55 protein-coding genes, 4 tRNA genes and 1 other RNA gene (1 of these 60 running past the window's edge) are annotated in these 55,316 nt (G+C 76.4%); 35 read left to right on the top strand and 25 right to left on the bottom strand.

Translation table 11 applies throughout. The annotated features are described in order from the left end of the window. The 6 genes from ACFO3M_RS10175 to ACFO3M_RS10150 form a co-directional block, all read right to left on the bottom strand. Positions 1-619: the 5' portion of a polysaccharide deacetylase family protein gene (locus tag ACFO3M_RS10175; RefSeq protein WP_387988468.1), read on the bottom strand. It extends 206 nt beyond the left edge of the window; only the first 619 of its 825 coding nucleotides appear in the window; the start codon lies at positions 617-619; the stop codon falls past the left edge of the window. Further along, the gene (locus ACFO3M_RS10170) at positions 616-1,638 is read right to left on the bottom strand and encodes a glycosyltransferase family 2 protein (protein WP_387988467.1); all 1,023 of its coding nucleotides are present in this window, start codon (positions 1,636-1,638) and stop codon (positions 616-618) included. Before ACFO3M_RS10170 ends, ACFO3M_RS10175 begins: the two co-directional genes overlap by 4 nt. After that, on the bottom strand, positions 1,635-2,528 hold the full coding sequence (locus ACFO3M_RS10165) for a glycosyltransferase family 2 protein (protein WP_387988466.1): 894 nt from the start codon (positions 2,526-2,528) through the stop codon (positions 1,635-1,637). Before ACFO3M_RS10165 ends, ACFO3M_RS10170 begins: the two co-directional genes overlap by 4 nt. 375 nt (positions 2,529-2,903) lie before the next feature. Continuing rightward, entirely contained in the window at positions 2,904-3,866 is a 963-nt protein-coding gene (locus ACFO3M_RS10160; RefSeq protein ID WP_387988465.1) for an alpha/beta hydrolase family protein, read from the bottom strand. Between the two features lie 105 nt (positions 3,867-3,971). After that, positions 3,972-5,024 (bottom strand): PHP domain-containing protein, encoded by a 1,053-nt coding sequence (locus tag ACFO3M_RS10155; protein ID WP_387988563.1) that lies wholly within the window; start codon positions 5,022-5,024, stop codon positions 3,972-3,974. Beyond that, a complete protein-coding gene (locus ACFO3M_RS10150) occupies positions 5,021-5,566 on the bottom strand; it encodes a DoxX family protein (protein ID WP_387988464.1) in 546 nt (181 codons plus the stop codon). Before ACFO3M_RS10150 ends, ACFO3M_RS10155 begins: the two co-directional genes overlap by 4 nt. Before the next feature lie 142 nt (positions 5,567-5,708). On the opposite strand from ACFO3M_RS10150, the gene ACFO3M_RS10145 reads away from it, so the two are divergent. After that, positions 5,709-6,350, top strand: coding sequence for a hypothetical protein (locus ACFO3M_RS10145; RefSeq protein WP_387988463.1), 642 nt, complete (start codon positions 5,709-5,711; stop codon positions 6,348-6,350). Positions 6,351-6,435: 85 nt separating this feature from the next. Here ACFO3M_RS10145 and ACFO3M_RS10140 read toward each other — a convergent pair whose 3' ends face one another. Then, positions 6,436-7,878: a bifunctional phosphatase PAP2/diacylglycerol kinase family protein gene (locus tag ACFO3M_RS10140; protein ID WP_387988462.1), complete on the bottom strand. Its 1,443-nt coding sequence runs from the start codon at positions 7,876-7,878 to the stop codon at positions 6,436-6,438. 20 nt (positions 7,879-7,898) lie between these two features. Next, positions 7,899-8,432 (bottom strand): CGNR zinc finger domain-containing protein, encoded by a 534-nt coding sequence (locus ACFO3M_RS10135; RefSeq protein ID WP_387988461.1) that lies wholly within the window; start codon positions 8,430-8,432, stop codon positions 7,899-7,901. 136 nt (positions 8,433-8,568) lie between these two features. On the opposite strand from ACFO3M_RS10135, the gene ACFO3M_RS10130 reads away from it, so the two are divergent. The 3 genes from ACFO3M_RS10130 (at position 8,569) to ACFO3M_RS10120 (ending at position 10,006) form a co-directional block, all read left to right on the top strand. Then, a complete protein-coding gene (locus tag ACFO3M_RS10130; RefSeq protein WP_387988460.1) occupies positions 8,569-9,729 on the top strand; it encodes an MFS transporter in 1,161 nt (386 codons plus the stop codon). Between the two features lie 94 nt (positions 9,730-9,823). Continuing rightward, positions 9,824-9,912: transfer RNA gene (locus ACFO3M_RS10125), tRNA-Ser, on the top strand. Between the two features lie 21 nt (positions 9,913-9,933). Beyond that, a tRNA-Arg gene (locus ACFO3M_RS10120) sits at positions 9,934-10,006 on the top strand. Here the strand turns inward: ACFO3M_RS10120 and ACFO3M_RS10115 are convergent. Beyond that, a complete protein-coding gene (locus ACFO3M_RS10115; RefSeq protein ID WP_387988459.1) occupies positions 9,980-10,534 on the bottom strand; it encodes a DUF6194 family protein in 555 nt (184 codons plus the stop codon). The two genes, ACFO3M_RS10120 and ACFO3M_RS10115, sit on opposite strands and share 27 nt — an antisense overlap. Positions 10,535-10,665: 131 nt before the next feature. Here ACFO3M_RS10115 and ACFO3M_RS10110 point away from each other — a divergent pair, with 131 nt between their 5' ends. Next, a complete protein-coding gene (locus tag ACFO3M_RS10110; protein WP_387988458.1) occupies positions 10,666-11,337 on the top strand; it encodes a MerR family transcriptional regulator in 672 nt (223 codons plus the stop codon). Between the two features lie 121 nt (positions 11,338-11,458). Here ACFO3M_RS10110 and ACFO3M_RS10105 read toward each other — a convergent pair whose 3' ends face one another. The 3 genes from ACFO3M_RS10105 to ACFO3M_RS10095 all read right to left on the bottom strand — a co-directional run bounded on the left by ACFO3M_RS10105 (position 11,459) and on the right by ACFO3M_RS10095 (position 15,106). Further along, entirely contained in the window at positions 11,459-12,304 is an 846-nt protein-coding gene (locus ACFO3M_RS10105) for a universal stress protein (RefSeq protein ID WP_387988457.1), read from the bottom strand. Then, positions 12,301-13,725 carry an amino acid permease gene (locus ACFO3M_RS10100; protein ID WP_387988456.1) on the bottom strand — a complete coding sequence of 475 codons (1,425 nt, stop codon included), beginning with the start codon at positions 13,723-13,725 and terminating at the stop codon, positions 12,301-12,303. Before ACFO3M_RS10100 ends, ACFO3M_RS10105 begins: the two co-directional genes overlap by 4 nt. Before the next feature lie 64 nt (positions 13,726-13,789). Continuing rightward, positions 13,790-15,106, bottom strand: coding sequence for an alpha-hydroxy-acid oxidizing protein (locus ACFO3M_RS10095; RefSeq protein WP_387988455.1), 1,317 nt, complete (start codon positions 15,104-15,106; stop codon positions 13,790-13,792). A 264-nt stretch (positions 15,107-15,370) separates the two neighbouring features. Here ACFO3M_RS10095 and ACFO3M_RS10090 point away from each other — a divergent pair, with 264 nt between their 5' ends. The 9 genes from ACFO3M_RS10090 to ACFO3M_RS10050 all read left to right on the top strand — a co-directional run bounded on the left by ACFO3M_RS10090 (position 15,371) and on the right by ACFO3M_RS10050 (position 24,706). Further along, the gene (locus ACFO3M_RS10090) at positions 15,371-16,288 is read left to right on the top strand and encodes a hypothetical protein (RefSeq protein ID WP_387988454.1); all 918 of its coding nucleotides are present in this window, start codon (positions 15,371-15,373) and stop codon (positions 16,286-16,288) included. Positions 16,289-16,313: 25 nt separating this feature from the next. Further along, on the top strand, positions 16,314-16,811 hold the full coding sequence (locus tag ACFO3M_RS10085) for a MarR family winged helix-turn-helix transcriptional regulator (protein ID WP_387988453.1): 498 nt from the start codon (positions 16,314-16,316) through the stop codon (positions 16,809-16,811). Between the two features lie 98 nt (positions 16,812-16,909). After that, complete coding sequence (locus tag ACFO3M_RS10080) at positions 16,910-18,400, top strand: HAD-IIIA family hydrolase (protein ID WP_387988452.1); 1,491 nt, start codon at positions 16,910-16,912, stop codon at positions 18,398-18,400. Beyond that, the gene (locus ACFO3M_RS10075; protein ID WP_387988451.1) at positions 18,397-19,419 is read left to right on the top strand and encodes a glycosyltransferase family 9 protein; all 1,023 of its coding nucleotides are present in this window, start codon (positions 18,397-18,399) and stop codon (positions 19,417-19,419) included. The genes ACFO3M_RS10080 and ACFO3M_RS10075 overlap by 4 nt, the downstream gene beginning before the upstream one ends. Next, the gene (locus ACFO3M_RS10070; protein WP_387988450.1) at positions 19,416-20,396 is read left to right on the top strand and encodes a glycosyltransferase; all 981 of its coding nucleotides are present in this window, start codon (positions 19,416-19,418) and stop codon (positions 20,394-20,396) included. Before ACFO3M_RS10075 ends, ACFO3M_RS10070 begins: the two co-directional genes overlap by 4 nt. Continuing rightward, a complete protein-coding gene (locus ACFO3M_RS10065; RefSeq protein ID WP_387988449.1) occupies positions 20,393-21,637 on the top strand; it encodes a glycosyltransferase in 1,245 nt (414 codons plus the stop codon). Before ACFO3M_RS10070 ends, ACFO3M_RS10065 begins: the two co-directional genes overlap by 4 nt. Before the next feature lie 20 nt (positions 21,638-21,657). Continuing rightward, positions 21,658-22,338: a D-sedoheptulose-7-phosphate isomerase gene (locus ACFO3M_RS10060; protein ID WP_387988448.1), complete on the top strand. Its 681-nt coding sequence runs from the start codon at positions 21,658-21,660 to the stop codon at positions 22,336-22,338. Then, positions 22,335-23,714, top strand: a complete 1,380-nt coding sequence (gene rfaE2 / locus ACFO3M_RS10055; RefSeq protein WP_387988447.1) for a D-glycero-beta-D-manno-heptose 1-phosphate adenylyltransferase — start codon at positions 22,335-22,337, stop codon at positions 23,712-23,714. The genes ACFO3M_RS10060 and rfaE2 overlap by 4 nt, the downstream gene beginning before the upstream one ends. 74 nt (positions 23,715-23,788) lie before the next feature. Further along, positions 23,789-24,706 carry a glycosyltransferase family 9 protein gene (locus ACFO3M_RS10050; RefSeq protein ID WP_387988446.1) on the top strand — a complete coding sequence of 306 codons (918 nt, stop codon included), beginning with the start codon at positions 23,789-23,791 and terminating at the stop codon, positions 24,704-24,706. Here ACFO3M_RS10050 and ACFO3M_RS10045 read toward each other — a convergent pair. From ACFO3M_RS10045 to ACFO3M_RS10015, 7 genes are all read right to left on the bottom strand, one after another. Next, a complete protein-coding gene (locus ACFO3M_RS10045) occupies positions 24,697-26,337 on the bottom strand; it encodes a VWA domain-containing protein (RefSeq protein ID WP_387988445.1) in 1,641 nt (546 codons plus the stop codon). The genes ACFO3M_RS10050 and ACFO3M_RS10045 overlap by 10 nt on opposite strands. Before the next feature lie 123 nt (positions 26,338-26,460). After that, positions 26,461-27,438: a UDP-glucuronic acid decarboxylase family protein gene (locus ACFO3M_RS10040; RefSeq protein WP_387988444.1), complete on the bottom strand. Its 978-nt coding sequence runs from the start codon at positions 27,436-27,438 to the stop codon at positions 26,461-26,463. A 171-nt stretch (positions 27,439-27,609) separates the two neighbouring features. Next, positions 27,610-28,953 carry an ABC transporter substrate-binding protein gene (locus ACFO3M_RS10035; protein WP_387988443.1) on the bottom strand — a complete coding sequence of 448 codons (1,344 nt, stop codon included), beginning with the start codon at positions 28,951-28,953 and terminating at the stop codon, positions 27,610-27,612. A 112-nt stretch (positions 28,954-29,065) separates the two neighbouring features. Further along, positions 29,066-30,229 carry a branched-chain amino acid ABC transporter permease gene (locus ACFO3M_RS10030; RefSeq protein WP_387988442.1) on the bottom strand — a complete coding sequence of 388 codons (1,164 nt, stop codon included), beginning with the start codon at positions 30,227-30,229 and terminating at the stop codon, positions 29,066-29,068. A gap of 5 nt (positions 30,230-30,234) precedes the next feature. Continuing rightward, positions 30,235-31,116 carry a branched-chain amino acid ABC transporter permease gene (locus tag ACFO3M_RS10025; protein ID WP_387988441.1) on the bottom strand — a complete coding sequence of 294 codons (882 nt, stop codon included), beginning with the start codon at positions 31,114-31,116 and terminating at the stop codon, positions 30,235-30,237. A 35-nt stretch (positions 31,117-31,151) separates the two neighbouring features. Next, the gene (locus tag ACFO3M_RS10020; RefSeq protein WP_387988440.1) at positions 31,152-31,964 is read right to left on the bottom strand and encodes an ABC transporter ATP-binding protein; all 813 of its coding nucleotides are present in this window, start codon (positions 31,962-31,964) and stop codon (positions 31,152-31,154) included. After that, positions 31,957-32,757, bottom strand: a complete 801-nt coding sequence (locus tag ACFO3M_RS10015) for an ABC transporter ATP-binding protein (RefSeq protein WP_387988439.1) — start codon at positions 32,755-32,757, stop codon at positions 31,957-31,959. Before ACFO3M_RS10015 ends, ACFO3M_RS10020 begins: the two co-directional genes overlap by 8 nt. Before the next feature lie 258 nt (positions 32,758-33,015). On the opposite strand from ACFO3M_RS10015, the gene ACFO3M_RS10010 reads away from it, so the two are divergent. Continuing rightward, complete coding sequence (locus ACFO3M_RS10010; protein ID WP_387988438.1) at positions 33,016-34,251, top strand: PucR family transcriptional regulator; 1,236 nt, start codon at positions 33,016-33,018, stop codon at positions 34,249-34,251. A gap of 75 nt (positions 34,252-34,326) precedes the next feature. Here ACFO3M_RS10010 and ACFO3M_RS10005 read toward each other — a convergent pair whose 3' ends face one another. Genes ACFO3M_RS10005 through ACFO3M_RS09995 form a run of 3 tightly spaced genes read right to left on the bottom strand, consistent with a single transcriptional unit; the run spans position 34,327 to position 35,948 of the window. Further along, complete coding sequence (locus ACFO3M_RS10005) at positions 34,327-34,560, bottom strand: DUF2630 family protein (RefSeq protein ID WP_387988437.1); 234 nt, start codon at positions 34,558-34,560, stop codon at positions 34,327-34,329. A gap of 36 nt (positions 34,561-34,596) precedes the next feature. After that, on the bottom strand, positions 34,597-35,508 hold the full coding sequence (locus tag ACFO3M_RS10000) for a prephenate dehydrogenase/arogenate dehydrogenase family protein (RefSeq protein ID WP_387988436.1): 912 nt from the start codon (positions 35,506-35,508) through the stop codon (positions 34,597-34,599). After that, positions 35,505-35,948, bottom strand: a complete 444-nt coding sequence (locus ACFO3M_RS09995) for a PaaI family thioesterase (RefSeq protein WP_387988435.1) — start codon at positions 35,946-35,948, stop codon at positions 35,505-35,507. Before ACFO3M_RS09995 ends, ACFO3M_RS10000 begins: the two co-directional genes overlap by 4 nt. On the opposite strand from ACFO3M_RS09995, the gene ACFO3M_RS09990 reads away from it, so the two are divergent. The 5 genes from ACFO3M_RS09990 (at position 35,947) to ACFO3M_RS09970 (ending at position 38,390) form a co-directional block, all read left to right on the top strand. Further along, positions 35,947-36,654 carry an O-methyltransferase gene (locus ACFO3M_RS09990; protein ID WP_387988434.1) on the top strand — a complete coding sequence of 236 codons (708 nt, stop codon included), beginning with the start codon at positions 35,947-35,949 and terminating at the stop codon, positions 36,652-36,654. The two genes, ACFO3M_RS09995 and ACFO3M_RS09990, sit on opposite strands and share 2 nt — an antisense overlap. Further along, positions 36,651-37,154: a tRNA adenosine deaminase-associated protein gene (locus tag ACFO3M_RS09985; protein ID WP_387988433.1), complete on the top strand. Its 504-nt coding sequence runs from the start codon at positions 36,651-36,653 to the stop codon at positions 37,152-37,154. Before ACFO3M_RS09990 ends, ACFO3M_RS09985 begins: the two co-directional genes overlap by 4 nt. Next, positions 37,151-37,807 carry an HAD-IA family hydrolase gene (locus tag ACFO3M_RS09980; RefSeq protein ID WP_387988432.1) on the top strand — a complete coding sequence of 219 codons (657 nt, stop codon included), beginning with the start codon at positions 37,151-37,153 and terminating at the stop codon, positions 37,805-37,807. The genes ACFO3M_RS09985 and ACFO3M_RS09980 overlap by 4 nt, the downstream gene beginning before the upstream one ends. Then, positions 37,804-38,292 carry a tRNA adenosine(34) deaminase TadA gene (gene tadA, locus ACFO3M_RS09975; RefSeq protein ID WP_387988431.1) on the top strand — a complete coding sequence of 163 codons (489 nt, stop codon included), beginning with the start codon at positions 37,804-37,806 and terminating at the stop codon, positions 38,290-38,292. Before ACFO3M_RS09980 ends, tadA begins: the two co-directional genes overlap by 4 nt. A 10-nt stretch (positions 38,293-38,302) precedes the next feature. Then, positions 38,303-38,390, top strand: a tRNA-Ser gene (locus ACFO3M_RS09970). Between the two features lie 100 nt (positions 38,391-38,490). Here the strand turns inward: ACFO3M_RS09970 and ACFO3M_RS09965 are convergent. Next, entirely contained in the window at positions 38,491-40,185 is a 1,695-nt protein-coding gene (locus ACFO3M_RS09965) for a serine/threonine-protein kinase (protein WP_387988430.1), read from the bottom strand. A 43-nt stretch (positions 40,186-40,228) separates the two neighbouring features. After that, positions 40,229-40,576 (bottom strand): hypothetical protein, encoded by a 348-nt coding sequence (locus ACFO3M_RS09960; protein ID WP_387988429.1) that lies wholly within the window; start codon positions 40,574-40,576, stop codon positions 40,229-40,231. A 166-nt stretch (positions 40,577-40,742) separates the two neighbouring features. On the opposite strand from ACFO3M_RS09960, the gene ACFO3M_RS09955 reads away from it, so the two are divergent. Continuing rightward, positions 40,743-40,827: transfer RNA gene (locus tag ACFO3M_RS09955), tRNA-Ser, on the top strand. 60 nt (positions 40,828-40,887) lie between these two features. Here the strand turns inward: ACFO3M_RS09955 and ACFO3M_RS09950 are convergent. Continuing rightward, the gene (locus tag ACFO3M_RS09950; protein WP_387988428.1) at positions 40,888-41,829 is read right to left on the bottom strand and encodes a DMT family transporter; all 942 of its coding nucleotides are present in this window, start codon (positions 41,827-41,829) and stop codon (positions 40,888-40,890) included. Between the two features lie 189 nt (positions 41,830-42,018). On the opposite strand from ACFO3M_RS09950, the gene ffs reads away from it, so the two are divergent. From ffs to ACFO3M_RS09880, 14 genes are all read left to right on the top strand, one after another. Continuing rightward, an RNA gene (ffs, locus tag ACFO3M_RS09945) (signal recognition particle sRNA small type) lies at positions 42,019-42,114 on the top strand. Between the two features lie 93 nt (positions 42,115-42,207). Beyond that, positions 42,208-42,879 (top strand): YceI family protein, encoded by a 672-nt coding sequence (locus ACFO3M_RS09940; protein ID WP_387988427.1) that lies wholly within the window; start codon positions 42,208-42,210, stop codon positions 42,877-42,879. A 123-nt stretch (positions 42,880-43,002) separates the two neighbouring features. Next, complete coding sequence (locus ACFO3M_RS09935; protein WP_387988426.1) at positions 43,003-43,863, top strand: IclR family transcriptional regulator; 861 nt, start codon at positions 43,003-43,005, stop codon at positions 43,861-43,863. Beyond that, positions 43,860-44,330 (top strand): pyridoxamine 5'-phosphate oxidase family protein, encoded by a 471-nt coding sequence (locus tag ACFO3M_RS09930; RefSeq protein WP_387988425.1) that lies wholly within the window; start codon positions 43,860-43,862, stop codon positions 44,328-44,330. The genes ACFO3M_RS09935 and ACFO3M_RS09930 overlap by 4 nt, the downstream gene beginning before the upstream one ends. Then, a complete protein-coding gene (locus ACFO3M_RS09925) occupies positions 44,294-45,568 on the top strand; it encodes a M20 family metallopeptidase (RefSeq protein ID WP_387988424.1) in 1,275 nt (424 codons plus the stop codon). The genes ACFO3M_RS09930 and ACFO3M_RS09925 overlap by 37 nt, the downstream gene beginning before the upstream one ends. Then, a complete protein-coding gene (locus ACFO3M_RS09920) occupies positions 45,565-46,605 on the top strand; it encodes an ABC transporter permease (RefSeq protein ID WP_387988423.1) in 1,041 nt (346 codons plus the stop codon). The genes ACFO3M_RS09925 and ACFO3M_RS09920 overlap by 4 nt, the downstream gene beginning before the upstream one ends. Next, the gene (locus tag ACFO3M_RS09915; RefSeq protein WP_387988422.1) at positions 46,602-47,804 is read left to right on the top strand and encodes an ABC transporter substrate-binding protein; all 1,203 of its coding nucleotides are present in this window, start codon (positions 46,602-46,604) and stop codon (positions 47,802-47,804) included. The genes ACFO3M_RS09920 and ACFO3M_RS09915 overlap by 4 nt, the downstream gene beginning before the upstream one ends. A 4-nt stretch (positions 47,805-47,808) precedes the next feature. Beyond that, entirely contained in the window at positions 47,809-49,326 is a 1,518-nt protein-coding gene (locus ACFO3M_RS09910; RefSeq protein WP_387988421.1) for a sugar ABC transporter ATP-binding protein, read from the top strand. Continuing rightward, positions 49,323-50,300, top strand: coding sequence for an ABC transporter permease (locus ACFO3M_RS09905; RefSeq protein ID WP_387988420.1), 978 nt, complete (start codon positions 49,323-49,325; stop codon positions 50,298-50,300). The genes ACFO3M_RS09910 and ACFO3M_RS09905 overlap by 4 nt, the downstream gene beginning before the upstream one ends. Next, on the top strand, positions 50,297-51,181 hold the full coding sequence (locus ACFO3M_RS09900) for an amidohydrolase family protein (protein ID WP_387988419.1): 885 nt from the start codon (positions 50,297-50,299) through the stop codon (positions 51,179-51,181). Before ACFO3M_RS09905 ends, ACFO3M_RS09900 begins: the two co-directional genes overlap by 4 nt. A gap of 29 nt (positions 51,182-51,210) precedes the next feature. Next, positions 51,211-52,359: a pyridoxal phosphate-dependent aminotransferase gene (locus tag ACFO3M_RS09895; protein WP_387988418.1), complete on the top strand. Its 1,149-nt coding sequence runs from the start codon at positions 51,211-51,213 to the stop codon at positions 52,357-52,359. Further along, the gene (locus tag ACFO3M_RS09890) at positions 52,356-53,015 is read left to right on the top strand and encodes a bifunctional 4-hydroxy-2-oxoglutarate aldolase/2-dehydro-3-deoxy-phosphogluconate aldolase (RefSeq protein WP_387988417.1); all 660 of its coding nucleotides are present in this window, start codon (positions 52,356-52,358) and stop codon (positions 53,013-53,015) included. Before ACFO3M_RS09895 ends, ACFO3M_RS09890 begins: the two co-directional genes overlap by 4 nt. Then, complete coding sequence (locus ACFO3M_RS09885) at positions 53,012-53,983, top strand: sugar kinase (RefSeq protein WP_387988416.1); 972 nt, start codon at positions 53,012-53,014, stop codon at positions 53,981-53,983. The genes ACFO3M_RS09890 and ACFO3M_RS09885 overlap by 4 nt, the downstream gene beginning before the upstream one ends. A 69-nt stretch (positions 53,984-54,052) precedes the next feature. Beyond that, on the top strand, positions 54,053-55,316 hold a 1,264-nt coding region (locus tag ACFO3M_RS09880; protein WP_387988415.1), incomplete at its 3' end, for a DNA polymerase III subunit gamma and tau.

Below are 55,316 nucleotides of genomic sequence, written 5' to 3'. Positions count from 1 at the left end.
CGATGCATCCGTTCGAGTAACCCGCCTCGGCGACCGCGCGCGCGACCCGGCGGCTCGAGTAGCCGTGGGGGTAGCAGAAGGAGACCACCGGCCGGCCGAGGGCGTCCTCGAGGGCCCGCCGGCTGTCGACCACCTCGGTGCGCAGGTCGCGGGAGGAGAGCGTGTCGAGCGTCCGGTGGTTGACCGAGTGGCTGCCGATCTCGACGCCGGCGTCCGCGGCGTCGGCCAGCTCCGACCAGCTCAGCCGTGACCCGTGCGGGTCGCCGGGCGGCAACCGGAGTCCGACGTCGCCGGTGGGGACGTACATGGTGGCGCGGGCGCCCAGCGAGACCAGCACCTCGACCGCGTTCGTGAAGTCGAGCAGGCCGTCGTCGAAGGTCACGCCCACGACCCGGGCGTCGGGGTCGGCGGCGCGGGCCGCGAGCGCCTCGGTGAGGCCGAGGAGGCGCCATCCCTCCGCGGCGAGTGCGCCGAGCTGCTCGGCGAGCTCACCGACGGGGACGGCGTGCTCGTTCGGTGTGGCCGGCGGTGTCGCCGGGGTCGAGTGGTACATCAGCACGGGCATCCGCCACCGCACCGACGGGCGCAGGAGGTCCCCGGCCACGGCGAGGGCGCTCACCGTGCGCCTCCGGCCCGGGGACGGCGCGCCGGCGTGGCCCTGCCCTCGTCCGGGGTCCCGCGGCCCAGGTCGTCGACGACGGCCACGGGGGCGGCCGGCCGGGAGGAGCCCGGCCGTGCGGTGAGGTACCCGAGCCCTGCCGCCGCGACCCCGGCCACGATGGCGGCAGCCCGGCCGAGTCCGCCGACGACGTCCCCCCGGAGCGCCGCGGCGAGGTTGCGGCCCACACCGGCCAGCAGCACCGAGCGCACGTAGGCGGCCTCCTCGGCCAGGACGTGCTCGCCGGCGGTCGGGAGCGCCGCCATGTGCCGCTTGCCGGCGCCCTCCAGGTGGCTGCGCCGGAGGAAGAAGCGGAACGTCCGGCGCTCCGGCGGCACCTCGTGCCACACGACCGCGGAGGGGGTGAACCGCCAGCGGGAGCCCGGGCCGTTGTGCGCGTTGAGGCGGAGGCACAGCTCGGTGTCCTCGGGCTGGGAGGCGTCACCGACCTTGCCGAAGTCGTTGCTGAAGCCCCCGACCGCCAGGAGCGCGGTCCGGCGGACCAGCAGGTTGGCGCCCCAGACGTTGCGGACGTCGGTGCCCCCGCGCCGGGGGATCGAGCCGCCGACGACCCAGGAGAACTCCTCGGGGAACCACCGCGGCGCACCGCCCGGCCAGCGGGCCTCGATCGCCCCGCCGACCCCGGTGGCGAAGGGGGCCGCCCGGTGGGCCCGCAGCAGCTCCTCGATCCAGGTCGGCTCGGCCACCTCGTCGTCGTCGAGGAAGGCGATGAGCTCGGCCGTGCTGACCATCGCCCCGGTGTTCCGCCCGCCGGACGCACCCCGGGAGTACTGGTTGGCCACGACCCGCGCCCGGTCACCGATCTCGCGGCGCAGCCGGTGCAGGAGGGTGTCGTTGTGGTCGACGACCACGATCAGCTCGACCGGGACGGTCTGCGCTGCCGCGGAGTCCACCGCGCGCAGGATGTCGGTCCAGCGGGCCTCGCTGAAGCAGGGCACGACCACGGCGACGGTGGTCATGCCACCTCCTCGACGCCGACCACGCCGGCGCGCGGCCGCAGCGCCGCCCAGTCCCCGGCCGACGGCTGGTGCCCGGTGCCGAGCGGGGACGGAGCCGTCGTCGCGGACGTGACCGACGCCGGCCGGGTGACCGGTCCCCGCGTGCCGTTGACCCGCTCGACGAGCAGGGCGCGCAGGACCCGCAGGCCGTCCCGCCAGGTGTTGAGGTTGCTCTGCCCGTGCAGGCGGGGGAACTCGAAGCTGGGGACCTCGGCGATGGTCAGCCGGGCCTTCGCCACGCGCGTGTTGATGATCGTCTCGATCTCGAACCCGTCACCCCAGGCCTTGTGGTCGCGCTCGCCGTCGGAGGCGTCGAGGGCGAGCACCGGCAGGCAGTGCGTCCAGAAGGCGTTGTACCCGTAGCAGAGGTCGCTGTAGGAGGTGCCGTAGAGCACGTTGACGATCCGGTTGAGCCAGCGGTTGCCCCAGGCCCGCAGCTTGGTGATGTCGGCACTGCCGCCGCCCGGGGCGAAGCGCGTGCCCTTGGCGAAGTCGGCACCGGACGTGAGCGCCGCGACGTAGGCCGGGATCTCCCGCGGGTCGGCCGAGCCGTCGGCGTCCAGCATGACCACGATGTCGCCGGTCACCGCCCGGAAGCCGCACGCCAGGGCGTTGCCCTTCCCCCGCCGGTTCTGGCGGACCACCACGACGTCGGGACGGAGCCTGCGGGCCACCTCGACGGTGTCGTCGACGCTGCGCCCGTCCACCACGATGACCTCGTGCAGGTCCTCCGGGAGCAGGGCGAAGACGTGCGGGAGGTTCTTGGCCTCGTTGTACGTCGGGATGACCACGCTGATCCGGGGCGCGGTGCCGGGGTGGTGGTGCAGTGCGGTGCCCTCGTGTGGGCGCATGCCGGTCCTCTCGTTGCGGAGTCGGGTCCGGTTTCGCCTCTGCTCGCCGTCGGGTGGATGGCGACCAAGTCGCCCGACGGGTCATCGCTACCCGTGGTGCTGCTGCTGAGTGGTGTCCTCGCTGGCCGGTCAGTCGGCGCAGGGGAACCCGGGACGCGTGACGGCACATCGGTGTGCTGGTCCCCCGTGCCACCTGGCCGGCGTCGCACTCCCATGCTGACGGAGAGTCGTCGCCGTGTCCACAGAGTGATGGGTGCGTCACGTCATCGGGTGAACACCGCTGACGGTCGAGGACCCACGGTAGCCGATCGCCGGAGCCGTCCACCCACCCGGGTGGACGACCCCACCCGGGCGGGTGTCCCGGCCCCGGCGGGATCAGCCGAGTCGGTCGTCGACGATCTCGGCGGTCCCGGACTCCTCGACGGCCGACCGCATCTGCGTCAGCGCCTCCGGGTCGGCGTCGAGCGCCCACTCGAGGTAGTCGGTCGTGGCCTCGGCGATCACCGGCCAGGTCGGGGAGCTGTCGTCGTCGTAGGCACGGCTGTGGTCGGCGTCGGGGACCTCGATGAAGGCCTTCGGCTCCGGGGCCCGGCCGTAGAGCTCCGCGCCCTGCTCCAGCGGGATCGCGTCGTCGTTGCCGCCGTGGACGAACAGGACGGGGGTGCCGGCCTCGGCGAACGGCCGGGTCAGCTGCTGCCCGAGCTCCGGGACGAGGTAGGTCAGCTCGCCGCCGGCGAGGACGAGCGCGGCGTCGAAGCGGTCGTCGAGGTCCCCCTCGCTGCGCAGCAGGGCCGTCGTCAGGGCGCCGAGGGAGTGCCCGGCCGCGGCGAGCCGCTCCTCGTCGATGACGCCCTCCACGTCGCTGCCCTGCGTCCGGCCGAGCTCGAGGACCCGGTCGAGGACGAAGGACACGTCCGCGGGCTGCTGCAGCACGTCGGCGCGGATCTCCTCGGTCCCCTCCGCGCTCAGCGGGAACCGCGGCGCCGCGACGACCATGCCGGCCGAGGCCCAGCGGCTCAGCAGCTCCTCGTAGGCCTCGGGCGAGGCCAGGTAGCCGTGGCTGAACACGACCAGCGGGTAGGGGCCGTCACCGCCGTCGGGGTACCAGATCGTGGTCTCCAGCGTCCGGCTCGCCGCCAGCTGGTTGCCCTGGTCGTCCACGGTCGGCCTCGACGGGTCCTCGAAGGTGACCGTGGTGCTCGTCACCTGCAGCGCGGTGGGCTCGGCCGGCGTCGCGTCCTCGGGCGTCGCGTCGTCGGGCGTGGCGGAGGAGCAGCCGGTGACGAGCAGGGGAGCCACGAGTGCGAGGAGGACGCGGTCGCGCCAGCGGTTCGCCATGACCCCAGTCTCCGGCATCGGGCTGGAGCACCCCGGGACCAGGGCGCCCGGTGGGAGGTCTCACACGCCGCCGCCCGACCGGCCACCGGGGTCCGTGGTCCGCGCTCAGCCGGCGGTCCACTCCAGCAGCTCGTCGGCGGTCCAGGTGTTGACCACCCGGTCCGGGTCGACGCCGGTCTCGACGGCGCGCTCGCAGCCGTTGCCCTGCCAGTCGAGCTGGCCGGGGGCGTGCGCGTCGGTGTCGACGGCGAACCGGCAGCCCAGCTCGACGGCGAGGGACAGCAGCCGCAGCGGCGGGTCCAGCCGCTCGGGCCGGGAGTTGATCTCGACGGCGGTGTCGTGCTGCGCGCAGGCGGTGAACACGGCCTCGGCGTCGAAGGCGCTCTCCGGCCGCGGCCGCTGCCGCCGTCCCTCCCGCTGCTCGCGGGGGATCAGCAGCCGCCCGGTGCAGTGCCCGAGGACGTCGGTGTGCGGGTTGGCGACCGCGGCGAGCATCCGCTCGGTCATGGCCGCGGACTCGGCGCGCAGGTCCGAGTGGACGCTGGCCACCACGACGTCGAGGCGGCCGAGCAGCTCGTCGGTCTGGTCGAGGCTGCCGTCGACGTTGATGTCGCACTCGATGCCGGTGAGGATCCGGAACGGCGCGAGCTCCGCGTTGAGCTCGGCGACGACGTCGAGCTGGCGCTCCAGCCGCTCCGCCGTCAGCCCGTTGGCGACGGTCAGCCGCGGGGAGTGGTCGGTCAGCGCCATGTACTCGTGGCCCAGCCCGATCGCCGCCTCGGCCATCTCGCGGATCGGGCTGCCGCCGTCGGACCAGTCCGAGTGCGTGTGCAGGTCGCCGCGGAGGGTGGCGCGGAACTCGGCGACGTCGTCGGCCAGCGGCACGAGCTCGGAGTGGGCCTCCTCGAGCCGGGCCAGGTACTCCGGCACCTCGCCGGCGTGCGCCTGCACGATCGCGGCGCCGGTCTTGGGGCCGATGCCGCGCAGGTCGGTGAGCGTGCGCGTGCGGATCCGCCGGTCGAGCTCCTCGGGCCCGATCGTGTCGACGACGGCCGCCGCGGTGCGGAACGCGGCGACCCGGTGCGTGGGCTCGCGGGCGCGCTCCAGGAGGAAGGCGATCCTCCGGAGCGCGGCCGCGGGTCCGAGAGGTGTGCTCAGCTGGCCTTCCTCGCCTTCCTGGCGGCCTTCTTCTGGGCCTTGGCCGCGCGCCGGGTCGCCTTCTCGTAGTTCTTCTCCGTCGACTCGGCGGCGCGCCTGGCCGCGCGGCGGGCCCGGTAGCCGACCGACGGGCGGCCCTCGGTGTCGACGGCGGCGATCAGCAGGCCGCCGAGCAGGCCGGCGTTCTTGAGGAAGTTCGACAGCTGGCCGAAGCGCTCCTCCGGGTCCTCGTGCTCCCAGAAGCGGTGGCCGGCGAAGGTGGTCGGGACGATGCTCCCGGCCAGCGCGAGCGCGCTCAGGCGGGGCAGCTTGCCGAGCGCGAACAGCGCGCCCGCGCCGACCTTGATGCCGGCGTCGATCTTCACCCACTGCTCGGTGTCGCGCGGCACCTGGACCGGCAGCTGCTGGTCCGCCGTCCTGGTGATCGTGTCGACCACCGGCTGGGCCCCCGGCACCCGGGTCTGCGGTTTGCGCAGGGTGTCGACGCCGCCGTAGAGGAACGACGCTGCGAGCAGGGGCCGGGCGATCCGGCGGACCAACATGGATGACCTCTTCCGTCGATGGGACCTCAGGCGTGTCCCTTGCCCAGGCAGCGGTTCGGGACACCTGATCGGAACCTAGTGATCAGCACCTCTCCGCGCTCGGTCAGTGCAGGGGCCGCCCGCAGCGCGGGATGATCGGCCGGTGCACCCGTCGGCCCGTCCGCAGTGGCGGCCCGCGTGGTGGGTGCTCCTGCTCGGGCTGGCCGCGATCGTCCTCTTCGGGACCGCCTTCGCGGTGCGGCTGAGCTGCGTTCTCGGGCACTGTGCGGTCCCGTCGGTGCGGTACCTGCTCGACCTCGACGCGGTCGGCGGGCTCCCGCGCCTGTTCACCACCGGCGTCTTCGTCGCCGTGGCGGCACTCGCGGGCCGCGCGTGCCGCTCGGCCACCGGCCGGGCCCGGCCGTGGTGGGCGGCGGTCGCGGCCGCGGGGCTGGCGCTCGCGGTCGTGAAGCTGGCGAGCGCGCACTCGCTCGCGGAGGCCGGGACGTCCCCGCTGACGACGCTGCTCCTCGGGCTCGCCGTCGCCGTGCCGTCGCTGTGGCTGCTCGCGGTGGCGGGCCGGGCGTGGGACGTCCCCGCGACGGTGCCGGTGGTGGCCGCGCTCGCGGGCTACGCCCTCGCCGCCCTGGGCCTCGACGTGCTCACCCACCTGGCCGGGCTGCTCGCCGGTGGTGCCGGGGCGGCGTCGGCGACGTTCGTCGAGGAGCTCGGCGAGGCGCTCGCCGCGGTGGCGGTCCTGGCGGTGGTCCGGTCCGGGACGTCGGCCGCTCGCCCCGGCCGGTGAGCGGACCGCGTGGGGGTGTTCCCCGTGCGTCGCGGGTGCCGCCGGGCCGGCAGGGCGCGAGGAACGCCCGCGACGGGGCGCGGGGTCAGGCCGTGCGGCTGCAGTACACCGTCAGCGGCGCGCGCTTGCCGAACACGAACGACGACGCCGCCTCGCCCGTCTCGCCGTCGTAGGCGACGCGTTGCGGGCCCGACCACAGGTGCACGTGCAGCTCCGGCGTCGCGGAGGTGGCGTAGCCGGAGCTGCGGTCGCTGATCCCGAGCAGGGCGCCGAGCACCGCGCGGGTGCGGCTGAACGGGACGTCGGCGCGCAGGTACTGCACGTCGAGCAGTCCGTCCTCCAGCCGCGGCCGCCACGCCGGCGCCAGGCCGCGCGGGGTGTAGCGGCAGTTGCCGACGAACAGGATCCAGACCTCGACCGGCCGCCCGTCGAGCACCATCGACACCGGCGTCCCGGCGCGCAGCACCTGCGCCGCCGCCACCGCCGTCGCGGTCCACCGGCCGAGCCGCCGCTCGAGCGCGTCGCGGCGCCGCACGAGCTCCGGGTAGACGCCGATGCTCGCGGTGTTGAGGAACGGCACCCCGTTGACGTCGGCGACGTCCACGCGCACCGCCTGCCCGGCCGTCACCGCGTCGGCGGCGTGCTCGAGCGTCTCGACCCCGAGGTCGCGGGCGAAGTGGTTGAGCGTCCCCGCCGGGAGGACGGCCAGCGGCAGCGCGGCCTCCAGCGCCACCGCTGCGGCGGCCGCCACGCTGCCGTCCCCGCCGGCCACGCCGAGCGCCGTGGCCCGCCCCGACCGAGCGGCCTCCTCGAGCAGGTCGCCCACGCCGCACCCATCGGACGCCGCCAGCACCTCGGCGCGGGGCAGCAGGCGCCGGATCTCCTCGGCGGGGTCGTAGCCCTCCGGCCCCGACCGCGGGTTGACGGCGACGACGAGGCCCTCGCCGTCGGGCAGCGCGGGGGCGCTGCTCCCGGGCCGCACGCGCGCCGGCTCGGTCGGGCGCACGGGCCACCACCGCCGGCCGGCCAGCGCCACGCCGGCCCCGATGGCCAGCCCCGAGACGACGTCACCCGGGTAGTGCACGCCCACGTGCACCCGCGAGTACCCGACCGCCACCGCGAGCGGGGCCAGCGCGGCGCCGGCCAGCGGGTCCTCCATCGCCACGCCGGTGGCGAAGGCGGCCGCCGACGACGAGTGGCCGCTGGGGAAGGAGAGGGTGTGCGGCGCCCGGCGCAGCCGACGGTCGGCCGCCAGGTTCGCCAGGTCCGGCCGCACCCGGCCGAACAGCCGCTTGAGGACGGCGTTGACCACGCCGCTGGCCACCGCCAGCGAGCCCAGGCCCCGCACCGCGCCCCGCCGCGGCGCCCCGCGGCGCAGCCCGAGCACCAGGGCGATCGTGAACCAGAGCTTGCCGTGGTCGGCCGCCCGCGACAGCCGCCGCAGCCAGCGGTCGGCCGGGCTCGCGGGCAGCGCGCCGACGGCGGCGTGCAGCCGGGCGTCCCAGTGGCGCAGCCGCAGCGGGGTCACCCGCGGGACGCTAGCCCTCCTCAGGCCTTGCGGCGGGCCCGGTAGGCGGCGACGGTCGAGCGGCTGGCGCAGGTGTTCGAGCAGTACCGGCGGCTGGCGTTGCGCGAGGTGTCCACGTAGACGTCGTCGCAGCCCTCGGCCGAGCAGACGCCGAGCCGCTGCCACCCGTGCTGGGCCACCACCTGGGACAGCCCCATCGCCACCGTCGTCGTCAGCTGCTCGAGGGCGGAGGCGTCGGGGCGCGCGTAGTGCAGGTGCAGCTCGCCGTCGTGGTCGGTGGCGTAGGGGTGCGGCCGGGCCAGGGCGAGCAGCTCGTTGAGCCGGGCGATGACGTCGTCCTGCGTCCCCGCGACGGCGACCGCGCGGACCAGGTCGGAGGTTGCGGCGGCGCGGCGGGTCTCGGCGGGGGAGAGCTCCAGCGCCGTCTCGGGGGTGAACCACTCGTCGTGGGCGCGCAGGAACGCCACCGCCCAGTCCGGATCCGCCGCGCGGTCGGCGTTGGCCAGGTCGATGGCCAGCTCCACGGCGTTCGACCCGTAGGTGTCGTAGTCCATGTGACTCCCTACCGCCCTGCTATCGTCGTAGGGGGTCAACGACTCTTGACCCCCTACTGTTCCTCTTCCTCGATCTTCTGAAGTGAGTTCCGTCGTGCGTGCGTACCTGTCCGTCTGGCGCCTGCCGTCCGCCCCCGTGCTGCTGCTCGCCGGCTTCGCCGGCCGGCTGCCCTCGGCGATGGTCCCGCTGGCGCTGCTGCTCATGGTGCAGCAGCAGACCGGTTCCTACGCCGCCGCCGGCCTCGCGTCGGCGACCTACGGCCTCGCGATGGCCGCCATGGCGCCGGTGCTCGGCCGGCTCGCCGACCGGCGCACCCCGCGCCCGGTCCTGCTCGGCCAGGCCGGCGCCTACCCCCTCCTGCTCGCCGTGCTGGTGGCCGTCGTCCTCGGCGGCGCGCCGATCGCGGTCGTCGTCGCTGCGTCGGCGGCGGCCGGTGCGGCGACGCCGCTGGTGTCGGGCACCGTGCGGGCGCTGTGGTCGCGGGTCGACCCGCGGGTGCGCGGCACCGCCTTCGCCCTCGACGCCACCGCCACCGAGCTGGTCTTCGTCGCGGGCCCCACGCTGGTCGCGACGCTCGCCGTCCTCACCGGCCCGGCCTGGGCGCTCGGCGTCGCCGGCCTGCTCGCGGTGGCCGGCGCGCTGGGCATCGCGACGTCGAGGGCGCTGCGCGGCTGGACGCCCGTGCCGGCCACCCAGCGCACCAGCCCCTTCGCCACCGTGCTCGCCCCCGGCATGCCGCGGGTGCTGGTCAGCGGATCGGCGCTGATGCTCGGCTTCGGCGCGCTGGAGGTGGCCATTCCGGCGTTCGCCGACGCCGCCGGCTCGCCCGGCATGTCGGGCCTGCTGCTGGCGCTGTGGTCGCTGGGCTCGGTGGCCGGCGGCCTGTGGTTCGGTGCCCGCGTGGTGAGCGCCTCGCTGCCGCGCCAGTACCGGTGGCTGCTGCTCGGCGTCACGATCGGCCTGGCGCCGCTGGCCGCGGCGTCGAGCCCGTGGGTGCTCGGCGCGCTGCTGTTCCTCGGCGGGACGGCGATCGCGCCGACGCTCACCGTGCAGAACTCGCTGGTCGGCGCCCTCGCCCCGGCACACGCCACCACGGAGGCCTTCACCTGGCTCTCCACGATGGCCACCGGCGCCTCGGCGGTCGGCGCGGCGCTCGGCGGGGCGCTGATCGACGGCCCGCACGGGGTGACCGGCAGCCTGGTGCTGGCGGTGGCCGGCGCCGCCGTCGCGGTGCTGGTGACCCTGCTGCCGGGCCGCCGCGCGGTGTCGTCCCCGCGGGAGCGGGTGGCCGTCTGAGCCCGCCCTCCCGGCCCGGACCCCCCGGGCTGGGAGGGCCGCGGAGGCCGCTGGTAGTCTCTTCTCCGGTGGTTCCGGGGGGACTCGGACCCCGGGAGGCTTCGCCTAGTCCGGTCTATGGCGCCGCACTGCTAATGCGGTTTGGGTTAATCCCCATCCCGGGTTCAAATCCCGGAGCCTCCGCGCACGACAACTGCACAGCACGCACCCGTAGCTCAACGGATAGAGCATCTGACTACGGATCAGAAGGTTAGGGGTTCGAATCCCTTCGGGTGCACGTCTTGGTTGAGACACCGCCACGGCCCCGCTCCTCGCGCAGGAGCGGGGCTGTGGTGTTCCTCACGCCCGCGCCCGCCGCTCCGTCCGCGCCCGGGCCCGCGCGCGCCCGGGTCAGCAGGTCGCGCACCGTCGCCTCCGTCCGCGGCCCTGGGTCGACCACGTAGACCCAGCCCAGCTCGCCGTGGACCGGGTGCGCCGGCACGGTGTCGGTCGCGTCCGGGGCGGGCTCGTCGTCGCCGGCCGGCTCCCGCGGCGCCCGGCCGACCAGCGCGGTGAACTCCTCCCGCCCGACGCCGACGTCCACCCGGAACGTCCCGGGCCGGTCCAGCCGCGACGACCGGTCGCCGGGTACGTCCTTGGTCGCGACCGTCGCGAACGGCTGGGTCCGCGGCACGACGCCGTCGGGCGCCCAGTAGAGGAAGACGTCGCCCCAGGCCGCCTCCGGCGAGCCGTCGCCCGGGCCCGGCCGCAGGACCAGGACGCCGCCCGGCGAGGTGGCGTGACCGATGATCTCGTCGATGTCCACGCCTTCGAGCGTGGCATCCAGGTCCCTGTGGAGGGTCGGGCCCGAGGAGACGGGGAGGAACCGGTGCGGAGTCTCCAGTCGGGCCTGCGGACGGTCGACGTCGCCCGGCGGGCCGGTGCTCGGTGCAGCACGTGCGCGACCTCGAGGCCGCGGGCGTGCTGCCTCCGGCCGGGCGCACCGCGTCGGGGTACCGCACCTTCGCCGAGGAGCACGTCCGCGCGGCGCAGGCCCACCGCGCTCTCGCGGCCGCCGTCGGGCCGGTGCACGCCACGGAGCTCCTCCGCACCGCCCACCGGGACCCGCCGGGGCTGCTCCGCCTCCTCGACGCGGCCCACGCCCGGCTCGACGCCGAGCGGCGCGACCTGGCCCTCGCCCGCGAGGCCGCGGAGCTGATCGCCGGTGAGCCGATCCGGGACGTGCGGCCCTCGGACGCGATGGGCGTCGCCGAGCTCGCCGCGGCCCTCGGCGTGCGCCCGTCGACCCTGCGGCACTGGGACGCCGAGGGGCTGGTCAGCCCGAGACGGGGAGCCGGCGAGGCGCGCCGCTACTCGCCGGCCGACGTCCGGGACGCCCGGATCGTCCACCAGCTCCGCCGGGCGGGGTACCGCATCGGCCCGCTCCGGGAGCTCGTGCCGCGGTTCCGCGAGGCGGGGCGGCACGACGACGTCCGCGCCGCGCTGGCCGCCCGGGACGCCGACGTCGACGCCCGGTCCCGGGCGCTGTTCGAGGGGACCGCCGCGCTCGCCGCGCTGCTCGGCGCGGGCGTCGGGGGAGGGGATCGAGGGGCGGGGGGCCGGTCCTGACGGTCTGGCCGCGTTGGTCGGTCCACCGAGCTGTCGGTGGCCACTCGATTGCCGGCTGCCCCCGCCCACGTCCACTGTGAGCCGCATCACAGGAGGCGTCAACCCCGCCCGGGCGTGTCCCTCAACCCTCCGTGCCGCGCGGGACCACGACCACCGGGACCGGCGCCGCGCGCACGATGCGGGTCGCCGTCGAGCCGAGGAACACCCGGGCCAGCGGACCCAGCCGGGACGAGCCCACGACCAGCAGGTCGCCGTCGGACCACCCCGCGGCGGACACCGCACCGGGCCACCCCGGGCCCCGCGCCACCGCGGTCCCCGGCGGGCCGGGCAGGCCGGCGGCCACCCGGTCCAGCTCCTCCCGCGCCTGCCGGGCCCACGCGGAGGCCACCTCGCGCTCGACGTGCAGGCCGGTCTCCGAGGGCAGCAGCGGGTCGCGCTCGGGCGCGAAGGTGACCAGGCGCAGCGGCACCTCCCACGCGGCCGCGGTGCGCTGCGCCCAGGCCAGCGCGGCGCGGGAGCGGTCGGTGCCGGCCCACGCGCAGGTCAGCCGCGTCACGCGCGGCCCCGGCGCGCCCGCCCGCGCGGCCAGTGCCAGCGGCACGGGGGAGGAGCGCAGCAGGTGCTCGGGCACCGCGCCCTCCCGGCCGAGGACCAGCAGCGTCCCGCCGACCTGCCCGACCACGGTGACCAGCCCGGCCGGCACCGACGGCGCCTCGAGGGCGACGGTGCGCACCTCGGCCACCCCGGCCTCCCGCAGGTCGTGCGCCGCCCGGCCCTGGCGGGAGCGGACGACGTCGGCGACCCACGTCCGGTACTCGTGGTCCACCCGCGGGTCGGGGAAGCCGCGCGGGACCACCGTGGCCACCACGACGTCGTCCCCGCCCGTGCGGGCGAGCGTCGCGGCCAGCCGGAGGTGGGCCGCGCCGCCGTCCTCGAGGTCGGCGGGGTGGCCGACGACGAGGGTCACCGGGGCGTCCGCAGCGCCGAGTGGGTGCGGGCGTAGGTGACGTAGACGACCGCGGCGATCGCCAGCCAGCCGGCGAACAGCGCCCACGTGACGCCGGGCAGCCCCCAGATCAGGTAGAGGCAGAAGAGCACCGACAGCAGCGGCACCACCGGGAAGCCGGGCACGCGGAAGCCGCGCGGCAGGTCCGGCTGCGTGCGGCGCAGCACGACCACCCCGATCGACACCACGGTGAAGGCGACCAGCGTGCCCATGCTGGTGAGGTCGACGAGGAAGTCCAGCGGGACGAACCCGGCCAGCAGGCCGACGAACAGCGCGACGGCGACCGTGCCGCGCACCGGGGTCAGCGTGCGGCGGTCGACCCGGCTGAACAGCGACGGGATCATGCCGTCCCGGCTCATCGCGAACAGGATCCGCGTCTGGCCGTACATGGTCACCAGCGTCACCGAGAAGATCGAGACGACCGCCCCGGCGGCCAGGACGACCGCGGGCCAGCGCGACCCGGTGACGTCCTCGAGGATCACCGCGAGCCCGGCCTCCTGCCCCTCGAAGGCGCCGGCGGCCTGGGCGCCGACCGCGGCGACGGCGACCAGCAGGTACACCGCCGTCACCACGACGAGGGCGCCGACGATCGCCCGCGGCAGCGTCCGGCGCGGGTCGCGCACCTCCTCGCCGGCGGTGGAGACGGCGTCCAGGCCGATGAAGCTGAAGAAGATCGACGACGCCGCGGCGCTGATCCCGGCCACGCCGAGCGGGGCGAAGGGCGCGAGGTTGCCGGCGTCGAAGGCGGTGAACGCGACGGCGGCGAAGAACAGCAGGACGCAGACCTTGAGCACGACCATGACGGCGTTGGCCCGCGCGGACTCGCTGGCCCCGCGGACCAGCAGCAGCGCGCACAGGGTCACCAGCACGATGGCCGGGAGGTTGACCGCGCCACCCGCGCCGGGGGCGAAGGCCAGCGCGTCGGGGATGCGCACGCCCAGCAGGTCGTCGAGCAGCTCGTTGAGGTACTCGCTCCAGCCCACCGACACCGCCGCCGAGCTGACCGCGTACTCCAGCACCAGGCACCAGCCGACGACGTAAGCGACGACCTCGCCGAGCGTCGCGTACGCGTAGGAGTACGACGAGCCCGCGACCGGGATGGTGGAGGCCAGCTCCGCGTAGCAGAGCGCGGTGAACCCGGCGGTGATCGCCGCCAGGACGAACGACACGACGACGGCGGGGCCGGCCTCGGGCACGGCCGTGCTCATCACGAAGAAGATCCCGGTGCCGATCGTGGCGCCGATGCCCAGCCCCATGAGCTGGCCGACGCCGATGCGGCGGGCCAGCGCCCCGCCCTCGGGGTCGCCGGCGCCGGTCTCCTCGACCATGAGCGCGACCGGCTTGCGGCGGAACAGCTGGGAGCGCACGGAGGGAGCACTCACGCGGACCTCCTCGACGGCGGGTCGACCGCGCCCACCCTCCCGCCTCGGCACGGGGGCGGCGAGTTCAGCCCACCCGGCGGAGCACCTCCGGGCCCAGCTCGGCGACCGAGGTGTGACCGGTGAGGCCGAGCGTCAGGTCGAACTCGCCGAGGACGTCGGAGACGACCTGCCGCACGCCGGCCTCCCCGGCCAGCCCCAGGCCCCAGGCGTAGGGCCGGCCGAGCAGCACCGCCCGCGCGCCGAGGGCGACGGCGACCAGCACGTCGGCGCCGCTGCGGACGCCGCTGTCGAGCAGCACCGGCGCGCGGTCGCCGACCGCCGCGACGACGTCGGGCAGCGCGTCCAGCGCGGAGATCGAGCGGTCCACCTGCCGGCCGCCGTGGGTGCTCACCACCACGCCGTCGACGCCCTCGTCCAGCGCCCGCCGGGCGTCGTCGGGGTGCAGGACCCCCTTGAGCAGGATCGGCAGCCGGGTGCGGGCCCGCAGCCAGGCGAGGTCGGCCCAGGTGATCGAGGGCCGGGAGTAGGTGGCCAGGAACGTCTCGACGGCGGCCCGCGGCAGCGGCGAGCGGAGGTTCTCCCGGAGCGGGCCGGGCCAGGCGCGGGCCATCCCGACCATCGCCAGCACCGCGGCGAGCGTGGGCCGGGGCTGGCGGTCGCGTCCGGCGGCCTCGCCCGCCTGCGCGGGGGCGGCGTCGCCGGCCGCGGCGACGCGGGCCTCGACCAGCCGCCGGAACGCCGGGTCGGAGGTGTACTGGGCGATCCCCTTGCCGAGCGCGAACGGCAGGTGCCCGAGGTCGAGGTCGCGCGGGCGCCAGCCGAGCATCGTGGTGTCGAGGGTGACCACCAGCGCCTCGCAGCCCGCGGCCTCGGCCCGGCCGACCAGGCTCTCGACCAGCTCGTCGGAGGTCGACCAGTACAGCTGGAACCAGCGGGGCGCGTCGCCCATGGCCTGCGCGCACGTCTCCATGGGCACCGACGCCTGGTTGGAGAAGACGAACGGCACCCCGAGGGACGCCGCGGCGCGGGCCACCGCGAGGTCGGCCTCCCGGTGCACCAGCTCCAGCGCCCCGACCGGGCCGAGCAGCACCGGCGCGGGGATCCGCCGCCCGAGCAGCTCCACGGAGGTGTCGCGGTCGCTCACGTCGCGCAGCACCCGGGGGACGACGGCCCACCGGTCGAAGGCGGCGCGGTTGGCCCGCTGCGTGTGCTCCTCCCCGGCGCCGCCGGCCACGTAGGCGTAGGCCCGGGCGGTCAGCCGCGCCCGCGCCCGGCGCTGCAGGGGTTCCGCGGTGGTGGGGACGAGCGGCGAGCGCCCGTACACCCCGGCGCGGTAGACCTCGTTCTGGCGGCGGCGACCGGTCCCGGCTGCTGAGTCCACGAGGCCACCGTAGTGATCCGGCTCACCGGCCCCGCCCGGCCCTCGCGGCCCCCGCGGTCCCGACACGCCGGGCCGTTCGCCGCGACGCGCCGTCGGCCCGTCGTCAACGGGCGTCCACGGACCGCATGATGGGGGAGCGCCGCCACCGGAACCACCGGTGCCGCGGCGTGCACGACCGCTCGAGGGGGAAACGTGCCGGTCGGGTCCGTGCCGAGGCACACGCCCCGCCCCGTCGTGCCGACGGGGCCCGCTCTCCTGTCCGCCGTGTCCGGCCTCCTGGCCGGCTGGGTGGCGCTGGCCGGCCCCGCGCTGGCCGCCGACGACCCGGCCCGGCCCGACGCGCGCGTCACCCACGGGCCGAGCTGCCGCCCCGGCGGGGTCGCGGTCGAGGTGACGGCGGGGACCGTGGCCTACGCGGTCACGCTGGCCACCACGCGCAGCCCGGACGGCGAGGACTCCGCCGAGCTCGCCCCCGGCGAGACGGTGGTGCTGCGGACCGGTGACGTCGACTGGGGCGAGACGATCGACAGCCGGCTGGAGTACGCCGCGCTCGACGGCTCGGGGACGGCGTACACCGACGAGCTCGACGGCTTCTCCTTCACCCGCCCGGCCGAGGAGGACTGCGCCGCGATCACCGCGCCGCCGCCCGCGGAGGTCCCGCCGGCCCCGATGCCGACCCCCGTCCCGGAGCCCGGTGCCCCGGCGGGCGAGGCCGTGCCGATGCCGGTGCCCGGCCTGCCCGCCCCGGAGACCGCCCCGGGAGCTCCCGCCGACGGCCCGGACGCCGGCGCCTCGGTGTCCGCCTCGGCCGAGCAGGTGGCCGCCGGCGGCGAGGTCGTGCTGAGCGCGGCGGGCTTCGGCGCGGGGGAGCAGGTCACGGTCAGCGGCCCCGACGGCACGGTGCTCGGGACCGCGGTGGCCGCGCCGGACGGCACGGTCGAGGTGGCCGTCCGCATCCCCGACGGCGGGGTCCCCGGGCCGACGACGCTCGAGGTGGTCGGCGCCGACAGCGCGCGCACCGCCGCGGTGAACCTGCGCGTCGCCGCGGCGCAGGGGCCGGTCGACCCCGACCCGCTGCCGCTGCCGCTGGTGGCGGCCGGCCTGGCGCTGGTCACCACAGCCGCGGGGCTGGTGCTGGCCGCCGGCCGGCGGCACCCCGCGGACCCGACCGGGAGCGCCTGACGCGGACCTGGGCGACGATGGTGCGGTGACCCCCGACGACGTGCTGACGACCGGGATCCCGGCCGACCCCGCGGCACTCGCCGGAGCCGCGCCGGGCGCCGCGGAGACCTGGCTGCGGATCGTGCAGGTGCACGACCGGATCACCCACCGGGTCGACTCCGCGCTCCACCGCGAGCACGACCTGTCCCTCACCGGCTTCGAGGCGCTGCGGCGGATCGCCGAGGCGCCGGGCGAGCGCGCCACGATGGGCGAGGTCGCCGAGGCCCTCGGGCTGTCCCGCGCCGGGGTCACGAGCACCGTCGGCCGGCTGGTCGACCAGGGGCTGGTCGTGCGCGAGCGGCGGCCGGGGGACCGGCGGCTGCTGCACGCGCGGCTCACCGAGGCGGGCCGCGAGCGCGTCCGCGCCGCCGCGGTCACCCACGACGAGCTCGTCGCGCACCTGCTCACCCTCCTGGGTGACGACGCCGCGGTCGTCACCGACGCGCTGGCCCGGGTCTCCGCCGCCACCCGCATCCGCCGATGAGCTGAGGACCCGCCCGTCCCCTGGCCGGAACGACGTCGTCCGGGGGAACTTCAAGCCCGTAGTGTTTGCGGGCGGTCGCGCCCGGGCAGGGCGCGATCATGTCCGTGAGCTGCACCGTCGTCGTGCCGACCATCGGCCGGCCCTCGCTCGACGTGCTGCTCGACGCGCTGGCCGCCATGCCCGGCCCCCGCCCGGCCGAGCTGGTCGTCGTCGACGACCGCCCCGCCGGGTCCCCGCTGGCCGTCGACCGGCCCGGCCTCCCGCCGGTCCGCGTCGTCCGCACCGGCGGCGGCGGGCCGGCCCGCGCGCGCAACCTCGGCTGGCGCACCGCCCGCACGGAGTGGATCGCCTTCCTCGACGACGACGTCGTCCCGGACCCCGACTGGTACCAGCGGCTGGCCCGGGACCTCGCCGACCTGCCCGCCGACGTCGCCGGCAGCCAGGGCCGGGTGCGGGTGCCGCTGCCGGAGGACCGCCGGCCCACCGACTGGGAGCGCGGCACCGCCGGCCTGGCCACCAGCTCCTGGATCACCGCCGACCTCGCCTACCGCCGCGCCGCGCTGGCCGCCGTCGGCGGGTTCGACGAGCGCTTCCCCCGCGCCTTCCGCGAGGACTCCGACCTGGCGCTGCGCGTCATGGACACCGGCAGCCGGCTGGTGCGCGGGCAGCGCCGGATCACCCACCCGGTCCGGCCCACCGACCGGTGGGTGAGCGTGCGCGTGCAGGCCGGCAACGCCGACGACGTCCTCATGCGCCGGCTGCACGGCCCGGCCTGGCGCGGGCGCGCCGACGCCGCCGTCGGCCGCCGTCCGCGGCACCTCGCCGTCACCGCCGCGGGGCTCGCCGCGCTCGGCCTCGCCGCCGCACGCCGTCCCCGCGCCGCCCCGGCCGCGGCGCTGGCCTGGGCCGCCGGCACCGCCGAGTTCGCCTGGGCCCGCATCGCGCCGGGCCCGCGGGACCGGGCCGAGGTGACCACCATGGCGCTCACCAGCGCGGCCATCCCGCCGCTGGCCACCTGGCACTTCCTGCGCGGTGCGGTGCGGCACCGCCGCGTGGCGCCGTGGCGCGGGCTGCCCGACCTGGTCCTCTTCGACCGCGACGGCACGCTGGTGCACGACTTCCCCTACAACGGCGACCCCGACTGGGTCCGCCCGGTCGACGGCGCCCGCGAGGCCCTCAAGGCCCTGCGCTCCCGCGGCGTCCGGGTGGGGGTCGTCAGCAACCAGTCCGGCGTCGCCCGCGGGATCATCACCCGCGACCAGGTGGACGCCTGCATGGCGCGGCTGGCCGAGCTGCTGGGCCCCTTCGACACGCTGCAGGTCTGCCCGCACGGCCCCGAGGACGGCTGCGACTGCCGCAAGCCGGCACCGGGGATGGTCAAGGCCGCCTGCGCCGAGCTCGACGTCGACCCGGCGCGGACCGTCGTGATCGGGGACATCGGCGCCGACGTCGAGGCCGCCGCGGCCGCCGGCGCCGGCGGCATCCTGGTGCCCACACCGGTGACCCGGCGGCAGGAGGTCGACGCCGCGCCGCGCGTGGCCGCCTCGCTGACCGCCGCGGTCGACGACGTCCTGGCCGGCCGGTGGTGAGGCCCCGCCGGGGCACCGTCCTCGTCGCCCGGCTCGACAACGCCGGCGACGTCCTCCTGCAGGGGCCGCTGGTCCGCGCCGTGGCCGCGTCCGCCGAGCGCGTCGTGTTCCTCGCCGGCCCGGCCGGCGCCGAGGCCGCCGCGCTGCTGCCCGGTGTCGACGAGGTCTGGACCTGGGCCTGCCCGTGGATCCTCGGCGACCCGCCGCCGGTCGACGCCGCCGACCTGGCCGCGCTGACCGACCGGGTGCGCGCGCTCGCCCCCGACGAGGCGGTCGTCAGCACCTCGTTCCACCAGTCCCCGCTGCCGCTGGCGCTGCTGCTGCGCGCCGCCGGCGTCCCGCGGATCTCGGCCACCAGCGTCGACTACCCCGGGTCGCTGCTCGACGTCCGGCACCGGGTCGGCCAGGACGACGAGGTGGACCTGCCGGAGCCCGAGCGCGCGCTCTCGCTCGCCCGGGCGGCCGGCTTCGACCTCCCCGACGGCGACGACGGCCGGCTCGCCGTCCGCCGCCCGCTCCCGGCCGTCGGTCACGAGCCGGGCTACGTGGTCCTGCACCCCGGCGCCTCGGTGCCCGCCCGCGCCTGGCCCGCCGAGCGCTGCGCCGAGGCGGTCGAGGCGCTCGCCGACGCGGGCCACCGCGTGCTGGTCACCGGCGGGCCGGGGGAGCGGGCGCTCACCGCCTCGGTCGCCGGCACCCGCGGCACCGACCTCGGCGGGGCCACGAGCCTGGCGGAGATGGCCGCGTTGCTCGACGGCGCCGCGGCCGTCGTCGTCGGCAACACCGGCCCCGCGCACCTGGCCGCCGCCGTCGGCACCCCGGTCGTCTCGCTGTTCAGCCCGGTCGTGCCGGCCGTCCGGTGGGCACCCTACGGCGTCCCGACCGTGCTGCTCGGCGACCAGGACGCGCCCTGCCGGGACACCCGGGCCCGCGTGTGCCCGGTGCCCGGCCACCCCTGCCTCTCGTCGGTGAGCGCCGCCGACGTCGTCGCCGCCGTCGAGAAGGTGATCGCCGCATGAGGGTCCTGGTCTGGCACGTGCACGGCTCCTGGACGACGGCGTTCGTCCAGGGCCCGCACGAGTACCTGCTCCCGGTGACCCCCGACCGGGGTCCCGACGGGCTCGGCCGCGCGCGCACCTGGGACTGGCCGGCGTCGGCCCGCGAGGTGACGCCGGAGCAGCTGCGCGACGAGCACGTCGACGTCGTCGTGCTGCAGCGGGTGCGGGACCTGGAGCTGGTCCGCGAGTGGCTGGGCCGCGAGCCCGGCCGGGACCTGCCGGCGGTGTTCCTCGAGCACAACGCCCCCGGGCTGGAGGAGGGCGCCGCGCCGGTGCCGTACACCCGGCACCCGCTGGCCGACCGCGACGACGTCCCGATCGCGCACGTCACCCACTTCAACCGGCTCTTCTACGACAACGGCCGCGCCCCGACGACGGTCGTCGAGCACGGCATCGTCGACCCCGGCGAGCGCTGGACCGGCGAGCTGGCCCGCGCCGCCGTCGTCACCAACGAGCCGGTGCGCCGCGGCCGCACGGTGGGCGCCGACCTGCTGCCCGGGCTGGCCGCCGCCGCGCCGGTCGACGTGTTCGGGATGGGCCTGTCCGGCCTGCACGAGCGGTACGGCCTGGACCCCGGCCGGGTGGCGCTGCACGACGACCCGCCGCAGGCCGCCATGCACGCCGAGCTGGCCCGCCGCCGGGTCTACGTGCACCCCGTCCGCTGGACCTCCCTCGGGCTCTCCCTGCTCGAGGCGATGCACCTGGGCATGCCGGTGGTCGCGCTGGCGGCCACCGAGGTGGTGGAGGCGGTGCCCCAGGGCGCCGGCGTGCTGTCCACCCGGCCCGAGGTGCTGTGGGACGCGGTCCGCACCTACCTGCACGACGAGGACGCCGCCCGGCTGGCCGGCAAGGCGGCGCGCGCCGCCGCGCTGGAGCGGTACGGGCTTCCCCGGTTCCTCTCCGACTGGGACACCCTGCTGGAGGAGGTCACCCGATGAGGACGCACCGGGGCACCGGCGCACCGCTGCGCATCGACCTGGTCAGCGAGCACGCCTCGCCGCTGGCGGCCATCGGCGGCGTGGACGCCGGCGGCCAGAACGTGCACGTCGCCGCCCTGGCCGCGGGCCTGGCCGCGCGCGGCCACGAGGTCACCGTGCACACCCGCCGCGACGACCCGGACCTGCCCGACGAGGTGCCCACCGCCGACGGCTACGCGGTCAGCCATCTCACCGCGGGGCCGGCGCGGGCGCTGCCGAAGGACGATCTGCTCGGCCACGTGCCGGAGCTGGCCGCCGCGCTGCGCGCCCGCTGGGGCGTGCGGCCGCCCGACGTCGTCCACGCCCACTTCTGGATGAGCGGGCTGGCCGCCGTCGAGGCCGCCGGGAGCCTGCTCACGCCGGTGCCGGTGCTGCAGACCTTCCACGCCCTCGGCTCGGTTAAGCGCCGCCACCAGGGCGACGCCGACACCTCCCCGGCCGGGCGGATCGAGCTCGAGCGGGACCTGTGCGCGGCGGTCGACCACGTGGTGGCCACCTGCAGCGACGAGGTGTTCGAGCTGCGCCGGCTGGGCCTGTCGCGCGACCGCGTGTCGATCGTCCCGTGCGGCGTCGACACCGCCGTGTTCACCCCGCGCGGCCCGGTGGCGCCGCGCTCGGGCCGGCCGCGGCTGCTCGTGCTCGGCCGGCTGGTGGAGCGCAAGGGCCAGGAGGACGCCGTCCGCGCGCTGGCCGCCGTCCCGGACGCCGAGCTGGTCGTCGTCGGCGGCCCGCCGGCCGACGCGGTGGACGCCGACCCCGAGGTGCGCCGGCTGCGCGCCGTCGCCGCGGAGGTCGGCGTGGCCGACCGGGTGTGCTTCGCCGGGTCGGTCGCCCGCGCCGACGTGCCCGCCTGGGTGCGCTCGGCCGACGTCGTCCTGGCCGTGCCCTGGTACGAGCCGTTCGGCATCACCCCGCTGGAGGCGATGGCCTGCGGCCGCCCGGTGGTCGCCACCGCCGTCGGCGGGCTGCAGGACTCCGTCGCCGACGGCGTCACCGGCGACCTCGTGCCGCCCCGCGACCCGGCCCGGCTCGGCGAGGTGCTCGCCGCGCTCCTGGCCGACGACGCCCGCCGCGCCGCCTACGGCGCGGCCGGGGTCCGGCGCGCCCGCGCCCGCTACCGGTGGGCCCGCGTGGCCGCCGACACCGAGGCCGTCTACCGGCAGGTCCTGTCCACCCGGCGTCCCGTCGAGGCCGTCCGATGAGCGCCCCTGGAGGTCGCCGCGTGAGTGTCGCTCCCCACCATGCCCACGAGAGCACTGCCGGCGAGGTCGTCTCGCCCGACTCCTGTACGCACCTCACCGGCCGCGACCACGTCGCGTCGCTGCAGGCGGCCGTGCGCAGCCTCGACGCCTCGGTCGACACCCTCGACCGCTGGGGCCGGCTGCTGGCCGACGTGCTGTGCGGGGAGTCCCGCGGGCGGCTGCTGGCGGCCGGCAACGGGGGCAGCGCCGCGCAGGCGCAGCACCTCACCGCCGAGCTGGTGGGCCGCTACCGCGCCGACCGGCCGCCGTTCTCGGCGATCTGCCTGACCGCGGAGACCTCCTCGCTCACCGCGATCGCCAACGACTACCCGGCCGACGAGCTGTTCGCCCGCCAGGTCGAGGCGCACGGGCGGGCGGGCGACGTCCTGGTGCTGCTGTCCACCTCCGGGCGCAGCCCCAACGCCGTCGCCGCCGCCCGCCGGGCCCGCGAGTGCGGCATCACCGTCCTGTCGATCACCGGTCCCGCGCCGAACCCGCTGGCCGCGGCGTCGGACGAGGCGGTCTGCATCGACTCCCCGTGGACGGCGACCGTGCAGGAGTGCCACCTGGTCGCGCTGCACCTGCTGTGCGCCGCCTTCGACGCCGCGGTGCTGGCCGAGCCCGCCCGCGTGCCGCAGACCCGCCTCGGGATCGCCAGGTGAAACCGCTGGTGGTCGTCGGCGACGCGCTGCTCGACGTCGACCTGGTCGGCACCGCGTCCCGGCTCACCCCCGACGCGCCGGTGCCGGTGGTCGAGGACCTGGAGACCCGCGAGCGCCCCGGCGGCGCCGCGCTGGCCGCGGTGATCGCCGCCCAGGCGACGAACCGCGAGGTCGTGCTGGTCGCCCCCCTCGCCGACGACGACGGCGCGGCCCGGCTGCGCGCGCTGCTGGCCGGGCGGGTGCGGCTGGTCGCCGTCCCGGCCACCGGCGGCACCGCGGTCAAGCGGCGGGTGCGCGTGGGCGACCACTCCGTCGTGCGGCTGGACAGCGGCGCGCCCACCGTCACCCTCGGCGAGCTGCCCGAGGAGGCGCGCGCGGCCGTCCGCGACGCCGCCGCGGTGCTGGTGGCCGACTACGGGCGGGGCACCACCGCCGACCCCGCCGTCCGGGCGCTGCTGGCCGAGGCCGGCGGGCCGGTCGTGTGGGACCCGCACCCGCGGGGTGCCGACCCGGTGCCGTCGGTCCGGCTGGTCACGCCCAACGGCTCCGAGGCCGCCCGCGTGGCCGTGGACGTGCCCGCCGACGGCGACGGCCTGGCCGCCGTCGGGGCGCGGGCCGAGGCGCTGATCCGGCACTGGGGCGTGGGCGCGGTCGCGGTGACCCTCGGCGCGCGCGGCGCGCTGCTGTCCTACGGCGAGGGCGCGCCGATGGTCGTGCCCGCCGTGCCGGTGACCGGCGGCGACCCCTGCGGCGCCGGCGACTCCTTCGCCGCCGCCGCGGCGCTGGCCCTCGCCGACGGCGCGGTGACCGGCGAGGCGGTGGCCGCGGCGGTCGCCTTCGCCGGCCGGTTCGTCGCCGCGGGCGGGGCCGGCAACTGGAGCGGGGCGTGGGACGCCGCCGCGGTGCCCGAGCCGGACGTGGCCGCCGAGGACGACGTGTCCGCCCTGCTCGCCCGCGTGCGCGCCGCCGGCGGCACCGTGGTGGCCACCGGCGGCTGCTTCGACCTGCTGCACGCCGGGCACGTGGCCACGCTGCGCGCCGCCCGCGGGCTCGGTGACTGCCTGGTCGTGTGCATCAACTCCGACGACTCGGTGCGCCGGCTCAAGGGCCCCTCGCGGCCGCTGGTGACCGCCGCCGACCGCGCGCGGGTGCTCGAGGCGCTGGAGTTCGTCGACGCCGTCGTGGTGTTCGACGAGGACACCCCGGCGGAGGTGCTCGACCGGCTGCGGCCCGACGTCTGGGCCAAGGGCGGCGACTACGCCGGTGCCGACCTGCCCGAGGCCGCGGTGCTGCGGCAGTGGGGCGGCCAGGCCGTCGTCCTGCCCTACCTGGACGGCCACTCGACCACCGCCCTGGTCGAGCGCTCCCGCGTGTGATGGAGGACCCCCTCGCCCCCCACCGCTCGCGAGCGCGCGGCGGGCCCCTGCGAGGGAGCCGTTCCAGCAGTCCTGTGGCCGTCGTCCTGCGGCCGCTGGGGCTCGGTGACCTGCTCACCGGGGTCCCGGCGATCCGGGCCGTGCGGGCGGCCGTGCCCGGTCACCGGCTGGTCCTGGCGACGACGACCGCGCTCGCGCCGCTGGCCGGGCTGGTCGACGCCGTCGACGAGGTGCTGCCCGCCCGCGAGCTCGAGCCGCTGGACTGGCCGGGGCCGCCGCCGGAGCTCGCCGTCGACCTGCACGGGAAGGGACCGGCCTCGCACGTCGTCGTCGCCGACCTGCACCCGCGGCGGCTGCTGACCTTCGCCAGTCCCGGCTACCCGGGCCCGGCCTGGTACCCCGACGAGCACGAGGTCCGGCGCTGGTGCCGGCTGGTGTCCGAGGGCCTGGGCGTGGCCGCGGACCCCGACGCGCTCGACCTCGCCGTCCCGGACGTGCCCCCCGCGGTGCCGGGCGCGGCGCTCGTCCACCCCGGCGCGGCGTTCCCCGGTCGGCGCTGGCCGCCGGAGCGCTTCGCCGCCGTCGCGCGGTGGCTGGCCGACGCCGGGCACGACGTCCGCGTCACCGGCGGCCCGGCCGAGCGTGAGCTGGCCTGCGCCGTGGCGCACGGGGCGGGGCTCTCCGACGACGCGGTGCTCGCCGGGCGCACCTCCACCCTGGAGCTGGCCGCCACGGTCGCCGCGGCGCGGGTGGTGGTCAGCGGCGACACCGGCGTCGCGCACCTGGCCACCGCCTACCGCCGGCCGTCGGTGGTGCTGTTCGGCCCGGTGTCACCGGCGCTGTGGGGCCCGCCCCCGCGCGAGCAGCACGTCGTCCTCTGGCACGGCGACGGCACCGGCGACCCGTGGGCCACCGAGCTGGACCCGGCACTCGCGCGGATCAGCGTCCCGGAGGTCACCGCCGCGCTGGAGCGGCTGGGCCCCTACCTCTGACGCAGCGCGTCGAAGAGCACGCCCTGCAGGTCGTTGGGGTCGACGGCGGAGTAGGCGGCGCCGCCGGTGGCCTGCGCGATCTGCTCGAGGGCCGCGACGTCGGCGTCCGGGCCGAGCGCGACGCCGATGACCTTCACCGGCCGCTGCGGGTCGGCCTCGTCCTGCAGCGTCTGCACCAGCTCGTCCAGCGCGATGCCCGACGAGTCCTCGTTGGTGCCGTCGGTGACGAGGACGACGCTGCTCACCGCGTTGGGGTCGTACTGCTCCCGCGCGGCGCGGACGGCGGCCAGCGCGGTGTCGAACAGGCCGGTGCCGCCGGGGGACAGCCGCCCGGGGAGGGTGTCGAGCTGCTCGTCGAGCGCGTCGCGCTGCGTGCCGCCGTCGACCTCCTCGTCGAGGGTGCGGATGGGCGCGAGCTCCACCCAGTCCTGCTCGCCCTGCAGCTGGTAGGCGAACACCCACAGCCCGATCGACGAGGTGCCGGGGATGAGGGTCAGCGCGCTCTTGGCGGCGTCCCGGGCGAGCGTGGCGCGGGTGCCGTTCCCGGCGGGGGCCTCCATCGACTGGGACACGTCGATGACGGTGAGCAGCCGCGACGGCGCGGCGAGCCGGGCGAGCTCGGCCAGCAGGCCCTGCACCTGCTCGGCGTCGACCGGCAGCACCTCGGGCGCCTGCTCGCGCACGCCGGGTCCGGGGTCGGTCGGTGCGGTCCCGTCCGCGTCGCGGAAGCCGGCGGCGAGGACGGCGGTGCGCGCGGCCTCCGACGTCAGCGCCCGGACGACGGCGTCCACGGCGGCCCGGTCGTCGTCACCGGGGGAGCCGACCCGCAGCACCGGGTAGTCCAGCTCGGGCGAGCCCTCGGCCGGGTACACGGCGACCAGCTGGGGGTCCTCGGCGCCGCGGTTGACGCTGATGACCTCCTGCTCGCTCACCGGCACCAGCGGGGACCCGGGGTCGCCGGACTGCGCCGTGGCCAGCGCCTCGGCGGGGCTGACGGCCGGCCCGCGGCGGGCGGCCAGCACTGCCTGGACGACGGCGTTGTCCGCCGCGTCGCCGCCCCCCAGCGACGTGCGGACGGCGGCCAGCGCGGCGACGCCCTCGGCGCTGGCGGCGAGGTCCGGGACGGCGACCGGGCGGGCGCCGGACAGGGCCTCGCTCCACTGCGGCGCCTGCTCGCTCCAGCCGAGCGCGTCGGCGGCGGCCCGGCTGGTGCCCAGCACGACCGGCGAGGTGGCCATGGAGCCCGACGGGTCGAGCGGCGCGTCACCGGCGCGCACGGTCCACAGCGAGCTGTCGGGCACCCAGACCTGGGGCAGCGCGGAGCCCTCGAGGGCGGAGAGGTCGCCGACGGTCTGCAGCGGCTCCTGGGCGGCGACCTCGGCCGCCGCGCAGGCGCCGCCGCCGAGGTCCTGCGGCTCGGCGAGGAGGTCCTGGGCGACGTCGCCCAGCTCCGGGGCGACGGTCACCCGGACGGTGCGGGTGGTCCCGCACCCGTCGCTGCTGCCCGAGCCGGCCAGCCACCACACCACGCCGCCGGCCACGAGGGCCACCACGAGGAGGGCCACGACCAGGGCGATCGGGGCCGGGCGCTGCACGCGGCGCGCAGAGGTGGTGTCGGCGTGGCGGCCCATGGGTTGCTCTCCGTCAGTGTCCGGTTCCTCGGCGTGCCCCTAGCCGCCGGTCCCAATGTAAACGTGAACCAGGACACCGAGGAGAGGTGCCGCCGGAGAAGTGGCCCAGGACACCCGCCGGGCTCAGCCGGCGCGCAGCGCGGCGGCCTCCCGCTGCTCGGCGAACCAGGCCACCGTGCGGCGCAGACCCTCCTCGGAGGGGACCGTGGGCCGCCAGCCGAGCAGCTCCTCGGCGCGGCGGGTGTCGGGCCGGCGGACCTTCGGGTCGTCGACGGGCAGGTCGACGTACTCGATCCCCGACGACGACCCGGTGAGCTCGATGATCCACTGGGCCAGCCGCAGCATCGACAGCTCGTCGGGGTTGCCGACGTTCACCGGGCCGGGCTGGTCGGAGCAGGCGAGGGCGAGGATGCCGCGGACGGTGTCGTCGACGTAGCAGATCGAGCGGGTCTGCGAGCCGTCGCCGGCCACGGTCAGCGGCCGCCCGGCCAGCGCCTGGCCGACGAAGGCGGGGATGGCCCGGCCGTCGTCGGGGCGCATGCGGGGGCCGTAGGTGTTGAAGATCCGCACGATGGCGGTGTCGGTGCCCTTGGACGTGCGGTAGGCGGTGGTCATCGCCTCGCTGAAGCGCTTGGCCTCGTCGTAGACGCCGCGCGGGCCCACCGGGTTGACGTTGCCCCAGTACTCCTCGGGCTGGGGGTGCACCAGCGGGTCGCCGTAGACCTCCGAGGTGGAGGCCAGCACGTAGCGGGCGCCCTTCTCGTGGGCCAGGCCCAGGGTGTGCAGGGTGCCCAGGCTGCCGACCTTGAGCGTCTCGATCGGCATCCGCAGGTAGTCCAGGGGGCTGGCCGGCGAGGCGAAGTGCAGCACGAGGTCGACGGGGCCGGGGACGTGCACGAAGTCGGTGACGTCGCAGCGGACCAGGCGGAAGCCGGGGTGCTCCATCAGGTGGACGACGTTCTCGGGCGAGCCGGTGAGGAAGTTGTCGAGGCACACCACCTCGACGTCGCGGTCGAGCAGGTGCTCGCACAGGTGGGAGCCGAGGAACCCGGCCCCGCCGGTCACCACCGCCCGCCGGATCGTCCGCGCCGCGTGCACCATGCCGTGCTCCTCGTCTCGCCGTCGTGCCCCGGACGGGGGCCTGCGCAGGCCCTACCCGGAGATCAACTGCCGACACTTCGGGAGCTGAGTGTTCTCGCGGAGGTCACCCGGGACGGCGAACGGGCCGCCGACCCCGGTGGGGGTCGACGGCCCGTCGCCGTGCGGGGAGTCCTAGTTGACGGGCTCCTCGTCCGGGATGCCGTTCTCCGGCGGAGTGGCGGCCTGGCCGTCGTACTCCTCGATCTCGGCGTCGCCGTTGTCGGTGACGAGCACGGGGGTCAGGTCCTCCGAGCCCTCGCCGACGATCCGGCTGACCGACATGCCGCTGTAGCCGGCGTGGCGGTCCTCCGAGTAGCGGAAGGGCGCGAAGCCCGGGCCCTCCCACTCGGAGCCGGCCTGCTCGACGGCGGCGACGAGGTCGTCACGCGTCGGGTTCTGGCCGGCGGACTGCAGGGCCTGCACCATCGTGTAGGCCTGCGACATGCCGTAGACCCGGTAGTTGGTGAGCTCGCCCTCCTGGCCGGACTCGTCCCAGACCCGCTGGAACAGCTGGATCCAGGGGTTGTCCGGCTGGTCGACCGTCGGGATGTACTCGGTGGTCAGGACGCCGTCGAGCAGGCTGGCGTCGCTGACCTGGCCCTCGGAGAAGCGGGCCAGCAGCGAGCCGACCAGCTGCGGGTCCGAGCCGATGTTCGAGTAGAACCACTGCGGCCGGTAGCCCAGCTGCAGCGCGGTCAGCTGCGAGAGCGCGGTGTAGCTGGGCACGTTGAAGCCCAGGACGAGGTCCGCGCCGGCGGCCTGGAGGGCCGAGATCTGCGGACGGACGTCGGTGTTGCCGGGGACGTAGGTCTCCTCGGCGACGATCTGGTCCTCGAGGTACCGGCGGGCACCGGCGGCGCCGTCCTCGCCGAGGTCGTCGGCCTGCAGGAACAGGCCCACCTTGGCGTCGGGGAAGTTCTCGGCCACGTACTGGCCGATGATCTTGGCCTCGATCTCGTAGTCGGGCTGCCAGCCGAAGGTGTACGGCTTCTCCTCGACGTCGTCCCACAGCCGCGAGCCCGACGACACGAACAGGTCGGGCACGCCCTCGCTGTTGAGGAAGTCGGTGACCGCGTTGTGGGTCGGCGTGCCCAGACCCGACATGAGCGCGAACACCTCGTCCTCGAGGACGAGCTGGTTCACGACCTGGCTGGTGTTGGTCGGGTTGTACGCGTCGTCCCGGTAGACGAACTCGATCTGCCGGCCGTTGACCCCGCCGTTGGCGTTGACGTAGTCGAAGTACGCCTGGACGCCGGTCGGGATCTCGCTGTAGCCGGGCGCCGCGACACCGGTGAGCGGGTAGTGCGCACCCAGCTTGATCGAGTCCTCGGTGATGCCGACGTCCGAGGCCTCGTTCTCCTCGCTGCCGCCACCGCCGCCGCCACCACCGGAGTCCCCGCCGCCACAGGCGGCCAGGGTGGTGGCGACGGTCGCCGCGGCCACGAAGCTGACGAGGCGTCGTGAGGATCGTGTCAAGGGTTCTCCTCTGGAGGGACCCGGGCGCCTTCGCCCGGGGGTCTGGTGGGGGTGGGGAAGCTGAGATGCGGCCGCTGGCCGGGGTGGGGGACAGCCGTCGGGTCCCGGCTCCTCACCCCCTGGCGCGGGCGGCGGTGCGCCGCGCGCGCTGCTTCATCCAGGCCAGCCGGACGGACCCGACCAGCCCCGCGGGGGCGAAGAGCATGACCAGCACGAGGATCACGCCGTAGACGACGTAGGAGATCTCGGCGGCCTGGGCGGCGTCCATGTCGAAGGACTCCCCGAGGTCCCGCAGGTACCGCGGCAGGAAGACCAGCAGCGCCGAGCCGATCAGCGCGCCGAAGAGGCTGCCCAGACCGCCGATGACGATCGCGGTCAGCAGGGACAGCGACAGGACGATCGTGAACGCCGTCGGCGCGGTGAGCCGGACGACGAGGGCGAGCACCGCGCCGGCCAGGCCCGCGGCCGCGGCGCTGACGACGAACGCCGTCACCCGCCAGGCGCCCAGGTTGATGCCGGCCAGCTCGGCGGCGACCTCCTGGTCGCGGACCGCGCGCCAGGTGCGCCCGACCCGGCTGCGCATGAGGTTCGCCAGCAGGAAGTAGGTGAGCAGCAGGCAGGCGACCGCGATGTAGGCGATCCACTTCACGCCCGAGGCCGAGTTGCCCGACAGGGTGCGGATCGTCTCGACGAACCAGTCCGGCCGGTCCGGGGTGGAGACCGTCAGGCCCTGCTCGCCACCGAGGGTGTCGGAGAAGTACAGCGCCAGGCCGGGCAGGCCGACGGCGAGCGCGAGCGTCGCGCCGGCCAGGTAGGGGCCGTGCAGGCGGGCCGCGGCCACGCCGACGATCGCGCCGACGACCGAGGTGAGCGCCACCGCGATCAGGAAGACCACGGCCAGCGGCAGCGGCTCCTCGGCGTCGAGCAGCAGGGCGGTGGTGTAGCCGCCGACGGCCATGAGCGCGCCGTGGCCGAGCGAGATCTGCCCGTTGAGGCCGGTCAGCACCGTCAACCCGCCGGCGGCGATGGCGTAGAAGGCCACGTAGCCGATCTGGGCGTTGAAGCCGAGGTCGGTGGACTCGAGCAGCAGCACCGCGAGGACGGCGCCGATGACGAGCACGACCAGGTGCCGCAGCAGCGTGTTCCGCGGCAGGAACGTGCGGCCACCGGTGGCCTGGGCCGAGCTCGCGTCGGCCGCGGCCGTGGCCAGCGACGGCGCGTCGGAGGACGCGGCGCCGGCCTGCGGCGGGGATGCGGGGGTCTGCAGGTCGCTCATGCCGCTCACGCCCTCCGGGTCTGGGTGGTCGAGAAGAGGCCGCCGGGCCGGACGAGCAGGACGATCACGAGGACCACCAGGGCGGCCAGGCCGACCAGCTCGTCGGCGACGTAGCCGCGGACGTAGCTCAGCAGGAGGCCGAGCAGCAGCCCGCCGACGACGGCGCCGACCGGCGAGTCCAGCCCGCCGAGCACCGCGGCGACGAAGCCGAACACGATCAGCGAGTCCATGAACGTCGGGGTGACGAAGGCGGTCTCGGCGGCGATGAGCATCCCGGCCAGCGAGCCGACGACGGCGGCCAGCGCCCAGCCGAGGGTGAGCATCCGGCCGACCCGCACGCCGAGCAGCCGGGCGACCTCCTGGCCGAACGCCGAGGCGCGCATGGCCAGGCCGACGCGGGTGAACCGGAACAGGGCGGTCAGGCCGGCCATGACCACCAGCACCGCGAGGAGGGTGAACACGGTGTTGGGGCTCAGCGCCAGGTTCGAGTCCCCGACGGTGAAGCCGATGTTCGAGAACGGCGGGACGAAGGCCCGCTGGTTGACGCCGAACAGGACCGAGATCAGCGCCTGGATCGCGATGAACAGACCGAGGGTGACGATGACCGCGTTGAGCTCCGGCCCGCCCTCGACCGGGCGGATGACGACCCGCTCGACGACCGCGCCGATGAGCAGGCCGGCCAGCAGGGCGACCACGAGACCGACCCAGTAGGACTGGCCGTTCTCGATGAGGGCGAGGGCGATGAAGGTGGTGAGCGCGGCCATCGCGCCCTGCGCGAAGTTGACGATCCGGGTGGACCGCCAGATGAGCACGAGGGCCAGGGCGAACGCCGCGTAGACCGCTCCGTTGATCACCCCGCCGAGGGTGAGGTTGACGAACTCTCGCACGTGGCTGCCTTCCTGGTGCTGCGGGGGAGCGGGGTCTAGAAGCCGAGGTAGGCGTGCCGGAGGTCCTCGTCGCCGGCGAGCCGGGCGGCGTCGTCGGTGACCACGACCCGGCCCAGGTTCAGCACGACGCCGGTGTCGGCCACCGACAGCGCGCTGCGCGCGTTCTGCTCGACCAGCAGCACCGAGAGGCCCTCGGTGTCGACCAGGTGGCGGACCAGGCCGAAGATCTGCGCCACGATCCGCGGGGCCAGGCCCAGGGACGGCTCGTCGAGCAGCAGGACCTTCGGCCGGGCCAGCAGCGCGCGGCCGATGACGAGCATCTGCCGCTCGCCGCCGGACAGCGTGTGCGCCGTCTGGTTGCGCCGCTCCCGGATCCGCGGGAAGAGGTCGTAGACGCGGTCGAACTCGTCCTGCGCGACCTTGCCGCGGAACAGCGAGCCGACCCGCAGGTTCTCGTCGACGGTGAGCTCGGCGATGACGCCGCGGCCCTCGGGCACGTGCGCCATGCCCTTGGTGACCATCGCCTCGACCGGGGCGCGGGTGACGTCCTCGCCGTTGAGGGCCACCCGGCCGGCGGTGGGCCGGACCAGGCCGCTGATGGTGCGCAGCAGCGTCGTCTTGCCCGCGCCGTTGGCCCCGAGCACCGCGGTGATCCGGCCCTGCTCGGCGCGCAGGGTCACGCCGTCGAGCGCCTTGACCGGGCCGTAGGAGGCCGACAGGCCCTCGACGTCGAGGACGGCGGTGGCGGTCGCCGTGCCGCCGGCGGGGGCCGTCGCGCCCTTGGTCAGGCCGGTCCCGGCGGTGCTCCCGGCGGTGCCCGCCGCCGTGCTGCCGTGCGCCTCAGCCACGGGTCGTCCCCCCGTCGGTCGCGGCCAGCTCGCTGGCGTCGATCGTGTCGTCGACGGCGTCGCCGAGGTAGGCCTCGGTGACCGCCGGGTCGTTCTGCACCTGCTCCGGGGTGCCGGCGGCGATCAGCTGGCCGGAGTCCAGGACGGTGATCTGGTCGCACACCCGCATGACCAGGTCCATGTGGTGCTCGACCAGCAGGACGCTCATCCGGCCGCTCAGGTGCTGGATGAGCTCGCCCAGCTCGTGCATCTCGTCCTCGCTGAGGCCGGAGGCCGGCTCGTCGAGCAGCAGCAGCTCGGGCTCGGAGACCAGCGCGCGGGCCAGCGCGACCCGCTTCTGCACCGGGTACGGGAGGCTGCCGGGGTAGCGGCCGGCGTAGTCCGCGGCGTCCAGCTCGCCGAGCGCGGCCGTGGCCCGCTCGCGCAGCCGGGCGTCGTCCTTGTCGGCGGTCGGGATCGCGAACAGCGCGGAGAAGAAGCCGGCGCGGGCGTGCTTGTGCGCGCCGACCATCACGTTCTCGAGCACCGTCAGGCCGGGGAACAGGCCCACGCCCTGCAGGGTGCGCGCGATGCCGAGCTTCGCGAGCTGGTTCGGCCGCAGCCGCCGCAGCTCCTGGCCGCGCCAGACGATCCGGCCCTCGGTGGGGCGGACCAGCCCGCAGGCCACGTTGAACATCGTCGTCTTGCCGGCGCCGTTGGGGCCGATGAGCCCGTGCACCTGACCCGGCTCGACGGTCAGCGACACGTCGGTGAGGGCCTTCACGCCGCCGAAGGCGACGCTGATCCCGGTCATCTCGAGCCGGGCGGTGGGCGATCGGTCCTGGTGCCGGGTGCTGCTGCCTGCGGTTTCCGGCGGCTGCGCCAAGGTGCCCACGTCTCCTCTGCGTCGGGGAGGTCGCCGCGCTGCCGACCGCCGCCCGGAGGGCGACGATTGGGTCACGGCTACGTCCGTATGACTCTGCGGGCCGGTGAAGACCGTCACAATGGGCGCACCGCACAGTGATCGGTGCCACGTGTTGTGCTCTGTGCGATGAACACAGGAGGTGAGCGCGTGCGGACGGCCCCCTGGGGTGTGGAGGAGCGCCTCGCCGAACTGGTCCCGGCCCTGCTGGACCGGCTCGACGAAATGACCGACCGGATGGTGGAGGTGCTGGTCGAGACCGAGCCCGCCTACCGCGAGGCCCTGCTCGGGGGCGACCAGCAGATGCGCGCGACGCTGCGGCGCAACCTCGAGGTCGGCGTCCGCGGCCTGCGGCCCGACGTCCCCGCGGCCTACCACCAGAGCCACGCGGAGGGCGCCCGCGCCGTCGGCCGGCTGCGGGCCGCGCAGGGCATCCCGCTGGAGGCCGTGCTCCGCGCCTACCGGCTCGGTGGTCAGATCACCTGGGAGGCGCTGGTCGCGCTGTCCCGCCAGGGCGACCGGCACGACGACGGGCTGCTGCTCGAGGTAGCGGGCTCGCTGTGGCGCACCAACGACCGCGGCTGCAGCGCCGCCGCGGAGGGCTACCGGGACGAGGAGCGGCGCCGCTCGGGGCTCGACGCCGCCGAGCGCCAGCGGCTGCTCGACGGGCTGCTCGACGGCCGCGGCGGGGACCCGGCCTACGCCCGCACCGCCGCCGACCTGCTGTCGGTGCCGCTGGCCGGCCGGCTGGCGGTCGTCGTCGCGCCGGCCGGCGAGGAGGGGGACGCGCTCCCCGAGCCGACGTCCGCGCTGCTCAAGCGCGGCATCCGCTCGGCGTGGGGCGCCCGGTCGCAGGCCGCCGTCGGCCTGGTGGCGCTGGGGACCCGCCGGTTGCCGGAGCTCCTGACCTGGCTCGGCGCCGTGGCCACCGGCCCGGTCGGGGTGTCCTCCGTCGTCGAGGGCGCGGCGGCCGTGGCCGGCGCCTACCGGCTGGCCGAGACCGCCGCGCGCACCCTGCCCGAGGGCGTCGCCCGGGTCGTCACCATCGACGACCGGCTGCCCGAGGCGCTGCTGAGCAACTCCCCGGAGATCGCCGCGCGGCTGGTCGGCCAGACCCTCGGCCGGCTGCTCGAGCTGCCCGGGGACGAGCGCGAGGTGCTGCTGGAGACGCTGTCGGCCTTCCTCGACGCCGACGGCTCGCCGACGCGCGCGGCCGACCTCCTGTACTGCCACCGCAACACGGTCATGCACCGGCTGCGGCGGATCGAGTCGGTGACCGGCCGCAAGCTCACCGACCCGCGGGCCCGGCTGCTGTGGCAGCTGGCCCTGCTGGGCACCGGCCACCACGACGCCGGGCACCGCCGGCCGGTCCGCGACTCCGCCTAGCGACCTGCTGGAACGGCCCCCTCGCAGGGGCCCGCCGCGAGCTCGCGAGCGGTGGGCGGCGAGGGGGCCCTCCGACTACTGCAGGTAGCCCTCGACCTCGGACCTCGGGCGCACCTCGGCGGTGTCGGGGTCCTCGTCGTACTGCCGCTTGGCGTCCCGCTGGCGGACCAGGTCCCAGAGCTGGTCCCGCTCCTCCTCGATCTGACGGAGCCGGGTGCGCTGGTCGGCGGTGTGCTCCCCGCCGTCGCGGAGCCGGTGCTCCTCCTCGACCAGTGCGTCGATGCGGCTGCGGATCTCGCTGTCGTCCATGGGCGCTCCCTGCCCGCCGCGACGGAGGCGAAACGGTCAGGCCTCGGGGACCCAGCCCTCGACGAACGCGGCCAGCCGCCGGGTCACCGCGCCGCCGGCCCGGCCCAGCGCCAGCAGCGCCGGCCGGTCCAGCGGGACCCGCACCGGCCGGCGCCCGGGGACCGCGCTGCGCACCGCGTGCCCGGCGGCGACCAGTTCCGGCCACGGGCGGTCCAGCTGCGCGCGCACCCGCGCCAGCGCGGCCGCCGTCGGCCCGGCGTTGCCCTCCACCATCGCGGTGACGAGCGCCGGGTCGCTGCCGGCCACCCGGGTGCCGTCGCGGAAGCTGCCGGCCGCCAGCGCGAGCGCCAGCGGGCCGGCCTCACCGGCGGCGGCGGCGAGCGCGGCGGCGAGCAGGTGCGGCACGTGGCTGACCGCGGCGACGGCGTCGTCGTGCTCGGCGGCGGTCACCGGCACCACCTCGGCGCCGGCGTCGAGCGCGACCTCGGCGGCGCGCAGCCAGCGCCGCAGGTCGGTCCCCGGCTCCAGGCACAGCGCCCAGCGCGCGCCGCGGAACAGCCCGGGGTCGGTGGCCCCGTGCCCGGACCGCTCGGTCCCGGCCATCGGGTGCCCGCCGACGAACCGGCCGCCGAGCGCCGCGCCCACCGAGGCGAGCACCGGGACCTTCACCGAGCCGAGGTCGGTGACGGTGGCGTCCGGGTCGACGTCGAGGCCGTCGAGGGCCGTGGCCGTCGCCGGCAGGGGGACGGCGAGGACGACGACGCCGCCGAGCTCGCGGCCGACCCGCACGCCGCGGGCCGCGGCCGCCTCGCGCGCGGCCGGGTCGACGTCCCACCCGGACACCTCGCGGCCGGCGGCGACCAGCGCGGCCGCCAGGGACCCGCCCAGCTGGCCCAGGCCGACCACCCCGACCGGCGGCGCCGGCATCGTCGGGACGGGGAGGCTCATGCCGGCGACCCCCAGGGCCGGTCGGTGCGGAAGACGCGGGCCAGCGCGGTGGCCACCAGCCGGCCGTCCTCGCCGCGGGCGTCGATGCGGTAGACGGCGGTGCGGCGGCTCCGGTGCAGCTCGCTGCCCTCGGCCACCAGCCGCTCCCCGGGCCGGCCCGCGACCAGGAACTCGGTGTGCACGTCCTGCGCGACGGCCACCGTGCCGTGGCTGTTGCCCACCGCCGCGTGGACGACGTCGAGCAGCGCCATCGTCGCGCCGCCGTGCGCGGTGCCGACGGCGTTGAGCAGCCGCGGGCCGACGGTCATCGCCGCCCGCGCGTACCCCGGCCGCACCTCCTCGAGCTCGATGCCGAGCAGCTCCGCGAGCGGGTCGGCGGCCAGCCGGGCGAACAGCGCGGCGTCGACCTCGGCTCCGTCGGAGGGTGCGGGATCGGCCATGATCAGAGGCTATGCCGCACTCCCCGCGCTCCTGGCCTCCGGCATGACCCCCCGGTCGTTCCTCCTCACGCAGGAGGTCTCCGACTACGTCCGCGCCAGCTCCGAGCCGCTGGACGAGGTGGCCGCCGCGCTGGTCGCCGAGACCGCGGCGCTGGCCGACCGGGGCGAGGTCCCGGCCACCTTCCAGATCGCCGTCGAGCAGGGCGTGCTCATGCAGCTGCTCACCGCCGCGCTCGGGGTCCGCCGGGCGGTCGAGATCGGCACCTTCACCGGGTTCTCCGCCCTGTGCATCGCCCGTGGCCTGGCCGAGGGCGGCTCGCTGCTGTGCCTGGACCGCAGCGCGGAGTGGACGGCGATCGCCCGCCGGTACTGGGAGCGGGCCGGCGTCGCCGACCGGGTGGAGCTGCGGCTGGGGGAGGCGCTGGACCTGCTGCGCGCGGTGCCCGCCGAGCCCGCGTTCGACCTGGCCTTCGTCGACGCCGACAAGGGCGGCTACCCCGCCTACGTCGAGGAGCTGCACCCGCGGATGCGGCCCGGCGGCCTCGTGCTGCTGGACAACACCCTGCGCAGCGGCCGCGTGCTGGCGCCCGAGAGCGACGAGGACCGCGTGATCGCCGGCCTCAACGCCTCGCTCGCCACCGACCCCCGCTTCGAGACCGTGCTGCTGCCGCTGGCCGACGGCCTGACCGTGCTGCGGGTCCGGTGAGCGCCCCGGGGACGGCCGCCCCGCCGAGCTGGGCGGTGCGGGTCGCCCGCCGCGGCGGCCGCTGGCGGGTGGAGCTGCTGGCCGCCGACGCCTCCGACGAGCTGCCGGTGCTCGAGCGGGCGCTGGGCGACCCCGGCACGGAGGAGTGGCCGGGGCCGTTCGTGGTCGTCGTCGACTCGCGGCTGTACTTCGTCGTGCTGCGGCACGGCCCCGGGGGCATGGTCCGCGCGCTGATCTCGGACGCGACCATGCAGGAGTGGGTGCTCGGCGCCGAGGTGGTCGAGCGCTACGGCATCGCCGTCGACGAGGACGGCGCCTTCGACGACGACGAGACCGGATGGCCGGGAGGGGACCTGGACGTGTTCGCCGACGACGGACTGCCCGCCGACGAGCTGCGGCCGATCGTGACCGCCGACGACCTGTGGGCCGACGAGATGGTCGCGCGGATCGCCACCCGGCTGGGCTTCGCCGACGAGCTGGCCGCGGCGGTGCGGGCGTGAGCGCGACCGCGACCGCCGTGGTGTTCGACCTCGGCGGGGTCATCACCGAGAGCCCGATGCTGGCCTTCGCCGCCTACGAGGCCGAGGCCGGCCTGCCCGAGGGGCTGATCCGGCGGCTCAACAGCACCGACCCCGACACCAACGCCTGGGCGCGGTACGAGCGCAACGAGCTCGACGTCGAGGGGTTCGTCGACACGTTCGAGGCCGAGGCGCTGGCCGCCGGCCACCGGGTGGACGCCCGCCGGGTGCTGGCCGCGCTGTCCGGGGAGATCCGCCCGCAGATGGTGGAGGCGGTGCGGACGCTGAGGGCCGCGGGCCTGCCGCTGGGGATGTTGTCGAACAACGTCGCGCCGATGGAGCGCACCGGGCGGCTGGCCGAGCTGCTCGACCTCTTCGACGCCGTCGTCGAGTCCTCGGTCGAGGGCGTGCGCAAGCCCGAGCCGGAGATCTACCGGCGGGCGCTGGCCCGGCTGAACGAGGCCACCGGCCGCGACCTCGCGTTCTCCGACTGCGCCTACCTCGACGACCTGGGCATCAACCTCAAGCCGGCCCGGGCGCTGGGCATGCACACGATCAAGGTCGCCGACCCCGCGACCGCGCTCGCCGAGCTGTCCGCGCTGGTCGGCCTCCCGCTGGCCGGCGCCCGGCCGTGACGGCTCCCGGCGGCGTCCTGCCCGACGACGTCGTCGACGCGGCGATGGTCCGCGCGCTGCGGCTCGCCGTCACCGCGCAGGAGTGGGGCGACACGCCGATCGGCGCCGTCGTCCTGGGGCCGGACGGCGCGGTGCTCGCCGAGGCGGCCAACGAGCGCGAGAAGCGCGGCGACCCGACGGCGCACGCCGAGGTCCTCGCCCTGCGCGCCGCGGCCGCGGTCCACGGCGACGGCTGGCGGCTGACCGGCGCGACGCTCGTCGTCACGCTGGAGCCCTGCACGATGTGCGCCGGCGCCAGCGTGCTGGCGCGGGTGGCGCGCGTCGTCTACGGCGCCGACGACCCCAAGGCCGGCGCCGCCGGGTCGCTGTGGGACGTGGTCCGGGACCGCCGGCTCAACCACCGGCCGCAGGTCACCGGCGGGGTCCGGGCCGAGGAGAGCGCGACACTCCTACGCGCGTTCTTCCGCCGGAGACGGGCCCTGTAGTCTCTTCGGCGGTGGCGTGTCCGAGCGGCCGAAGGAGCACGCCTCGAAAGCGTGTGAGGTGCAAGCCTCCGTGGGTTCAAATCCCACCGCCACCGCCAGCAGGACCGGACGGCGGCGCCCCGCGACGGGGCGCCGCCGTCGTCGTCTCCCGGGTCAGGGTCTCCCGGGTCAGGGTCTCCCGGGTCAGGGTCTCCCGGGTCAGGCCACGACGTCGAGGTCGACCAGCAGCTCCCCGTCGTCGCCGCGGACGAACGTCACCGCGTGCGTCTCCACCACCCGCTCGCCGCCCCGCCGGAACTCCACCCGGCTGGTCGCGGTGAGGCCGTCGTCCTGCTCGTCGACGTCCCGGACGTCGACGAGCGACACCTCGTCCCAGCGGCCGAAGAAGTCCCGGTAGTAGTCGTAGCTCGCCCGCGACCGCAGGCTCGGCCCGGTCATCGCGTACGCGCTCTCGGGGTCGCCGGGCAGGTACTCGTAGTACTGCTCGAGGGTCTGCCGCACCTCGGCCTCCGCGTCCGACGCGGGCCCGGCCTCGTCGTCCGGCGTCGTCTCGTCCGCCGGCGTCGCCTCCTCCGTCGGCTCCGGGGTGGACTCCTCCGTCGGCTGCCCGGCGGACCCGGTCTCCGGCGCGGGAGCCGGCTCCGTGCCCGGCGACGTCGGGTCCGCCGAGCTCTGCGGTGCGGGGTCGGCCGACGGGCTCCCGCCGTCGCCGCGCACGGCCAGCCAGGTGCCCAGCGACGCGGCGAGCACGACGAGCAGGACCAGCGCGGCCACCAGCAGCGGACGGCGGCGCCGGCGCCGGGCGCCGACGGACGGTCCGGTCCGGGGCGGTCCGGGCCGGGCGGCGGGCTCCGGCCCCGGGCGGGCGGCCGTCCCGGGCCCGGGGGTCGGCGGGCCGGCGGGGACGGCCGCGGGCTGGACGGCGGTCGGCGGGTCCGCGCGGGCCGCCGGATCGGTCGGGGGCACCGGCGCCGGCACCGCGGCGGTCCGGTCCCGGTCGCGGGAGGACCGCAGGTCGGTGCGGGCCAGGAGCACCGTCGTCGTGTCGCCGTCGCGGCCGGCGGCCAGCTTGGCGAGCACGTCGCGGACCTCGGTCATCTCCGGCCGGTCGGCGGGGTCGCGGGCGAGCATCCGCAGCACCGGCCGCTCCAGCGACCCGGCGCGGGCGGGCGGGCGGATCTCCCCGCCGGCGACCCGGTGCAGCAGGCGCAGCGCGTTGTCGTCCATGCCGAACGGCGGCTGCCCCTCGACGCAGGTGTAGAGGGTGGCGCCCAGGGAGAAGACGTCGCTGGCCGGCGTCATCCCGGCGCCCTGGGCGACCTCCGGGGCGAGGAAGGCCGGCGTCCCGGTGATCTGGCCGGTCTGGGTGAGGGTGACGTCGCCGCTGGCGTGCGAGATGCCGAAGTCGGTGATCTTGACCAGGCCCTCGACCCGGTCGCCGCGCCCGATGAGCACGTTGGCCGGCTTGACGTCGCGGTGGACGATCCCGGCCGCGTGGACGGCGGCCAGCGCGTCGGCCAGCTGGGCGCCGACCTGCGCCACCTGGTCGGTGCGCAGCGGCCCGTCCTCGGCCAGCACCACGGCCAGGCTGCGGGAGGGCAGGTACTCCATGACCAGCCACGGGATGCCCTGCTCCAGCGCCACGTCGTAGACCGAGATGGCGTGCGGGTGGGTGAGCCGCGCGGCGATCCGGCCCTCGCGCAGCGCCCGCTGGCGGTGGTGGTCGGTCGTCTCCGGGTCGGCACCGGCCGGCAGCAGCACCTGCTTGATCGCCACCCGCCGGTCGAGGAGCTCGTCGCGCCCCAGCCACACCGCACCCATGCCGCCGCCGCCGATCCGCTCCAGGAGGCGGTAGCGGCCGGCCACCAGGCGGCCGGGGACGGTCGAGGTCACGGGCGGCTCCTACCCCGCGGGCGGGCGCCCGGCACGGGCCGGGTCAGACCGTGCTGGGGACGCCGTAGCGGCGCGCGTACTCCTCCTGCGCCCCCTCGGGCAGGACGTCGTAGAGCTCGCCCAGCTGCTCAACCGCGTCGGGCGCCAGGTCGTCGAACAGCCGCGCCCACGTCGGCGGCTCGTCGTAGCCGCGGGTCAGCAGCAGCTCCCACGCCTGGGCCTGGCGGTCGCGCTTGCTGCGCTCGGCGGCGAACTCCGACAGGTAGCGGTCCTTGGCGGCCGCCTTCTCCTCCGCGGTCGCCGACGGCGGCAGTCCTGACGGGTCGGCCCCGTGCAGGACGGCGACGATGGCCTCCACGACCTCCGGTCGGACCTGATCCGGCTCGCTCATCCGTCCTGCCTCCTCGGTTCCCCCGTGCGGCCCCGTGCGGTGCCCGTGCGGTGTGCGACCGGTCCAGCCTGCCCCGTGCCGCCCGCGCGGACCACCCGGGGCGGCACGCCCGTGCCGGGGCGGCGGCTGACCCGCGGCCCGGCGCCCGGTACCATCGGCGTGCACTGGAGGATTCGCCTAGTGGCCTATGGCGCTCGCTTGGAAAGCGGGTTGGGGGCAACCCCTCGGGAGTTCGAATCTCCCATCCTCCGCAGGCACGCGACGGGCTCCCGGCCAGCCGGCCGGGAGCCCGTCGCCGTCCATGCCCGGGCCTACGCCCCGGCCACCGGCTCCGGGCTCCGCCGCAGCTGGCGGACGTAGAGCCCGGCCACGGCGGCGAGCAGCAGCAGGCCACCCGCGACGGCGGCCGGCGCCAGCCGCTCCCCGAGGAACGCGGTGGCCAGGACGGTCGCGGTGAGCGGCTCGAGCAGCGTGACGATCGAGGCCACCGCGCCGGGCACCGTCCGCACGCCGGTGAAGAACAGGCCGTAGGCCAGCGCGCTCGGCACCAGGCCCAGGTAGAGCAGCACGGCCAGCGCCGCGCCGTCGGAGGGCACCGACAGTCCCTCGGCCAGGACCACCGGGGTCAGCAGCAGCGCGCCCCCGGCGAAGCCGGCGAGGGTGACCGGGACGCCGGCCGGCACGCCGCTCCCGGCCAGCGTGACGACGGCGTAGCCGAGCGCCGAGCCGCTGGCCATCAGGGCGCCGAGCAGCACCGTCGTCCCGGTGTCGGCGCCGGCGGAGACGCCGACCAGCAGGGTGAGCCCGGCCAGGGCCACCGTCAGCGCGACGAGCGTCGCCCGGTTCGGCCGGCCGTGGCCGAGCAGCGTGCCGCCGACGGTGATCAGCAGCGGCGCGAGGCCGAGGGCGACGAGCGTGGCGATGCTCACACCGGCGCGCTCGACGGCGCTGAAGAAGGCGAGCTGGTAGGCGCCCAGCCCGGCGCCGACGAGGGCGAGCCGGACGGCGACCGGCCGGGTCAGGGGGACGGCGGCGGTGCGGCGGCGGGCGGTGGCGAGCCAGGCGACCGCGAGGGCGGCGGCGCCGATCGCGAGGCGGTACCAGGCGATGTCGAGGGCGGACAGGTCGCTGCGGTCGGCGATCAGCCGGCCGGACAGGCCGGCGGTGCCCCAGCACAGCGCGGCGAGGACGACGAGGAGGAACCCGCGGCTCGACGCGGGGGAGGAGAGGGCGGGGGAGGACAGGGTGGACACGACGCTCCTGGGCGCTGGTTCCGGACGGGGGACCGGGTCCGGAGCACGGCGCAGCGGCGGACGGCGGGTGCGCCGGCCGCGCGGGTCAGCCCGCGGTGCTCCGGGTCAGGAGCGGGGCGGGGGCAGGACGAGGGCGCGCCGGGGGGCCATGGACCGTGAGGCTAGCGGGCGGCGTCCTCTACAGTGGGTGCAGACCCCTCGTGTGGCGTCACCCCGTGAACCTCCCCAGGGCCGGAAGGCAGCAAGGATAAGCGGGCTCTGGCGGGTGCGCGGGGGGTCCCTTCTTTCCCCGACACGTCGGGCTCCGTGGCGCGGCTCACAGCCGGCTCCCAGGTCGGTGCGCCAACATCCTTGAACCGTCAAGGAGAGGAGCTCGTCATGGCCCGTCGCCGTCGCGCGTGGTGGATCGTCGGGGGACCGGTCGCGGTCCTCGCCCTCGGCCTGGGCGTCGGTCCCCTGGTCTACGCCGCGCTCGAGGAGGACGCCGCCGCGGCCCCGACCGTGCAGGCCCAGCCCTCCGACGTCGAGCTGGCCGCCGACACCGACGGGACGTGGACGGTGGCCCCGGGCTCCTCGGCGGGCTACCGCGTCGACGAGGTGCTCAACGGGGCCGACGTGACCGTCGCCGGCACCACCGACCGGGTCACGGGCTCCGTGGTGGTGCAGGGCGGGGACATCGCCTCGGCCGAGGTCACCGTCGACGTCGCGAGCATCAGCACCGACTCGGGCCGGCGCGACGACTACTTCCGCGGCAACGTCATGGACGTCGGCACCCACCCGACGGCGACCTTCGCCGTCCGTGGGCCCGTCGACCTGCCCGAGCTCGGCGGCACCCCGGTGACCGTGCCGGTGACCGGCGACCTCACGCTGCGCGGCACGACGCGCCAGGTGCAGACCGACCTCGCCGTCGTCCGCACCGCCGGCGGGGTCGAGGCCTCCGGCGCGGTCCCGGTCGTGTTCGCCGACTTCGGCATCTCGGCGCCGGACCTGGGCTTCGTCCGCGTCGAGGACCGCGGCCAGGTCGAGTTCCTGCTCAAGCTCACCCTGTGAGCCGCGCCGGGCGCGGGCCGAGCCGGTCCCGCGCCCGGTGCCGGAGGCGCCGAGGCGCCGGGAAACGAGATCGTCACGCGCTCGGGTCTTGTGCGGGAACCTGATCCCTACAGAATGGACCCCGTGCCCAAAGCCGAACTGGACACTGCGTCCACTTCTGCGGCCGGATCGGCCAAGGCCCTGGTGAAGGGCCTGTGGCTGGTCGAGCACGTCGCCGACAGCGACCGCCCGCTGCGGCTGGTCGACCTGGTCGAGGCCAGCGGCCTGCCGCGCCCCACGGCGCTGCGGCTGCTCGACGTCCTCTGCCGGGCGGAGGTGCTCCGCGTGGACGGCCAGGGCGCGTACACGCTCGGCCCGCGCGTCGCCGCCTGGGGCCAGTCCTTCCTCGACCGGCTGGACCTGCGCTCGCAGGCCGCCGAGCTCATGGAGGAACTGGTCGAGATCAGCGGCGAGACCTGCTTCCTCGGGGTCCTGGACGGCCGGCAGGTGCTCTACGTCGCCGCGGTGAACAGCCCCAAGCCGGTCCGCCCGGCCGCCCGGCCCGGCTCCCGCAACCCCCTGCACTGCACCGGCATCGGCAAGGTGCTGCTGGCCGGGCGGGACGACGACCAGGTGCTCGCGCTGCTGACGGACCCGCTGGAGCGGCGCACCGAGAACACCCTCACGGAGGTGGCGGCGGTGCTCGCGCACGTGCGCGGCATCCGGGAGCGCGGCTACGCCACCGACGAGATCGAGAACGAGGAGGGCGTGCGCTGCGTCGCCGCCCCGGTCCGCGACCACACCGGCGCCGTCGTGGCGGGCCTGTCGGTGTCCGCGCCCGCCTACCGCTTCACCAGCGACGACGTGCAGCGCCTGGCGCCCGACGTGCTCCGGGTGACCACGGAGCTGTCCCGGCGGCTGGGTGCCCCGCTGCCCGGGGACGGCCCGGCCGGCGCCCTGACCAGCGGCCCGGAGACCCCGGGCGCCGAGAGGAGGACCCCGTGAGCGAGGACGAGAGCTGGCGCGGCAAGGTCGGCAAGCTCGACGAGGACGCGGTCGCCGCGTTCCTGGCCGAGCCGCGGATCGCCCGCCTGGCCTGCCTGGACGACCAGGGCTGGCCCTACGTGGTGCCGTGCTGGCAGGAGTGGGACGGCGAGGCGTTCTGGGTGGTGCCCCGCGAGAAGGCGGCGTGGGGCCGCTACCTCGAGGCCGAGCCGCGCTGCGCGATCACCGTCGACGAGGAGGGCGCCCAGCGGAAGGTCGTGGCCCAGTGCCGCGCCGAGCTGGTCGAGCGCCCCAACGTGGGCGGGCAGTGGGTGCCCGTCGCCGAGCGCATGTCCACCCGCTACCTGGGCGAGAACGGCCCGAAGTACCTCGAGCCGACGCTCGACAAGCCGCGCTGGCTCTACCGACTCGTCCCGGTCACGTTCCAGACGTGGCAGGGGCAGGACTGGGCGCGGCGGTACAAGTGACCGGGGCGGCGGACGGACCGGCCGGCGACGTTCTCGACGTCGTCGAGCTCGCGCGGACGCTGGTGCGGACGTCGAGCCCGAACCCCCCGGGGGACGAGCGCGCCGTCGCCGGCGTCGTCCGGGACGCGCTGCCGGCCCTCGGCCTCCCGGCCGCCGAGGTGCTGGCGCTGGACCCGGCACGTCCCAACCTGCTGGTGACGCTGGACCTCGGGCCCGGCGGCAGCCACCTCGTGCTGTCCGGCCACCTGGACACCAAGCCGGTCGGGGACGCCACCTGGACCGTCGACCCGCTCGGCGCCGACCTCGACGGCGACCGGCTGTACGGGCTGGGCTCGGCCGACATGAAGGGCGCGATCGCCGCCATGCTGGTGGCCGCGTCCCGGCTGGCGCGCGCCCCCGGCGGACGAGGGCGGCTGAGCCTGCTCCTCACCGCCGACGAGGAGGACGGCGCCACCTACGGCGCCCACCACGTCGCCTCCACCCGGCCGCTGAGCGCCGACGCCGTCGTGATCGGCGAGCCCGGGGGGATCGAGGAGGACTTCGACCGGGTGCACCTGGTCAGCCGCGGGATCGCCCGGCTGCGGCTGGTCGCCCGCGGCCGGCAGGGTCACTCGAGCCTGTCCGGCGTCCCGGGCACGCGCAACGCCGGGGTCGACGCCGCCCGCCTGGTCACCGCCGTCGCCGACGACCTCGAGCTCGCCGTGCCGGCCAACGACGACGCGCTCGAGGGCTGGGCGGCCACCGTCAACACCGGCATGACCTTCCGCGGCGGCGTCGGCTACGGCGTGCTGCCCGGCCGGGTCGCCGTCGACACCGAGGTCCGGCTCCTGCCGGGGATGGACCGCGGCGGGGTGACCGAGGCGTTCACCGGGCTGGTCACCCGGGTGGCCGGCGACACCGGGGCCGACCTCGCGGTGGAGTACGACGCCGCCCCCAACGACTGGCTGCCGCCGGCGGCCGTGCCCGCGGGGCACGCCGTCGCCCGCGCCGCGCAGGAGGCGTGCGAGGCGGTGCTGGGCGCCGCGCCGCCGCTGTCGGTCTTCCCCGGCACCACCGACGCGACCTGGTTCGCCGCCGCCCAGGGGATCGCCACCCTGCCGGCGCTCGGGCCGGGGCTGCTGCGCCGCGCGCACGGGGCCGACGAGTGGGTCTCGGTCGCCGCCGTCCGGCGGGCCGTCGACCTGTACGAGCACCTGGCCCGGGCCTTCACGGCGCGGGACGGGGAGGGGACGTCGTGACCGCCGGCGCGCCGACGCAGGGCACCACGGCGGGGACACCGGCGGCCGGCCCCGGTGCCGGCCGGGACCTGCTGCGCCGGGCCCTGTCCCTGGTGGCCCCGCTGGCCGGGCTCGCGGTCGTCCTGGTGCTGGCGGCGATCACGACGCCGGGCTTCTACAGCGGCGGGGTGCTGCGGCTGGTGCTGTTCCAGGTCGGCCTGATCGGCGTGACGGCGATCGGCCAGACCCTGGTGCTGCTGGTCGGGGGCATCGACCTGTCGATCGGCGCCGTCGTCGGGCTGACCACGGTGATCCTCGCCGAGTACACGCAGGGCGACGACGACCGGCTGCTCGGCGCCGTCCTGCTCGCCCTCGGCGCCGGCGCGGTCGTCGGGCTGGTCAACGGGCTGCTCGTCGTGCGGCGGCAGGTGCCGGCGTTCGTCGCCACCTTCGCCACCTTCGTGCTGGTCCAGGGCGTCATCACCGCGTGGACCCGGGGCGCCCCCTCCGGCGACATCCCCGGCGGGCTCGGCGGGCTGGGGACCGGCCGGTGGCTCGGGGTCCCCGTCCCCACCTGGGTGTTCCTCGCCGTCGCGGTGGTGACGGGCGTCGTGCTGTCCCGCACCGGCCTGGGGCGGCGGCTCTACGCCACCGGGGCGAACGCCCGGGCGACGGCGCTGTCCGGGGTGCGCACCGGGTGGATCGTCGTGGGCTGCTTCGTCGCCGCGGCGCTGCTCGCGGTCCTCGCCGGGCTGATCAACGCCGGCTACATCGGCTACGTCGACGCGCGCCTGTCCCGCAGCCTCGACCTGAACTCCGTCGCCGCCGCGGTGATCGGTGGCATCGCCCTCACCGGGGGACGCGGCCGGATCGGCCAGACGGTCGCCGGTGTCGTCCTCCTGGCCGTGCTGCTCGCCTGGCTGCGGCAGCTCGGCGCCGGGGCTGGGGCGCAGCTGGTGGTGAGCGGCGCGGTGATCCTGCTCGCCGTCTGGCTCCAGAGCAGCGGGTGGACCGTCCGGTCCCCTCGTCGGAACAAGCAGAGGGATGGAGTGCGATGAGGACACACGTCAGCACCTCGCGCCGCGGGGGCCGGCTGCGCCTGCCCCTGGCTCTCGGCATGGCGGCCGCGCTCGTGGCGGCCTGCGGCACGGAGCAGGAGGGCACGTCCGCGGGCGGGGGCGGGGGCGGAGGGGAGGAGTGCGCCAACTCGGAGGAGGCGCAGGCGACCTACCGGGAGGCCTGGACCACGGCGGCCGAGCAGCTCGGCCTCGAGGAGCTCGAGCCCGTCGAGGAGGAGATCTGCGAGGTCGACACCTCCGAGTGGGCCGCCGAGCCCAAGAACGGCGACACCTACCGGATCGCCTTCGCCGCGCAGGGCCCGACCAACTCCTGGGGCCTGACCAACGAGGAGGCCTTCCGCGCCCACGCCGAGGAGCTCGGCGTCGAGGTCCTCTACGCCTCGGCCAACGGCGACGCCACCGCCCAGGTCGACAACATCCAGCAGCTGGCCTCGCAGGACCCCGACGCGATGGTGGTCGTCCCCATGGGCGACGGCATCACCGGCCAGGTCCAGGCGGCCGCCTCCCAGGGCATCCCGGTGGTCCTCTGCGCCGGCCGGCTCGGCGCGGACAGCGGCGCGGTGTCCACCGTGACCCGCCAGTACGAGCTGCTCGGCACCATGTACGCCGAGTGGCTGGTGCAGCAGCTGGGCGGCGAGGGCCAGGTGGCCGTCCTCAGCGGGCTGGCCGGCGTCCCGACCGCCGAGTTCCAGAAGGCCGCGGCGCTCGAGGTGTTCTCGCGGTACCCGGGCATCGAGGTCGTCACCGAGCAGTACACCGAGTGGTCGCCGACGGTGGCCAAGACGGTGGCCGCCAACCTCGTGACCCAGTACCCCGAGCTGGACGGCATCTGGTCGGACTCCGGCTACGGCGACCTGGGCGTCGTCCAGGCCTACCAGGAGGCGGGGCGCCCCGTGCCGCCGATGACCGGTGACGCGATCAACGCGTTCCTCAAGGCGGTCCAGGGCACCGACGTCAAGTTCGCGCTGTCGTCCTTCCCGCCCGAGCAGAGCACCCAGTGCCTGGACACGGCGATGTCGGTGCTCGAGGGCGAGCCGGTCCTCGACAAGGTCTACATCGAGAGCCCGAGCTTCACGCACGAGCAGCTCGACCAGTACGTGCGGCCCGAGTGCAGCGACAACCTGTTCGTCCCCTCCGGCCTGCCGGACGAGCAGCTGCGCGAACTGGGGCTGTGCTGAGCCGATGGCGTCCTCCACGACGGCCGTCCTGCAGGCCCGGGGGCTGACCAAGTCCTTCCCCGGGGTGCGGGCGCTCGACCGGGCCGACCTCTCGTGTCGGCCCGGTCGGGTCCACGCCCTCGTCGGTGAGAACGGGGCCGGCAAGTCCACGCTCGTCCGGATCCTCACCGGCAACCAGGTCCCCGACGAGGGGGAGCTGCTGCTCGACGGCGAGCCGGTCCGGTTCACCGACCCCCGGCAGGCCATGGCGGCCGGGATCAGCGCCGTCTACCAGGAGCTGACCGTGCTCCCGGCCATGAGCGTCGCCGACAACGTGATGCTCGGCCAGGAGCGGACCGCGCGGGGCCTGCTCGACCGCCCGGCCCAGGACCGCGAGGTCCGGGCCGCGCTGGCCCGCGTCGGGCTCGGCGACCTCGACCCCCGCACCCGGGCCGAGGACCTGTCGCTGGCCAACCAGCAGATGGTCGAGATCGCCCGCGCGCTGGTGCGGAAGAGCCGGGTGATCGTGCTGGACGAGCCGTCCGCGGTGCTCTCCGGCGACAAGCTGGAGGCGCTGTTCGGCGTCGTCCGCGGGCTGGCCGCCGACGGCGTGGCGGTGGTCTACATCAGCCACCTGCTGGAGGAGGTCACCGACCTCGCCGACGACGTGACCGTGCTGCGCGACGGGCGGGTCGTCTCCACCGGGCCGGCGTCGGACTACGACGTGCCGCGGATCATCCGCGAGATGGTCGGCCGCGACGTCGACGCCGTCTTCCCGCCGCTGCCCGAGCCGGGCGCGGAGACGGTGCTCCGGGTGCGCGGCCTGGTCCCCGTCAGCAGCTCCCGGACGCCCGCGCCGCTGGACCTCGACGTGCGGGCCGGCGAGGTCGTCGGCGTGGCCGGCATGGTCGGCTCCGGGCGCAGCCGGCTCCTGCGGACCATCGCGGGCGAGCACCGCCGGGCCGCGGGCACGGTCGAGGTGGCCGGGCGCCCGGTGCCCACCGGCACCCGCCGCGCCATCGCCGCCGGCGTCGCCCTGGTGCCGGAGGAGCGCAAGACCGACGGGCTGGTCCTGCCGCTGCCGGTGCGCGCCAACACCACGCTGGCCGCGCTGGGACAGGTCCTGCGCGGCGGCTTCCTCTCCGCCCGCCGCGAGCGGGCGGTGTTCGAGGAGGAGCAGGCCCGCCTGGGCATCCGGGCGTCCGGGCCGGAGCAGGGCACCTGGCAGCTCTCCGGCGGGAACCAGCAGAAGATCGTGCTGGCCAAGTGGCTGCGGCGGGGGCCGCGCGTGCTGCTGCTCGACGAGCCCACCCGCGGCGTCGACGTCGGCGCCAAGGCGGAGATCTACCGGCTGATCGCCGGCCTCGCGGCCGAGGGGATGGCGGTGGTCGTGGTCTCCAGCGACCTCCCCGAGGTCCTCGGGCTGTCCCACCGCGTCCTGGTCTGCCGCGCGGGGGGCGTCGTCGGCGAGCTGGCCGGCGAGGACGTCACCGAGGAGAACGTCATGCACCTCGCCCTGGACACCGCGGGGGTGACCCGGTGAGCGCCGCGGCCGGGGTCGCCCCCGCCCGCACGCGCGGCTCCCTGCTCGCGAGCCTCACCCGCACCGGGGCGGCGGTCTGGATCGTCGTCCTGGTCGCGGTGCTGGCCCTCACCGTCGCCGACGCCGGCGGCTTCTGGGCACCGGCCAACGTCGCGAACGTCCTCACGGCCACCGTCGTCCTGGGGCTGGCGGCGCTCGGCCAGCACCTCGTCGTGCTCAGCGGCGGGATCGACCTGGCGGTCGGCTCCCTCGCCACGCTGTCGGCCCTGCTGACGGCGATCCTGATCAACGGCTACCCGATCCGCACGGTGCCCGTCGTCGTCGGGATGCTCCTGCTCGGGGCGCTGGTCGGTCTCCTGCACGGGGTGCTCGTCGCCCGGGTGGGGCTGCCGCCGTTCATCGTCACCCTCGCCACGCTCTACCTCATCCAGGGCGCGGCCTTCACGATCAGCACGACGCCCACCGGCCGGGTCACCACCGCGCTGTCGACGATCGCGCTGCAGCGGATCGGCCCGGTGCCCTACTCCTTCGGCGTGCTGCTGCTGGCCCTCGCCGTCGTCGCGTTCGTCCTGCACCGGACGGCGTTCGGGCGGCAGCTGTTCGCGGTCGGCGGAGACCAGGCGGCGGCCCGGGCCAACGGCGTCCCGGTGGCGCGGGTCCTGGTCACCGCCTACGTCCTGGCCGGCGTCCTGGCCGCCCTGGCCGGCGTCCTGCTGGCCGCGCGGGCCACCGTCGGGTCGCCCACCGCCGGGCAGGGCCTGGAGCTGTCGGCCATCACCGTCGTCGTCCTGGGCGGCACGTCGCTGCTGGGCGGCCGCGGCAGCCTGGTCGGCACGATGGGCGGCGTGGTCCTGCTGTCGCTGGTCAGCAGCTCGGTCACCCTGCTCCAGCTGCCGGCGACGCTCACCGACCTCATCCGCGGCGTCGTGATCCTCGCGGCGGCGGCGGTGTTCGTCACCCGGGCCCGGCGATGAGCGGCGTGGTCGACGGGCACGCGCACGTCTTCCGCTCCGCCGCCGTCTCCCCGCGGGGCGTCGACGAGCTGGCCCCGGCGGACCGGGAGGCGCCCGCCGAGGACCTGCTCGCCCGGATGGACGCCGCGGGCGTGGACGCGGCGGTGCTCGTCGCCCTGGACGCCGTCGACGACGACGTCGCCGACGCCCTCGACCGGTTCCCCACCCGGTTCGCCGGCGTCGCCGTCGCCACGGGGGCCGAGCTGGGGACCACCGGCGCCGACCCGGTCGCGGCGCTGCGCCGGCGGCGCGAGCGCTGGGACCTCGGCGCCCTGCGCACCGGCTGGCTCGGCGACCCGTCCCGGCCCGTCGCGGACTCCCCGGCCCTGCCGGTGCTCCGGCTGATGGCGGAGGAGGGGTTGCCGCTGTGGAGCTACCTGCCGCCGCCGCAGCTGCCGCTGCTCGAGGAGCTCGTGCGGCTGCTGCCCGACCTCGTCGTCGTCCTCAACCACCTCGGCTTCTGCCCCCACGACATGTGGGTGGACGAGCACCGCCGGCCCCGGTTCGACGATCCGCTGCCCGAGCCGCTGGTCCAGCGGCTGCTGCGGCTGGCCGACGCGCCGCGGGTGCACGTGCTCGTCTCGGGCCAGTACGCGCTCTCGGCCGAGGAACCGCCGTACGCCGACCTGTTCCCCGTCACGCGCCGGCTGGCCGCCGCCTACGGCGCCGACCGCCTGCTGTGGGGCTCGGACCACCCGTGGCCCAGCGACGTCCCGGGGTACGACACCCTCGTCGGGATCGTGGCGTCCGCGCTGCCCGGCCTGACCGGGCGGGAGGCGGCCCGCGTGACCGGCGGCACCGCCCGCTCGCTGTTCCCCCGCCTGGCCGCCGCCGCGGCCTGAACCGACCCCGACGAGGAGACGACCGACCCATGCCCAGCCTGGCCACGGGGGCGGAGACCATGCCGCGCTCCGGCATCCGACAGGTGATGGACCTCGCGTGGAGCCTGCCCGGCCCGGTGATCGGCCTGCACGTGGGGGAGCCGAGCTTCCCCTCGCCGGCGCACGTCGTCGAGGCCGCCCGGGCGGCGTACGCCGCCGGGGAGACGCACTACGTCCCGAACGCCGGGATCGACCCGCTGCGGCAGGCGATCGCGGAGAAGGTCAGCACGGTCAACGGCTTCCCGGCGACGCCCGCGCAGGTGGTCGTCTCCGCGGGCGGGGCGCAGGCGCTGCACAACGCGCTGTCCCTGACGATCGGCGCCGGCGACGAGGTGCTGATCCCCGACCCGGGCTGGCCGAACTACGCCATGGCGGTGCAGCTGCTGCAGGCGGTCCCGGTGCGCTACCCCCTGCGGCCGGAGAACGGCTTCCGCCCCGACCCCGGCGAGCTGGCCGGCCTGGTCACCGACCGCACCCGACTGATCGTGGTCAACACCCCGTCCAACCCGCTCGGCACGGTGCTCCCGGCCGCCGACGTCGAGGCGCTGGTCCGCTTCGCCGAGGACCACGACCTCTGGCTGCTCTCCGACGAGTGCTACGACGAGCTGACCTTCGACCGGCCGCACGTCAGCCCCGGCCGGTTCGACCGGGACGGCCGCGTGCTGAGCGCCTTCAGCTTCTCCAAGACCTACGCGATGACCGGGCTGCGCGTCGGCTACCTGGTCAGCCCCGGGGAGGACGTCGCCCGGCAGGCGGCCAAGCTGCAGGAGCCGCTGCTGGCCTGCGTCAACGCCCCCGCCCAGGCCGCGGCGCTGGCCGCGCTGCGCGGCCCGCAGGACGACGTCGTCGCGATGCGGGAGACCTACCGGCAGCGGCGCGACCTCGCCGTCGACGCGCTCGGCGCCTGCGGGCTGGGGTACCTGCGCCCCGAGGGGGCCTTCTACCTGTGGGTCGACGTCCGGGACCGCAGCGGCGGGGACGTGGGGGCGTGGTCCCTGGAGCTGCTGCGCCGGGACTCCGTCGCCGTGGCGCCCGGGACCACGTTCGGGCCGCTCGGGGAGGGGTGGGTGCGGCTGTCGCTGGCCACGGACACCGACGACCTGCTGGAGGGCATCCGGCGGATGGGTGCGGCACGGTGACCGGCGCCCGCCTGCAGCCCGGGCCGGTGCTCACCGGGAGCGGCCTGGTCGCCATCCTGCGCGGCCGGTCCGGGGAGCGGCTGGCCGCCGCGTGCGAGGTGCTCCTCGACGCCGGCGTCCGCTGCCTCGAGGTCACGATGAACACCCCGGGCGCCCTGGACGTGGTCGGCCGGCTGACCGCCGACGCCGGCGCGGGGACCGAGATCGGCGTCGGCACGGTGCGCCGGCCCGAGGAGGTGGACCGCGCCGCCGACGCCGGCGCGGTCTTCGTCGTCGCCCCGAACACCGACGAGGCGGTCGGGCGGCGCGCCGCCGAGCGCGGACTGGCCTGGTACCCCGGCGCGCTCACGCCCACGGAGATCGCCCGCGCCTGGGACCTCGGGGCGGCCGCGGTGAAGGTCTTCCCGGCGGGGTCGGCCGGCGGCCCGCGGTACCTGCGCGAGGTGCGCGGCCCCCTCGACGACGTCCTGCTGGTGCCCACCGGCGGCGTCGGCGTCGAGGACGTGCCCGGCTACCTGCAGGCGGGCGCGGTCGCCGTCGGGATGGGCGGCCCGCTGCTGGGCCGGGCGCTCGAGGACGACGCGGAGCTGGCCGGGCTGGCCGGCCGGGCCCGCGCCGCGCTCGACGCGGTGGCCCGCGGGCGGTCCGGCGCGTGAGCGCGGCGGGGGACCCTGCCGTCGTCCGCGGCGTCGTCACGCTGGGGGAGACCATGGCGCTGCTGTGGCCGCCGGAGGTCGGCCTGCTGCGGCACGCGCCCGCGCTGCGGCTGGGGATCGCCGGCGCCGAGTCCAACCTGGCCGTGGGCGCGGTGCGGCTGGGCGTGCCGGCCACCTGGATCGGCCGGGTCGGGGACGACGAGTTCGGCCGCCTGGTCGCCACGACGCTGCGCGGGCAGGGCGTCACCGCGACCGCCGTCGTCGACCCCGGCGCCCCGACCGGGCTGATGGTCAAGGAGCGTCGGACCGCGCGGGCCACCCGCGTCCTCTACTACCGCTCCGGCAGCGCCGGCTCCCGGCTGTCCCCGGACGACGTCGACCCCGCGGTCGTCGCCGCGGCCGGCGTCCTGCACGTCACCGGGATCACGCCGGCCCTCAGCGCCTCCGCGCGGCAGGCGGTCCTCGCGGCCGTGGAGGAGGCCCGGTCGGCCGGCGTGCCGGTGTCGGTGGACCTCAACTACCGCAGCGCGCTGTGGTCCCCGGCCGAGGCCGGGCCGGTGCTGCACGAGCTGGTGCGCGCCGCGGACGTCGTCCTGGCGACCGAGGAGGAGGCCCGCCTGCTCGTCGAGGGCCCGGACGACCGGACGCTGCTCGCCGCGCTGGGTGCCCTGGGGCCCCGCCAGGTGCTGGTGAAGAAGGGCGCGGCGGGGTCGCTGTCGAGCATCGACGGGGTGGTCCGCCGCGTCCCGGCCCGCCGGGTCGACGTCGTGGACCCGGTGGGGGCCGGGGACGCGTTCGGCGCGGGCTACCTCGGCGGCCTGTGCCTGGGGCTGCCGCCGGAGGAGCGGCTGGCGCTGGCGACCTCGGCTGGGGCGTTCGCGGTGACGGTGCCCGGCGACTGGGAGGGGCTGCCGTCGCGCGCCGACCTCGCGCTCCTGGACGCCGACCCGGACACCGTCGTGCGCTGAGCGCGGCCCGCGGGGACCGGGGGACCCGAGGTCCGCCGGGCTGTCCGCGGTGCCGCGTAACCTCGCCGCGTGGCTCTGGCGCTCTACCGGAAGTACCGCCCGGCGACCTTCGCCGAGGTGGTCGGCCAGGAGCACGTGACCACCCCGCTGGTCAACGCCGTCGACGGCGGCCGGATCAACCACGCCTACCTGTTCAGCGGCCCGCGCGGCTGCGGCAAGACGTCGTCGGCGCGGATCCTGGCCCGCTCGCTCAACTGCGAGCAGGGGCCGACGTCGACCCCGTGCGGGGTGTGCGCGTCCTGCGTCGCGCTGGCGCCCGACGGCCCGGGCTCGCTCGACGTCATCGAGATCGACGCGGCCAGCCACGGCGGTGTCGACGACGCCCGGGACCTGCGGGAGCGCGCCTTCTTCGCGCCGGTGAACAGCCGCTACAAGGTCTACATCGTCGACGAGGCGCACATGGTGACCACGCAGGGCTTCAACGCCCTGCTCAAGGTGGTCGAGGAGCCGCCGGAGTTCCTGGTCTTCGTCTTCGCGACGACCGAGCCGGACAAGGTGCTGCCGACGATCCGCTCGCGCACGCACCACTACCCGTTCCGGCTGGTGCCGCCGACGACGCTGCGCGGGCTGCTGGAGAAGACCTGTGCCGCCGAGGGCGTGCAGGTCGAGCCGACGGTGTTCCCGCTGGTCGTGCGGGCCGGCGGCGGCTCGGTGCGCGACTCGCTGTCGATCCTCGACCAGCTGCTGGCCGGCGCCGGGCCCGAGGGCGTCACCTACGCCGGCGCCGTCGGGCTGCTCGGCGTCACCGACGACGCGCTGCTCGACGAGGCCGTCGACGCGCTGGCCGCCCAGGACGCGCCGGGTGTGTTCCGGGCCGTCGACCGCGTCGTGGAGGCCGGGCACGACCCGCGCCGCTTCGCCACCGACCTGCTGGACCGGCTGCGCGACCTCATCGTCCTCGACGCCGTGCCCGACGCCGGCGCCAACGGCCTGCTCGACTGCCCGCCCGACCGGCTGGACCTGATGGTGCAGCAGGCCAAGGCGCTCGGGTCGGCGACGCTGTCGCGCCTGGCCGACACGGTGCACGCCGGGCTGACCGAGATGCGCGGCACGACCGCGCCGCGGCTGCTGCTGGAGCTGGTCTGCGCGCGGATGCTGCTGCCGGCCACCGACGACACCGCCGCCGGCGCGCTGCAGCGGCTCGAGCGCCTCGAGCGGCGGCTGGCGATCGGCGGCGCGCCGGAGGCCGGTGCCGGGGTTGGTGCCGGTGCCGCGCCCGTGGCGCCCGCCCGCGAGGCCGCGCGCCGCGCGCTGGTCCGCGAGGAGCCGGCGC

The organism is Geodermatophilus arenarius (assembly GCF_042654585.1).
GTDB classification, from domain to species: domain Bacteria; phylum Actinomycetota; class Actinomycetes; order Mycobacteriales; family Geodermatophilaceae; genus Geodermatophilus; species Geodermatophilus arenarius.
This window is presented reverse-complemented; position numbering and strand designations above follow the sequence as displayed.

Bases quoted from the DNA above. Each gene is read 5' to 3' on its own strand.
- ACFO3M_RS10170 (WP_387988467.1), bottom strand. From the start codon at position 1,638: ATGACCACCGTCGCCGTGGTCGTGCCCTGCTTCAGCGAGGCCCGCTGG.
- ACFO3M_RS10165 (WP_387988466.1), bottom strand. From the start codon at position 2,528: ATGCGCCCACACGAGGGCACCGCACTGCACCACCACCCCGGCACCGCG.
- ACFO3M_RS10160 (WP_387988465.1), bottom strand. From the start codon at position 3,866: ATGGCGAACCGCTGGCGCGACCGCGTCCTCCTCGCACTCGTGGCTCCC.
- ACFO3M_RS10150 (WP_387988464.1), bottom strand. From the start codon at position 5,566: ATGTTGGTCCGCCGGATCGCCCGGCCCCTGCTCGCAGCGTCGTTCCTC.
- ACFO3M_RS10135 (WP_387988461.1), bottom strand. From the start codon at position 8,432: ATGGACTACGACACCTACGGGTCGAACGCCGTGGAGCTGGCCATCGAC.
- ACFO3M_RS10080 (WP_387988452.1), top strand. From the start codon at position 16,910: ATGTCCGTGAGCTGCACCGTCGTCGTGCCGACCATCGGCCGGCCCTCG.
- ACFO3M_RS10070 (WP_387988450.1), top strand. From the start codon at position 19,416: ATGAGGGTCCTGGTCTGGCACGTGCACGGCTCCTGGACGACGGCGTTC.
- ACFO3M_RS10065 (WP_387988449.1), top strand. From the start codon at position 20,393: ATGAGGACGCACCGGGGCACCGGCGCACCGCTGCGCATCGACCTGGTC.
- ACFO3M_RS10045 (WP_387988445.1), bottom strand. From the start codon at position 26,337: ATGGGCCGCCACGCCGACACCACCTCTGCGCGCCGCGTGCAGCGCCCG.
- ACFO3M_RS10040 (WP_387988444.1), bottom strand. From the start codon at position 27,438: ATGGTGCACGCGGCGCGGACGATCCGGCGGGCGGTGGTGACCGGCGGG.
- ACFO3M_RS10030 (WP_387988442.1), bottom strand. From the start codon at position 30,229: ATGAGCGACCTGCAGACCCCCGCATCCCCGCCGCAGGCCGGCGCCGCG.
- ACFO3M_RS10015 (WP_387988439.1), bottom strand. From the start codon at position 32,757: ATGACCGGGATCAGCGTCGCCTTCGGCGGCGTGAAGGCCCTCACCGAC.
- ACFO3M_RS10005 (WP_387988437.1), bottom strand. From the start codon at position 34,560: ATGGACGACAGCGAGATCCGCAGCCGCATCGACGCACTGGTCGAGGAG.
- ACFO3M_RS10000 (WP_387988436.1), bottom strand. From the start codon at position 35,508: ATGAGCCTCCCCGTCCCGACGATGCCGGCGCCGCCGGTCGGGGTGGTC.
- ACFO3M_RS09990 (WP_387988434.1), top strand. From the start codon at position 35,947: ATGATCAGAGGCTATGCCGCACTCCCCGCGCTCCTGGCCTCCGGCATG.
- ACFO3M_RS09995 (WP_387988435.1), bottom strand. From the start codon at position 35,948: ATGGCCGATCCCGCACCCTCCGACGGAGCCGAGGTCGACGCCGCGCTG.
- ACFO3M_RS09960 (WP_387988429.1), bottom strand. From the start codon at position 40,576: ATGAGCGAGCCGGATCAGGTCCGACCGGAGGTCGTGGAGGCCATCGTC.
- ACFO3M_RS09940 (WP_387988427.1), top strand. From the start codon at position 42,208: ATGGCCCGTCGCCGTCGCGCGTGGTGGATCGTCGGGGGACCGGTCGCG.
- ACFO3M_RS09915 (WP_387988422.1), top strand. From the start codon at position 46,602: ATGAGGACACACGTCAGCACCTCGCGCCGCGGGGGCCGGCTGCGCCTG.
- ACFO3M_RS09910 (WP_387988421.1), top strand. From the start codon at position 47,809: ATGGCGTCCTCCACGACGGCCGTCCTGCAGGCCCGGGGGCTGACCAAG.
- ACFO3M_RS09900 (WP_387988419.1), top strand. From the start codon at position 50,297: ATGAGCGGCGTGGTCGACGGGCACGCGCACGTCTTCCGCTCCGCCGCC.
- ACFO3M_RS09895 (WP_387988418.1), top strand. From the start codon at position 51,211: ATGCCCAGCCTGGCCACGGGGGCGGAGACCATGCCGCGCTCCGGCATC.